At 45.2% G+C, this 57,671-nt stretch carries 54 protein-coding genes, 1 tRNA gene and 1 pseudogene (2 of these 56 running past the window's edge); 33 read left to right on the top strand and 23 right to left on the bottom strand.

Annotation, left to right across the window (positions count from 1 at the left end; all coding sequences use genetic code 11):
- Positions 1–123 carry the 3' end of a hypothetical protein gene (locus tag HMPREF9194_RS06485; RefSeq protein ID WP_016525579.1) on the top strand. 363 nt of this gene lie to the left of the window's left edge, so 123 of the gene's 486 nt are visible here — the last part of the coding sequence; its start codon lies beyond the left edge, outside the window; its stop codon occupies positions 121–123.
- 144 nt (positions 124–267) lie between these two features.
- Positions 268–1,251 carry a LacI family DNA-binding transcriptional regulator gene (locus HMPREF9194_RS06480; RefSeq protein ID WP_016525578.1) on the top strand — a complete coding sequence of 328 codons (984 nt, stop codon included), beginning with the start codon at positions 268–270 and terminating at the stop codon, positions 1,249–1,251.
- A gap of 8 nt (positions 1,252–1,259) precedes the next feature.
- Here the strand turns inward: HMPREF9194_RS06480 and HMPREF9194_RS06475 are convergent, their stop codons facing one another.
- The 3 genes from HMPREF9194_RS06475 to HMPREF9194_RS06465 all read right to left on the bottom strand — a co-directional run bounded on the left by HMPREF9194_RS06475 (position 1,260) and on the right by HMPREF9194_RS06465 (position 4,732).
- Complete coding sequence (locus HMPREF9194_RS06475; protein ID WP_016525577.1) at positions 1,260–2,786, bottom strand: xylulokinase; 1,527 nt, start codon at positions 2,784–2,786, stop codon at positions 1,260–1,262.
- Positions 2,787–2,864: 78 nt separating this feature from the next.
- Complete coding sequence (locus HMPREF9194_RS06470) at positions 2,865–3,713, bottom strand: sugar phosphate isomerase/epimerase family protein (protein WP_016525576.1); 849 nt, start codon at positions 3,711–3,713, stop codon at positions 2,865–2,867.
- Positions 3,714–3,733: 20 nt separating this feature from the next.
- Positions 3,734–4,732: an autoinducer 2 ABC transporter substrate-binding protein gene (locus tag HMPREF9194_RS06465; protein WP_016525575.1), complete on the bottom strand. Its 999-nt coding sequence runs from the start codon at positions 4,730–4,732 to the stop codon at positions 3,734–3,736.
- Positions 4,733–4,840: 108 nt separating this feature from the next.
- Here HMPREF9194_RS06465 and HMPREF9194_RS06460 point away from each other — a divergent pair, with 108 nt between their 5' ends.
- The 3 genes from HMPREF9194_RS06460 to HMPREF9194_RS06450 are packed head-to-tail and all read left to right on the top strand — an operon-like array spanning position 4,841 to position 8,501.
- A complete protein-coding gene (locus HMPREF9194_RS06460; RefSeq protein WP_156828004.1) occupies positions 4,841–6,475 on the top strand; it encodes a sugar ABC transporter ATP-binding protein in 1,635 nt (544 codons plus the stop codon).
- Position 6,476: 1 nt separating this feature from the next.
- The gene (locus HMPREF9194_RS06455) at positions 6,477–7,469 is read left to right on the top strand and encodes an ABC transporter permease (RefSeq protein WP_016525573.1); all 993 of its coding nucleotides are present in this window, start codon (positions 6,477–6,479) and stop codon (positions 7,467–7,469) included.
- A gap of 24 nt (positions 7,470–7,493) precedes the next feature.
- A complete protein-coding gene (locus tag HMPREF9194_RS06450) occupies positions 7,494–8,501 on the top strand; it encodes an ABC transporter permease (RefSeq protein WP_016525572.1) in 1,008 nt (335 codons plus the stop codon).
- A gap of 21 nt (positions 8,502–8,522) precedes the next feature.
- On the opposite strand, the gene HMPREF9194_RS06445 is transcribed toward HMPREF9194_RS06450, so the two are convergent.
- Positions 8,523–9,647 (bottom strand): AI-2E family transporter, encoded by a 1,125-nt coding sequence (locus HMPREF9194_RS06445; protein WP_016525571.1) that lies wholly within the window; start codon positions 9,645–9,647, stop codon positions 8,523–8,525.
- Complete coding sequence (gene serS, locus HMPREF9194_RS06440; protein WP_040846723.1) at positions 9,644–10,948, bottom strand: serine--tRNA ligase; 1,305 nt, start codon at positions 10,946–10,948, stop codon at positions 9,644–9,646. The genes HMPREF9194_RS06445 and serS overlap by 4 nt, the downstream gene beginning before the upstream one ends.
- Positions 10,949–11,044: 96 nt before the next feature.
- On the opposite strand from serS, the gene HMPREF9194_RS06435 reads away from it, so the two are divergent.
- Positions 11,045–11,953: a tetratricopeptide repeat protein gene (locus HMPREF9194_RS06435; RefSeq protein WP_016525569.1), complete on the top strand. Its 909-nt coding sequence runs from the start codon at positions 11,045–11,047 to the stop codon at positions 11,951–11,953.
- A gap of 78 nt (positions 11,954–12,031) precedes the next feature.
- On the opposite strand, the gene larC is transcribed toward HMPREF9194_RS06435, so the two are convergent.
- The 7 genes from larC to HMPREF9194_RS06400 all read right to left on the bottom strand — a co-directional run bounded on the left by larC (position 12,032) and on the right by HMPREF9194_RS06400 (position 20,763).
- Positions 12,032–13,279: a nickel pincer cofactor biosynthesis protein LarC gene (larC, locus tag HMPREF9194_RS06430; RefSeq protein WP_016525568.1), complete on the bottom strand. Its 1,248-nt coding sequence runs from the start codon at positions 13,277–13,279 to the stop codon at positions 12,032–12,034.
- Positions 13,280–14,035, bottom strand: coding sequence for a nickel pincer cofactor biosynthesis protein LarB (gene larB / locus HMPREF9194_RS06425; RefSeq protein WP_016525567.1), 756 nt, complete (start codon positions 14,033–14,035; stop codon positions 13,280–13,282).
- A 61-nt stretch (positions 14,036–14,096) separates the two neighbouring features.
- On the bottom strand, positions 14,097–14,852 hold the full coding sequence (gene larE / locus HMPREF9194_RS06420; protein ID WP_016525566.1) for an ATP-dependent sacrificial sulfur transferase LarE: 756 nt from the start codon (positions 14,850–14,852) through the stop codon (positions 14,097–14,099).
- A gap of 23 nt (positions 14,853–14,875) precedes the next feature.
- Entirely contained in the window at positions 14,876–16,066 is a 1,191-nt protein-coding gene (locus HMPREF9194_RS06415) for an iron-containing alcohol dehydrogenase (RefSeq protein WP_016525565.1), read from the bottom strand.
- A gap of 38 nt (positions 16,067–16,104) precedes the next feature.
- Positions 16,105–17,898 carry a hypothetical protein gene (locus HMPREF9194_RS06410; RefSeq protein ID WP_016525564.1) on the bottom strand — a complete coding sequence of 598 codons (1,794 nt, stop codon included), beginning with the start codon at positions 17,896–17,898 and terminating at the stop codon, positions 16,105–16,107.
- On the bottom strand, positions 17,885–20,008 hold the full coding sequence (locus HMPREF9194_RS06405) for an NAD(+) synthase (RefSeq protein WP_016525563.1): 2,124 nt from the start codon (positions 20,006–20,008) through the stop codon (positions 17,885–17,887). Before HMPREF9194_RS06405 ends, HMPREF9194_RS06410 begins: the two co-directional genes overlap by 14 nt.
- A 68-nt stretch (positions 20,009–20,076) precedes the next feature.
- Complete coding sequence (locus HMPREF9194_RS06400) at positions 20,077–20,763, bottom strand: HAD family hydrolase (protein WP_016525562.1); 687 nt, start codon at positions 20,761–20,763, stop codon at positions 20,077–20,079.
- 174 nt (positions 20,764–20,937) lie between these two features.
- Here HMPREF9194_RS06400 and HMPREF9194_RS06395 point away from each other — a divergent pair, with 174 nt between their 5' ends.
- Positions 20,938–21,657, top strand: coding sequence for a hypothetical protein (locus tag HMPREF9194_RS06395; RefSeq protein ID WP_156828003.1), 720 nt, complete (start codon positions 20,938–20,940; stop codon positions 21,655–21,657).
- Entirely contained in the window at positions 21,632–22,411 is a 780-nt protein-coding gene (locus HMPREF9194_RS06390; protein WP_016525560.1) for a hypothetical protein, read from the top strand. Before HMPREF9194_RS06395 ends, HMPREF9194_RS06390 begins: the two co-directional genes overlap by 26 nt.
- Positions 22,412–22,474: 63 nt before the next feature.
- On the opposite strand, the gene HMPREF9194_RS06385 is transcribed toward HMPREF9194_RS06390, so the two are convergent.
- From HMPREF9194_RS06385 to HMPREF9194_RS12495, 4 genes are read right to left on the bottom strand one after another with little or no spacing between them, the layout of a single operon-like run.
- Entirely contained in the window at positions 22,475–23,668 is a 1,194-nt protein-coding gene (locus tag HMPREF9194_RS06385) for an ABC transporter permease (RefSeq protein WP_016525559.1), read from the bottom strand.
- A complete protein-coding gene (locus HMPREF9194_RS06380; protein WP_016525558.1) occupies positions 23,661–24,428 on the bottom strand; it encodes an ABC transporter ATP-binding protein in 768 nt (255 codons plus the stop codon). The genes HMPREF9194_RS06385 and HMPREF9194_RS06380 overlap by 8 nt, the downstream gene beginning before the upstream one ends.
- 59 nt (positions 24,429–24,487) lie before the next feature.
- Entirely contained in the window at positions 24,488–25,561 is a 1,074-nt protein-coding gene (locus HMPREF9194_RS06375; protein ID WP_016525557.1) for an efflux RND transporter periplasmic adaptor subunit, read from the bottom strand.
- Between the two features lie 50 nt (positions 25,562–25,611).
- Positions 25,612–27,027 carry a hypothetical protein gene (locus HMPREF9194_RS12495; protein WP_016525556.1) on the bottom strand — a complete coding sequence of 472 codons (1,416 nt, stop codon included), beginning with the start codon at positions 27,025–27,027 and terminating at the stop codon, positions 25,612–25,614.
- Positions 27,028–27,491: 464 nt separating this feature from the next.
- Here HMPREF9194_RS12495 and HMPREF9194_RS06360 point away from each other — a divergent pair, with 464 nt between their 5' ends.
- From HMPREF9194_RS06360 to HMPREF9194_RS06340, 5 genes are all read left to right on the top strand, one after another.
- Positions 27,492–27,812 carry a thioredoxin family protein gene (locus HMPREF9194_RS06360; protein WP_016525555.1) on the top strand — a complete coding sequence of 107 codons (321 nt, stop codon included), beginning with the start codon at positions 27,492–27,494 and terminating at the stop codon, positions 27,810–27,812.
- Positions 27,812–28,723: a thioredoxin-disulfide reductase gene (gene trxB / locus HMPREF9194_RS06355; protein WP_016525554.1), complete on the top strand. Its 912-nt coding sequence runs from the start codon at positions 27,812–27,814 to the stop codon at positions 28,721–28,723. Before HMPREF9194_RS06360 ends, trxB begins: the two co-directional genes overlap by 1 nt.
- 144 nt (positions 28,724–28,867) lie before the next feature.
- Positions 28,868–30,124 carry a formylglycine-generating enzyme family protein gene (locus HMPREF9194_RS06350; protein WP_016525553.1) on the top strand — a complete coding sequence of 419 codons (1,257 nt, stop codon included), beginning with the start codon at positions 28,868–28,870 and terminating at the stop codon, positions 30,122–30,124.
- Positions 30,125–30,436: 312 nt separating this feature from the next.
- Complete coding sequence (locus HMPREF9194_RS06345) at positions 30,437–30,712, top strand: hypothetical protein (RefSeq protein ID WP_040846231.1); 276 nt, start codon at positions 30,437–30,439, stop codon at positions 30,710–30,712.
- A complete protein-coding gene (locus tag HMPREF9194_RS06340) occupies positions 30,705–31,475 on the top strand; it encodes an NADase-type glycan-binding domain-containing protein (RefSeq protein WP_016525552.1) in 771 nt (256 codons plus the stop codon). Before HMPREF9194_RS06345 ends, HMPREF9194_RS06340 begins: the two co-directional genes overlap by 8 nt.
- 1,114 nt (positions 31,476–32,589) lie before the next feature.
- On the opposite strand, the gene HMPREF9194_RS06325 is transcribed toward HMPREF9194_RS06340, so the two are convergent.
- The 4 genes from HMPREF9194_RS06325 to aspA all read right to left on the bottom strand — a co-directional run bounded on the left by HMPREF9194_RS06325 (position 32,590) and on the right by aspA (position 35,690).
- Entirely contained in the window at positions 32,590–33,123 is a 534-nt protein-coding gene (locus tag HMPREF9194_RS06325; protein WP_040846229.1) for a methylated-DNA--[protein]-cysteine S-methyltransferase, read from the bottom strand.
- Positions 33,124–33,133: 10 nt separating this feature from the next.
- Positions 33,134–33,607 (bottom strand): flavodoxin, encoded by a 474-nt coding sequence (locus HMPREF9194_RS06320; RefSeq protein WP_016525548.1) that lies wholly within the window; start codon positions 33,605–33,607, stop codon positions 33,134–33,136.
- A gap of 139 nt (positions 33,608–33,746) precedes the next feature.
- Entirely contained in the window at positions 33,747–34,259 is a 513-nt protein-coding gene (locus HMPREF9194_RS06315) for a GNAT family N-acetyltransferase (RefSeq protein ID WP_016525547.1), read from the bottom strand.
- A 27-nt stretch (positions 34,260–34,286) separates the two neighbouring features.
- Complete coding sequence (gene aspA / locus HMPREF9194_RS06310; protein WP_016525546.1) at positions 34,287–35,690, bottom strand: aspartate ammonia-lyase; 1,404 nt, start codon at positions 35,688–35,690, stop codon at positions 34,287–34,289.
- 223 nt (positions 35,691–35,913) lie between these two features.
- On the opposite strand from aspA, the gene HMPREF9194_RS06305 reads away from it, so the two are divergent.
- The 4 genes from HMPREF9194_RS06305 (at position 35,914) to HMPREF9194_RS06290 (ending at position 40,581) form a co-directional block, all read left to right on the top strand.
- Entirely contained in the window at positions 35,914–37,218 is a 1,305-nt protein-coding gene (locus tag HMPREF9194_RS06305; protein ID WP_016525545.1) for an ABC transporter substrate-binding protein, read from the top strand.
- A 124-nt stretch (positions 37,219–37,342) separates the two neighbouring features.
- Positions 37,343–38,221: a carbohydrate ABC transporter permease gene (locus HMPREF9194_RS06300; protein WP_016525544.1), complete on the top strand. Its 879-nt coding sequence runs from the start codon at positions 37,343–37,345 to the stop codon at positions 38,219–38,221.
- An 11-nt stretch (positions 38,222–38,232) separates the two neighbouring features.
- Positions 38,233–39,078 (top strand): carbohydrate ABC transporter permease, encoded by an 846-nt coding sequence (locus HMPREF9194_RS06295; RefSeq protein WP_016525543.1) that lies wholly within the window; start codon positions 38,233–38,235, stop codon positions 39,076–39,078.
- Between the two features lie 21 nt (positions 39,079–39,099).
- Complete coding sequence (locus HMPREF9194_RS06290) at positions 39,100–40,581, top strand: M81 family metallopeptidase (RefSeq protein WP_016525542.1); 1,482 nt, start codon at positions 39,100–39,102, stop codon at positions 40,579–40,581.
- Between the two features lie 39 nt (positions 40,582–40,620).
- Here the strand turns inward: HMPREF9194_RS06290 and HMPREF9194_RS06285 are convergent, their stop codons facing one another.
- Together HMPREF9194_RS06285 and HMPREF9194_RS06280 are read right to left on the bottom strand one after the other, a co-directional pair.
- A complete protein-coding gene (locus tag HMPREF9194_RS06285; protein ID WP_016525541.1) occupies positions 40,621–41,418 on the bottom strand; it encodes a helix-turn-helix domain-containing protein in 798 nt (265 codons plus the stop codon).
- Positions 41,419–41,502: 84 nt separating this feature from the next.
- Positions 41,503–42,960 (bottom strand): alpha-L-fucosidase, encoded by a 1,458-nt coding sequence (locus HMPREF9194_RS06280; protein WP_016525540.1) that lies wholly within the window; start codon positions 42,958–42,960, stop codon positions 41,503–41,505.
- Positions 42,961–43,160: 200 nt separating this feature from the next.
- Here HMPREF9194_RS06280 and HMPREF9194_RS06275 point away from each other — a divergent pair, with 200 nt between their 5' ends.
- The 6 genes from HMPREF9194_RS06275 to fusA all read left to right on the top strand — a co-directional run bounded on the left by HMPREF9194_RS06275 (position 43,161) and on the right by fusA (position 51,575).
- Positions 43,161–44,075: an ABC transporter permease gene (locus HMPREF9194_RS06275; RefSeq protein ID WP_016525539.1), complete on the top strand. Its 915-nt coding sequence runs from the start codon at positions 43,161–43,163 to the stop codon at positions 44,073–44,075.
- On the top strand, positions 44,069–44,980 hold the full coding sequence (locus HMPREF9194_RS06270; RefSeq protein WP_016525538.1) for a carbohydrate ABC transporter permease: 912 nt from the start codon (positions 44,069–44,071) through the stop codon (positions 44,978–44,980). Before HMPREF9194_RS06275 ends, HMPREF9194_RS06270 begins: the two co-directional genes overlap by 7 nt.
- A gap of 164 nt (positions 44,981–45,144) precedes the next feature.
- Positions 45,145–46,833 (top strand): ABC transporter substrate-binding protein, encoded by a 1,689-nt coding sequence (locus HMPREF9194_RS06265; RefSeq protein WP_016525537.1) that lies wholly within the window; start codon positions 45,145–45,147, stop codon positions 46,831–46,833.
- Positions 46,834–47,227: 394 nt separating this feature from the next.
- A complete protein-coding gene (locus HMPREF9194_RS06255) occupies positions 47,228–47,929 on the top strand; it encodes a class I SAM-dependent methyltransferase (RefSeq protein ID WP_016525536.1) in 702 nt (233 codons plus the stop codon).
- A 72-nt stretch (positions 47,930–48,001) separates the two neighbouring features.
- The gene (locus HMPREF9194_RS06250; protein ID WP_156828001.1) at positions 48,002–49,480 is read left to right on the top strand and encodes a helix-turn-helix domain-containing protein; all 1,479 of its coding nucleotides are present in this window, start codon (positions 48,002–48,004) and stop codon (positions 49,478–49,480) included.
- Between the two features lie 22 nt (positions 49,481–49,502).
- On the top strand, positions 49,503–51,575 hold the full coding sequence (gene fusA / locus HMPREF9194_RS06245) for an elongation factor G (RefSeq protein WP_016525534.1): 2,073 nt from the start codon (positions 49,503–49,505) through the stop codon (positions 51,573–51,575).
- Positions 51,576–51,625: 50 nt separating this feature from the next.
- Here fusA and HMPREF9194_RS06240 read toward each other — a convergent pair.
- Positions 51,626–51,707 (bottom strand) — tRNA-Leu (locus tag HMPREF9194_RS06240).
- Positions 51,708–51,806: 99 nt separating this feature from the next.
- On the opposite strand from HMPREF9194_RS06240, the gene HMPREF9194_RS11890 reads away from it, so the two are divergent.
- From HMPREF9194_RS11890 to HMPREF9194_RS06200, 10 genes and pseudogenes are all read left to right on the top strand, one after another.
- On the top strand, positions 51,807–53,144 hold the full coding sequence (locus HMPREF9194_RS11890) for an MFS transporter (RefSeq protein WP_016525533.1): 1,338 nt from the start codon (positions 51,807–51,809) through the stop codon (positions 53,142–53,144).
- A 180-nt stretch (positions 53,145–53,324) separates the two neighbouring features.
- Positions 53,325–53,499 (top strand): annotated as a pseudogene (locus HMPREF9194_RS12490) (tyrosine-type recombinase/integrase); the annotation flags it as partial.
- Positions 53,500–54,214: 715 nt separating this feature from the next.
- Complete coding sequence (locus tag HMPREF9194_RS06230) at positions 54,215–54,463, top strand: AbrB/MazE/SpoVT family DNA-binding domain-containing protein (protein WP_016525532.1); 249 nt, start codon at positions 54,215–54,217, stop codon at positions 54,461–54,463.
- On the top strand, positions 54,460–54,870 hold the full coding sequence (locus HMPREF9194_RS06225; protein WP_016525531.1) for a putative toxin-antitoxin system toxin component, PIN family: 411 nt from the start codon (positions 54,460–54,462) through the stop codon (positions 54,868–54,870). The genes HMPREF9194_RS06230 and HMPREF9194_RS06225 overlap by 4 nt, the downstream gene beginning before the upstream one ends.
- A gap of 89 nt (positions 54,871–54,959) precedes the next feature.
- A complete protein-coding gene (locus HMPREF9194_RS06220) occupies positions 54,960–55,712 on the top strand; it encodes a TraX family protein (protein ID WP_016525530.1) in 753 nt (250 codons plus the stop codon).
- 23 nt (positions 55,713–55,735) lie between these two features.
- A complete protein-coding gene (locus tag HMPREF9194_RS12545) occupies positions 55,736–55,993 on the top strand; it encodes a type II toxin-antitoxin system RelE/ParE family toxin (protein ID WP_016525529.1) in 258 nt (85 codons plus the stop codon).
- Positions 55,994–56,002: 9 nt separating this feature from the next.
- Complete coding sequence (locus HMPREF9194_RS06215) at positions 56,003–56,392, top strand: HigA family addiction module antitoxin (protein ID WP_016525528.1); 390 nt, start codon at positions 56,003–56,005, stop codon at positions 56,390–56,392.
- A gap of 129 nt (positions 56,393–56,521) precedes the next feature.
- Positions 56,522–56,740 (top strand): hypothetical protein, encoded by a 219-nt coding sequence (locus HMPREF9194_RS11885; protein ID WP_051127856.1) that lies wholly within the window; start codon positions 56,522–56,524, stop codon positions 56,738–56,740.
- A 232-nt stretch (positions 56,741–56,972) separates the two neighbouring features.
- Positions 56,973–57,515 carry a hypothetical protein gene (locus tag HMPREF9194_RS06205; protein WP_016525527.1) on the top strand — a complete coding sequence of 181 codons (543 nt, stop codon included), beginning with the start codon at positions 56,973–56,975 and terminating at the stop codon, positions 57,513–57,515.
- An 85-nt stretch (positions 57,516–57,600) separates the two neighbouring features.
- On the top strand, positions 57,601–57,671 hold the 5' end (the start) of the coding sequence (locus HMPREF9194_RS06200; RefSeq protein ID WP_016525526.1) for a S66 family peptidase. Its footprint extends 970 nt past the window's final position; only the first 71 of its 1,041 coding nucleotides appear in the window; it begins with the start codon at positions 57,601–57,603; the stop codon falls past the right edge of the window.

Below are 57,671 nucleotides of genomic sequence, written 5' to 3'. Positions count from 1 at the left end.
CTCATCGCCGTTGACGCCGAATTATCGGCAGGAGAATCTCTCAGCTTTTATTTCAGAACGCAAAACAAAGCCGCCGCGGTACTCGAAAAACTCGGGGTATTTGAGCCGGCGTCTGGAATATAAAGGTATTATAAAGAAAAAATAAGAATTCCTGTAGTTATAGCTATTTTTTGAAAAATATGAGAAAAATATTGCCAAGGTAATTCTTTTTTCTTGCAAAAAAGCATCATATTTGTTATTCTAAATGAGAAAAAAATAGGAGTTAAAATGAGTACAAAATTGACTCTAAAAGAAATTTCTCAACTCGCCGACGTTTCAATTTCAACAGTTTCACGTGTTCTTTCCGATTCTTCGTATGTCAAATCAACAACACGCGACAAAGTTTTGACCGTATTGAATTCTGCTGAAAATAATAAAAATAGCAATAAATTGATTGCATTTATTTTCCCCGATATCTCAAATCTTTTTTTCCCCTTGCTTTTTAAAGGTATGAAAAGTATTTCAAAAATGCAAGGGTATAATATTTTAATATCCAATACTGAAAATTCTTACGAAACGGAAGTTGAGATTCTTGAAGATATGCTTAAATGCGGAGTTGAAGGTATTATCTATATCGGTGATTATGCAAAAAAGTCCCTTATTCAAGATATACTGGCAAAAGGTGAAATTCCCTTTGTGTTTTTGGATAGGGATCCCGATATTCCGAATGCCAATTTGGTAACGTCTAATAGCGTTGAAGGAATGTATCAATCCGGAAAATATATTATGGATTTGGGACATGAAAAAATTTTATATTTGGGCGGAATAGAATCTCTGCCGGTGGAACAGCAGAGGATGAGCGGTTTTTACAAAGCGCAAAAAGAGCATAAAATCTCCGATAAAGGTATTGTCAAAAAATTTGCCAACTATCTTATGGATGATGCTTATATGATAATTTACGATATGCTTCAAAAAGGAGTTTTTGATTTTACCGCAATTTGCGCTTCAAATGATTTAATGGCGTTCGGCGCATATAAGGCCTTAAACGATAACGGACTGTCCGTTCCGAATGATGTATCATTAATAGGTTATGATGATATTCCTATGTCGCTTGTACTCAATCTGACAACGGTTCGTCAGCCGTTTGAAGAGATGGGAAGGAACGCAATGATTGCGCTTTCAAATAAAATCACACGCCAAACGCAACAACCCGTTAGATCGGTTCTTGATGCCGGTCTTGTCATACGGAATACCTGTAAAGTTTTACATTAACGAATCGTTTATCCGCCGCTTTGCCGCAGTGCCTCGTATACGGGAACCAGCGCCTTATAGGTTTTGATAAAAATATCGTACCGGCTTTCGTAGGCGTGTGCAAGTTTTTCGTCGGGCGGAATTGCGCTTTCAATCGGGTTGATTTTTTCAATGACGGAAAAATCATTAAAAATGCCCGATCCGATACCGGCGCATAGGATTGCCCCCAGCGATGTTGCCTGCGAAAGGTGTTTGGGAATGCCTATTTCCCTTCCCCAAACGGAAGCAAGAATTTTCAGCCACGTTTTATTTTTAGCGCCGCCGCCGATTACGCGCATCGAAAGCGGCCCTAAACTTTTTTCAAGCGAATTCAAAATGATTTTTAAATTAAACGCAACGCCTTCCATACATGAGCGGAGCATGTCGATTTTTCCCGTCGAAGCATTCAAGCCCACGAAGGCGCCGCGTGCATTTGAATTCCACCACGGGCTGCGTTCTCCTAAAAGATAGGGAAGATATATGAGCTGCGACGCGTTGCCGCTTTCCAGTTGTTTGCGTATTTCATCGTTTACATATGCAAAGCAAGAGGTTTTATTTGTTTGAAAATCGGGAAAAAGATTTGTCATAAGCCATTCAATCGAATGCCCCGCGCTTTGCATTGTTCCGAGCGAAAGGTATTGCTCCCCGTCAAGATGTATAAGCGAAAAACAGGTTTTATCCGGATCGGCGAGGGGAGTTTTGCTTAAGGTACCGTTCCATGAAGAAGTTCCGAGCGCATTGTATGCGCTTCCCGTTTTATATACACCCGCGCCGGCCGTCGCGCAGCAACCGTCACCGCCGCCGACTATGACCGGAATACCGGCAATCAAGCCGCATTCTTCGGCTGCGGAAGAAATCAGTGTTCCGGCAGCATCGGTCGATTTTTTCAGTTCCGGTAATTTTTCTTCGGGAATGTGCAGAGCTTCCAGCAGCTTGCTCCAATACTTTTTGGTGTTTCGGTTCAAACAGCCCACATGCGATGCGTCGCTGTAGTCGGACATAAAGTTTCCCGTCATTTTACGGATGACGTAATCTTTCACTTGAAGGAATTTATACGCGGCGCCGAAGATTTCCGGTTTATGTTCTTGAAGCCACAGCATTTTTGCAATGCTGTAGGTGCCGTTTATGCGGTGCCCTGTTGTCGTATAAAAAGTGTTTTCATCGGCGGCCGAATACAGTTTATTCAGCTGTTCCGCCCCGCGCTGATCGGCCCATATGACGGCATTGCACAAGGGCTTGCCGTTTTTGTCCACGGGAAGGCAGGTATTCATAATTGCGGAAAAAGAAACGGCCGCTATATCGTTTGCGGAAATTCCGGTGCCGGTCAACAGTTTTTTTGTTGCCATGCATACGGCTTGCCACCACTGTTCGGGATTATGTTCGGCAAAACCGTCTTGCGGATAGTAGGTTTGATAAACTTCGGTGCAATCTCCGACAATCGACAGCGTTTGCGTGTCAAAGAGAACCGCTTTATTCCCGCTCGTTCCCAAATCGTGCGCCAATAAATACCGTTTCATGTCTCACTCCTAAGGCTTCCTTGCACATTTTTTCTATTGCAAGGAAGCTTAAACCTGGTATTATAATTAAAATCAGTATTATAAATTATATTTTTTTATCATATTACGAATAAAACGTATACCTTCTGTAAGGAAAACATCTCCGTTTGGAGCAAGTTTTCTCCATACCCATGTTGACATGTTATCCGTAATATCGGAAAAACCTTCCATTCCGACTCTGCCGTTATAGTTTATTTCCTTTAATGCCCGAAAGACACCGTCCCAATCGACATGCCCTGTACCGGGAATACCTCTATCACATTCACATAAATGATAATGTATCAGTTTTCCCTTTGCTGCTTTTGTTGCATGATAAAAATCTTTTTCTTCAACATTCATATGATATGTATCGAGATGGACTTTTACATTATCCAATCCTATCATGTCGATTAGTTTTAACGCTTGCTCACAAGTATTCAGTAAATAAGATTCATACCGCGTTACCGGTTCAAAACCTATATTTATATTGCATTTTTTAGCATACTCTGCGACTTCCCTTAAGCAATCTGCTGAATATTGCCATTCGTCGTTTGTCGGCGGTCGTTTTGCCGGTTTTAAATATTGGGAATATATAACACCGGAAAAACAATCCGATTCAACCGCAGCTGTAGCGTCAACACATTTTTTCAAATATTCAACACCTTTTTTGCGGTGTGAAACTTCAGTGCTCGTAATATCAAATTCCGCATCTAAAATAACATTGGAGGTAACGACATCAATCCCAACCTCCTTTTTGCGTTTTAGTACTGCCCTGGCATCGAATTTATCCAAGCACATTAAAGGAATTTCCAAGAAGTCTAAATCCTGCTCTTTCGCTTTATCTAAAATATTAAGCGTATCATTTGACCACTCAGAACACCATGCATATGCATGTATTCCTAAGTCCATATTTTGCCTCCTCAAAGTGATTAAAAAAAGAATTTACCCATAGTTTCTTTTGACCAGTCAACACATCCTGCATCGCCACCGACTACTAATTTTTTGTTGACGGTTACCTTTCCGAATTTCGGAATGGTTTGACCGTTAGTAATGGTACGGCCTTCTGCAATTTCTTTTGCCATCCAAACTAAAACATATCCGGCATCGGCAGGTCGCCATAATGAAATTACCGTGCAGGTTCCGTCTTCAACATACGGTTTTACCATTGAGGGAACGGAAGATCCTATGTTCAGGATCTTACCGGCATAGCCTTTTTCTTTTAGTGCTTTTGCAACCCCTACTGGTGAAGCTGAAGCACAACTTACTATTGCATTAATTTTGTTCCCATAGGTTGCCAGCAGTTCCAATGACTTTTCATATGCAATTTGTGTATTTTCCTCGTCAACGATAGGAACGGGCGTCAGTAAATTTAATTTCGGATATTTTGCTTTTTGATATTCGGTAGCCGCTTTAAATCTGACCATATGAGTTTCCGCAGTTAAATTTCCGACAAAAAATACATAATTTCCTGAATCGCCATAATATTTAACGATATTATCGATAAAGCGACGTCCCATAACCGCGTTATCAAATGCCTCAATATCAAAAGAAACGTTTTGTGCCGTAGGGGCTTCATGTGCGAGTGTGATAATTCCTGCAGACTGGGCTTTCTTTAAAACCGGCTCCAATGCGGCCGGATCATTGGGAATTACGGCAATCGCATCGACGCCTTTTGCTATGCATGATTCAATGAGAGCAACCTGTTGTGCGGCATCGGCTTCTGCCGGAGCAAGCATCGTAGCATTTACACCGAACTCTTTTGCAGCTTCATTGATACCGATTTTCATATCATCAAACCAAGGATGTTCCAGTTTGACTACAACGGCAACCTCTAAAGGCTTGTTGCCTTTTGAATCTTTTGCGCCGGCAGCAAAGATGCCGATTGTTAAAAATGATAACAATAAAACAAACATTACTTTTTTCATCATAGTTGACTCCTTTTAGCGGTTTTGTTTTTTGAAAAAATCCGCTTATATTTAATTAAAACATACAAATTTACAGTTGTCAAGTTTTTATATTCATATTTTTTTCAGAAAATGAAAATATTTTTTTCAGAAAAAGAAAATTTTATCATAATTTTCTTGACAGAGATAAAAAACGGTCTTATTATAAAATCATATGAATTTTATAAGTGCGGGAGGAATATTGTGGCTTCGGTCTTTCTCAGCATAAAGAATATATCAAAGACTTATAATGCTGTTAATGCATTAGATAATATTAATCTGGAGATAAAACACGGTGAGATTCACTGTATCATTGGGGAAAACGGCTGCGGAAAATCAACGCTGATGAAAATCATTGCGGGAGTTATTCCTCCTGATCCTACAAAGAGCGGTTGTTTGGAAATAGACGGAAAGCCTATGCACAATTATAATTCTACTATTTCTATGCGAAAAGGCATACAAGTTATCTATCAGGATTTATCATTATTTCCGAACTTAACTGTAACCGAAAATATAAATATCAATGACCGTATTGAAAACCGTTCCTTCTTTATCAATTGGAAAAATGCTGAAAAGACGGCAAGAGCTGCTCTCCAAGAGGTTTCGCTTGATGTTGATATAAATATGAATGTTTCTGATTTATCCATAGCACAGCGACAGCTTATTGCAATTTGCAGAGCTATAACCAATAATGTCAGATTACTTATTATGGATGAGCCGACCGCAAGTTTAGGGAAAAAAGATATTGACCATTTAATAACTATTATTCAAAAATTAAAAGTAAGAGGGATTGCAGTTATTTTTATCGGACATAAATTGGATGAAGTCTTAAGTATAGCTGATCGCATAACAATAATGCGTGATGGTCATATTATTAAGACTATTGATGATGTTACAGAATACAATGAGTATGTGCTTGCCAGTTTGATGACAGGAAAACAAATTGCATATGATACATATAATGCAGAGTTTGATTCTGATTCCGTAAAGCTTCTTGAAGTAAAGCATTTTTCAAAAGAGAGGCAATTTTTTGATATTAATTTAAAATTATATAAAGGTGAAATACTCGGAATTATCGGATTGGTCGGATCAGGGCGAACTGAATTGGTTTCAACTATTTTCGGATTACAGCAGCCTGATTCCGGCGAAATCTTTATTGAGGGAAACCCGGTAAGGATTTCAAACGTAAACGATGCTATAAAATTGGGAATAGGGCTTGTCCCTGAAAACAGACTCAGCGAAGGTTTATTTAATACCAAGTCGATAAAAAATAATATCAATATAACAACTTTAGATAAACACATTAATAAAGTCGGCTTGCTGTCCGCAAACAAGCTTGATAGCAATTCGTCGTATTGGGTTGAGATGCTTAAAATTAAAACACCGAATCAAAATAATCCTGCTTCATCACTGTCAGGGGGCAATCAGCAACGGATTGTTCTTGCAAAATGGATGTCCAATAATTCGAAAATACTTATATTGGATGGCCCTACTATCGGAATAGATATCGGAGCGAAAGCTGAAATTCACCAGATTATCAGGCAAGCAGTAAAAGAAAAGGCTATAGGCGTTATTATGGTCACTGATGAGATTGGAGAAGTCTTACAAAATGCTTCTCGAATTCTTGTAATGCATGAAGGAAAAATTATTTTTGATGATAGGCGAATAAATGTAAATGAGAAAATTTTAAAAACGACGCTGGCTCGTTATAATCGGGAGGAAGTTTAACGTGACATTACGATTACATGCTATACAAAAAGTCCGGTTTACCCACGAATTATTTCTATTTGCAGTACTTATTCTTTTTAGTTTGATAATTGCCATATGCAGTCCGGGCTCTTTCAATTTTGAATCGCTTTTGGATATTTTAAAGAGTTCAAGTACTTATATGGTTATGGCAATCGGCGTTTTAATTGTGATGATTTCAGGCGGAATAGACGTTTCTTTTACATCTATTGCAGCAGTTGCGGCATATGTATCAGTATATATTTTGAATACCTATGCACAAGGAAATATTGTAATTGCATTTTTTATTGCAGGAATCGTCGGTGCCGTTTTAGGAATTATAAATTCTATTTTTATTTCGTTATTTAAACTTCCTACACTTATTGTTACACTTGCAACTTCAAATATCTTTTATGGCTTACTGTTGGAGCATGCTCCTACCGCCCATATTTCCAAAGTTCCGGAATTCTTTACCGAATTCGGTGCAGGCAGACTTATAAGTTTTGCGAGCAATACTGATAAATCGTGGGGACTCTCGAATTTGGCAATTATCGCAATTATTTTATTAATCATTTTTTCAATACTGCTGCGCTATACGGGACTAGGCAGGAATATTTATGCAATGGGGAGTGCAAAGGAATCCGCGCAGCGTGCCGGTATTTCAATATGGAAAACTCAATTTTTCGTGTATTTATTTGCCGGTTTTTTAGCAGGGATTTCTTCCATATTGAATACTTCACTGATTTCATATGTCAATCCTTTTAATATTCAAAGTACGACAATGGATGTCATTGCTGCCGTTGTGTTGGGAGGCGCTGCTTTAAATGGCGGAAAAGGTTCTGTCATTGGTACTTTTCTGGGGGTGATACTACTCTTTATGGTTAAAACAAGTCTTATTCAACTCGGTGTGCCTTCAACATGGGATTCTTTAATTGTAGGAAGTATTTTGCTAATAAGTATTTCTATACCAATGATTCGATATCTTTTCAAAAAATAAAGCTACAATTATGAGGAAACAATTATGCATAATCGAATTTTAGAAAGATTCAAAACGGATACGTTTTTATATTTATTGTTGTTTATAGCTGTTTTTACTATTTTAAGTATCCTTTCTCCGTACAGCTTTTTAAGCAAATATAATTTACAATCAATGGCTTTTCAAGTTCCCGAATTCGGAATTCTTGCATTGGGGATGATGTTGGCAATTATTACGGGGGGAATCGATTTATCGATTATTGCAAATGCGAATTTATCGGCTATTTTTGCAAGTTTACTGATGTATAATTATATCAAAGTATTTCCCGATAATTACAGCAATATTGTTATATTGATTATATTGTTTGTTACTTGCCTTATTGCAGGATTTTTAATGGGTGCTTTAAACGGTATTTTGGTTTCATATATGCGTTTACCGGCAATTTTAGCAACGTTGGGTACAATGAAGATCTTTGACGGTATTTCAACTGTCATTACGGGAGGACAGTCTTTGCGAAATTATCCTCCCATAGTTGCCGCGTTAGCAAATGAGACATTTTTATCGATTCCTATTTCATTTTTCATTTTTATTTTTGTCGGTGCTATTATAAAAATTATAATGGATCATTCACGGCTCGGTTTTCGGATATATCACCTCGGGGAGAATCCCTTGGCTGCGGAATATTCCGGTGTAAATAATAATTTTATTCTGGTCAAAACATATTGCTTGACCGGCCTCTTGGCCGGCTTTTCGGGGCTTATTATGATGTCGAGGTTTAATTCAATTAAAGTCGGATACGGTAACTCGTATCAGCTTCTAACTATTTTAGTTGCAATAATGGGTGGCGTGCATCCTTCTGGCGGGCAAGGTAAAGTTATGAATGTTATTTTATCTACATTAACCTTGCAATGTATTGCAAGCGGATTTAATATTTTAGGTTTTTCAAATTATATTAGAAATGTTATTTATGGAGTTGTTTTGATTACGGTTATGGTTGTTATTACGATATATCCGATTCTAAAACAGCACTTTTATCTGAGAAATAAATGCTAAGCCCCTTTTATCGGTGTTTCCTTATTTTTCATTTTCGGTTATGCTTTCGGCAGATTGCGGCTGCGCTTCCTGTTCTTTTTGCAATTCGTGCGTGTAGGTGTAATTGCCCATCAGCACGGCCGCAGGGTGCAGGATGGATACGTTTTCGCAGATGATTTTAAGAATCACCATCATCGGGACGGCCAATATCAATCCCGTAAAACCCCACAGCCAACCCCAAAACGACAACGATACGATGATGATAAAAGGCGACAGTCCCAAGTGCCGCCCCTGGACGCGCGGTTCTATGATGTTGCCCAAAATAAAATTGACCGCACACATAAGGATCGCCACAAAAACGACAGGGGCGGGTTTGGGCCAAAATTGTACAAGGGCGAATACCGACGTCAATACGCCGGATAATATGGAACCGAAATTCGGTATAAAATTCAATATGAATGCAAGAAAACCCCACAGGATCGGAAAACCCATGCCGACTGCAAAGGTTCCCAAAAAAATCAGCACACCGGTTAAAAGCGAAATAAAAAACTTAACGGACATATAGCGGGTTACTTGCTGAATGATGTCGGTGATGATGATCGCCGCCTTTCCTTTGCTGTCGTCGCCGAACGCAAAATCGAGCTTTTGACGCAGGTAACGCAAATCGAGCAAAAAGAATACGGCAAACAAAAGTACGAGCAATAAGTCTTTAAAAAAGACGATAAGCGAATTGGAAAGGGAAAACGCGAAGTTTCGGAGCGTTTGCCGTATGCTCAGTTGTCCCCACAGATTTTGAAACAGCGTGCTTTCCGCGTTGTACGGCAGTGCAAAAAGGCCCGCAATCGCTTTATAAATGACGGTAAAGCGTTCTTCGTAGCGCGGGTACAAATCGATGATAGTGCGTATGCTGGTCAGCAAAAGCGATGCGATAATCCATACCGAAACGATGACGAGCGTCAATACGATAAAGATACCGGCAATCCACGGGATTTTGAATTTTGTGTTCAGCGTAACAATCAGCGGCTCAAAAACGAGGGAAACAAACATTGCGATCGTAACGGGGACGAGAAAGGTTCCCGTTACTTTAAGTACCGCCGCCAGCACGATGACCGTCAGCACAAGGAGCAGGAGAAAAATCGGCCGGGCAAAATTAACCAGTTTTTTCATATCTTCGGCTCACCGTAGGCGGCTACTGCCGTTTTTTTTATCGTGTCGAAACCGCACAAGGGAACCAGCGCGGAAGGAACCGTAATCGAGCCGTCCTTGTTTTGATAGTTTTCGAAGATTGCGACAAGTGCGCGCGAAACAGCGACAGCGGTGCCGTTAAGCATGTGTACATATTTGTTTTTGCCGTCATCGTCTTTGTAGCGGACATTCAGCCTGCGCGCCTGATAATCGGTGCAGTTCGAAGTAGACGTTACCTCTCCCCATTCGCCGCCGTTGCGGCCGGGCATCCACGCTTCCAAATCCCATTTGCGGTACGCCGGAGCGCCCAAATCGCCGGTACAGGTATCGACGACGCGGAAGGGAATCCCCAAGCCTTCGAAAATCTCTTCTTCGATAAGGCGCAGCTTTTCGTGCAGCGCATCCGATTGGTCGGGAAGGCAGTAAACGAACATTTCGAGTTTTGTAAATTGGTGCACGCGGTACAAACCTTTTGAAAATTGACCGGCAGCTCCGGCTTCGCGTCTGAAACAGTGCGAAAGTCCGCAATAAAAAAGCGGCAATTTGTCTTTACTCAATATTTCGTCGGAATGATAACCGCCGAGCGTTATTTCGGCGGTTGCGATTAAGCAGGCATTTTCGCCTTCCAAATTGTATACGTTCGATTCGTTACCGCGCGGATTAAAGCCGATACCCGAAAGAATATCTTCACGGGCGACGTCGGGCGTAATAAAGGGCGTAAAGCCGTGTTTGCGCAAAATATTCAGCGCGTACATTACGAGCGCTTGTTCCAAAAATACCGCTTCGTTTTTCAAATAATAAAATTTGCTGCCGGAAACCTTCGTCGCTTTATCAAAGTCGATTAAGTCGAGTTCCTGTCCGAGTTGGACATGGTCTTTCGGTTCAAAATCGAAAGTGCGCGGCGTTCCGCATACTTTTACCTGCAAATTGTCCGAATCGACCGAACCGACCGGAGCGTCCGGATGCGCCATGTTGGGAATCTTTCGCGCTTCGGCTTCAAGCTCTTGTTCTGTTTTCTCAAGCTCCGCTTCGGTCGAAGAAATCGTATCTTTTACGGTTTTGCCTTCTTCGATAAACTTTCGGCGTTCTTCGTCGCTAAGTTTTGCCTTCATCGCATTGGCGATTTCGTTGCGTTTTGCCTGCAGCTTTTGAACGGCCGTTACGAGTGCCGTGCGTTTGTCATACAGGGCGACAACCGCGTCCGCGGATGCGTCCATATGGCGCTGCGCGATATTTTTCTTGACGGCTTCAAGATTTTCTTTTATAAAACGGTAATCAAGCATATGGCGTATTTTAATAGTATGCCGGTTTTTATGCAAGGGCTCGCATAACGTAAAAAAATCTTGCATTATACGGTTTTCATATGGTATAATCTTCCTATGATAAAGAAAATCATTTTGTTCTTATTTGTTACCGTTTTGTGTTCGGTATCTCTGTTTGCCGATTTTAAATCGGATTACGAAAAATATATTAAAAGCGAAAATATTAAAAAACTTGAGGTTTTACTCCCTGAATGGGAAAAAGCGGAACCGGATAATCCGGAAATGTTTATCGCGTATTTTAATTATTACCTTTTAAAAGGGCGCAGTTCCGGCTTGACACTCGATACGGTTCCTCCGGAGTCGGGACCTGTAATACCGTTCGGCAATCCTGATACCGGAGAAACGGTCGGCTATATCGGCGGTCAAACTTCATACGATAAGACAAATACCGAAACGGCTTTAAAGTATTTGAATAAGGGACTGGCAATCGCTCCCGCACGTCTGGATATGCACTTCGGTCAAATATCGATTTTAGGTCAAATAAACGAATACGAGCGTATGGCCGAAAAAATAATTGAGGTATTCCGCGTTGCAAAAAAAATCAATCACAAATGGCTTTGGTCGAATAATGAGCCGATGGGCGATGACGCCGAAAATATTATGCTTGACAGTATAAACGACTATCATGCAACTTTATTGAAAGCAAAAGACGCTAAGGCAAAGGAAGCTGAAATAAAGGTTTGTTCGGCGCAAATCAAAGCGTACCCGAAGAGTATATATGCATATAATTTTTTAGGTGCCGCCTATATGCAAACGGGAGAGGATAAAAAAGCCTTGCAGGCTTTTTTGGATGCCGAAAAAATCGATCCGGCCGATGTAATTGTGTTGGGAAATATCGGAAAATGGTATGCCGAACACGGCGATACAAAAAATGCAAAAAAATATTATAAGAAAATGCTTAAAAATCCGGATACGCGTGTGCAGGAATTCGCCCGAAAACGACTTGACGCATTGGATAAAAAATAGGACACCTCTGAAACTCGGTTATTTTTTAGAGGTTCCCGATAAGTTAAAAAACGCTGATTTTGTGCATTTTATACATTTTTATTGAAAACCGATTGTTTTTTCTATGTTTCTATACACGTCGGCAAGGGGAATGTTTTGACTGCGCGCAATGCGGGCGGCATCCTCGTATTCGATTTTGCTTTTTTTTATGCCCTCGCTTTGAGCGGTTTTTATGCGCACGCTGCCGTAGGGAGTTTCTATCGTATGTTCGCTTCGCGGAAGTTTACGGCGCAGGCAGGTTTTTTCGCGTACACCGAGCGTACCGGTGTGGCGGAATATGAGGTCCGTTATGCGGGAACTGTCGGCAGGCAGGCAAAGGCAGCTGAGCATTACGGCAGGCCGCGACTTTTTCATACCGATAGGGGTTGTAAATACGTCCAAAGCGCCGTTTTCAAATAAGATTTCCGCGGCAAAGGCAAGGGCTTCGCCCGTCATATCGTCTATATTACAGGAAAGCTCGATTATTTGTTCGATATGTGCCGCCCCTTCCGTACTTTCTCCCCAAAAGGCGCGTAAGCAGTTTGCCTGTTCGAAGTTTTTTTTGCCCATACCGTACCCGATTGCGGAATACGTCATAGGCGGCATGGCAACGAAATCCGAAGCAAAATGGGCGAGAAGGGCGGCTCCCGTCGGCGTGCACAGTTCGCTTTGAATACCGTTCGAATACACGGGAATGTTCCGCAAAATACGCGCGCATGCCGGAGCCGGAACCGGCAGTATTCCGTGTGCGCAATGTACACGGCCGCTTCCCGTATTTATCGGCGAGCACAGAATTCTTTCAGGCGACAGCATGTCGATGAGCATGCATACCGATGTTATGTCGGCCAAAGCGTCAGCCGTTCCCACTTCGTGAAAATGAATATGCTCGATATCCGTTTTATGTACAAAACTTTCGGTTTCGGCAAGTATCTTATATACCGCTTTTATGTCGGCTTTAACCTTATTATTTATTTTTAAGCGATCAATCCGTGCGCCTACATGTGCCGGAGTGGAATGTGCGTGCGGTATTTCTCGGCAGCCGTCGTGCGAATGTTCATGCCCCGACTGCCCCCAGTGCAAGTGTTCGCGGTGTTCGTGTTCTTCGAGTCCGCCGACTGTAACGACGAGGCGGGTCCCGTAGATACCGCATTTTTCGCACTCTTGTACCGAGATGCGGGTTTCATCCGGAAGACCTGCGGCATTTATGTTTTCGATAAATTCTTTTTGATTCGGAATCAGTTCCGAAAGGGCTCCGGCCAGCATGTCGCCCGAAGCGCCCATAGCACATTCAAAATAAAGCGTTTTCATTTATGCCTCGTTTATTCGGTTTATCATGGCCGCAAGGTAGCCAGCGCCGAAGCCGTTGTCGATGTTTACAACGCTTACCCCGCTTGCACACGAGTTGAGCATCGATAAAAGCGCCGCAATGCCGCCCAACGACGCGCCGTAGCCGACGCTTGTCGGAAGAGCGATAACGGGACAATCGGCAAGGCCGGCGATAACGCTTGCGAGTGCGCCTTCCATGCCCGCCGCGGCGATGATAACGCGTGCGCTCATTATTTCATCCGAATATGAAAGTAGGCGGTGAAGTCCCGATACGCCCACGTCGTAAAGGCGCACCGTTTTGCAGCCGAATGCTTCCGCCGTTTGCGCCGCTTCTTCGGCAACGGGTATATCGCTGGTTCCGGCGGCCGCTACAAGGATTTTCCCCGTACCGCTCGGAGGAGGAAGCTCTCCGATAATGCCGAGTCTGCTGACGGGATCATAGTGCAGGCTGTGCTTGAGCGAAATTTCCTCGGCAGCTGCCCGATCGATGCGGGTTATAAGGACTGTTTTTTCGCCGTTTTTCAGCAGAGAAGAAGCGATCGCCGCGATTTGTTCCGGCGTTTTCCCTTCGCCGTATATGACTTCGGTATTTCCCTGCCTGATTGTCCGGTGAAAGTCGGGCTTTGCAAAGCCCAAATCTTCAAAAGGTTTTTTTTTCAGCAATAAAAAAGCTTCCTGTACGGAAAGACCGCCGCTTTTTACCTGTTCCAAAATTGCAAGAATGTCGTATTTGTCCATAAAATCTCCCGCCGCCTTTTGCCGCGCGTTCAGCATGCCGATTGCTTTCAGTGCGCCGTTTTCAGCGCGCCTTTAAGTCAAGCATTACCGATGGAAAGCCGTTTGCCAAAAGAGCGCGTATGTCCTCTTTTTTTTGCAGGACTTTTTCCATTTGCGCTTCGGACACTTGGAGCAGGGCCGCATCTCCTCTGATTCGTATGCGGAAATCGCTGAACCCGAGTTTTGCAAGTTCCGTTTCGGCCCGCTCTACAAGAGCGAGCGTTTCGGCTTTTATAATTGTTCCGCAGGGCACTCTGGTTGCCAAGCATGCGTAAGCACTTTTATTCCACGTAAAAAGGCCTTCCCGCTTCGACAAAAGCCGCACTTCGTCCTTCGTTATGCCGCACAGACGAAGGGGCGATTGTATGTTCAGTTCGCGCAACGCTTTCATACCCGGTCTGTCGTCCGCATCGTCGGACGCGTTTGTTCCGTCTAAAATAAGATGGTACCCGTCTTTAACCGCCCGTTCCTTTAAAAGTGAAAACAAAAAACGCTTGCAGCGGTAACAGCGGTCGGCACGGTTTAAGGTAACGTCCGCTTCGTTTAATATGTCGGCGGCGATAATTTCAGGCTTAACGCCGAGTTCCTTTGTCAAGCGCAGCGCGTCTTCCAATTCGAATTGCGGTTGAAACGCCGTTTTTATGTAATAAGGGCGAACATCCGCACCCGAGCGCATGGCTGCGGCCAAAAGATACGCCGAATCGGTTCCGCCCGAAAAAGCGATTGCCGCTTTCGGATGCGTTTTAAAAAAATCTTTTAAGGCTTCGGCCTTTTGCACCGTTGCGGTATTTATATCCCGCTTTATTTTGCGGCCGCCTGATAAATGAGCTTAAGGTCGTCATAGCCGAGCTTTTTAAAAGTGCCGACCGTGCGCGTTTTGTTAAACGAACATTTTAAAGCCATCGTATCGATTTGTTCTTCGCTTGCGTTGACCTTCAGTTCTTTAAGCGAAACGGGCATATCGATCGAACGGAAAAAATCTTCCATCGCTTTTATGCCGTCGAGCGCACCCTGTTCCGCCGAAGCGGTCTTAATGCCGAATACGTTTTCGGCAAGCTTTGCAAACCGCGCGGGATTTTCTTTATATACGTAACGCGCCCAACTTGCCCATACGGCGGCAAGACCCGCACCGTGCGTAACGTCGAACATGCCGCTCAATTCGTGCTCGATTTGGTGCGTCGCCCAATCGCCCGTATTGTTGCCGCAGCCGGTAAGCCCGTTGTGAGAAAGACTGCCTGCCCACATTACCTGAGCGCGCGCTTCGTAATTTTGAGGCTCTTTTTTTAAAACGTGCGAACTTTTTATAACGGCTTTTATCAAACCTTCGGCAATATTGTCGGTAAGAAGGCTTGCCGGTTCCGCCGTGTCGGAAGAGTAAAAATAGCGCTCAAGCGTATGCATAACGATGTCGGTACAGCCGCTCATGGTTTGCCAGTGATTGAGGCTCGCCGTCAATTCCGGATTCATAACGGCAAAACGGCAGCGTGCATAGTCCGAATTGCAGCCGCGCTTAAGCCAACCGTCTTCGGTTGTGATTACCGACGAATCACTCATTTCGCTTCCCGCAGCGGCTATCGTAAGAACGGCACCGACCGGCACGCAGCCTTTCGGTGCGCTCTTTTTCAAATAAAGATCCCATACGTCGCAGTTGTTTGCAAGGCCGTACCCTATCGCTTTTGCCGAATCGATAACGCTGCCGCCGCCGACGGCTAAAATAAAGTCGACGCCTTCTTTTTTGCACAAAGCGATTCCTTTACGCACAAGCGAAAGGCGCGGGTTGGGAACAACGCCGCCGAGCGTAACGTAGCTTATGTTTTCGCTTTCCAACGACGTACGGATTCTGTCCAAAAGCCCCGATTTTTCGGCGCTTTGTCCGCCGAAGTGTACGAGAACCTTTGAAGCTTTTTGTTCTTTTATGAGTTTGCCGGTTTCTTTTTCGGCGCCCTTTCCGAAGACAACCTTTGTCGGCGTCCAATACGTAAAATTGTTCATACTTCCTCCTATAAAAACTTTTAAAAACTTTTGCAGAATTATTGCAAAAGCGTTTTTCTTCCTCCGAGTATAAACCATTCGCAAGATACGGCAGCTTCGTATGCAAATTGCGGCTGAGGTTTATATGTATTGTTTTGATTTATAATCCAGCTTAGCCCCGTATATCCTTTGAATTTTAAAAGAAGATTTGCGGGTGTATAAAAGCCTTCAATGCCGATTCTGTGCGTGTATTGCGGAATACCGCTCGGCGTTTTAACACTTGCCATCGCGATTGCTTTTTCCGTATTGTTATCCGGATTACCGTCCTGATCCCGTCCCGGGAATTTTTTCCAAAAGCCGGAATCGCTTGCCGCCGTTGCATTGTGCAATTCACCTTGTACCAAAAATCGGTAAAAGCCCTTGCATTCCCATTTTGCAGGAACCGTAAAACCGGCCGTTATTTGCCCCATAATGCTGTCCGGGCCGAAAGGCGTTCCCGTCCATTGAAACTGCCCGCTTCCGTAAAACCCGCGCCGATTCATGCAAAACGACCAGTTTTTATTTTTAAGCCGGTACATATACGGAGAAGTCCATAAGCCTTCGAGGTTTGCGATCCAGTATCCGTTTTGAGAAGGAATTTGTACGTCCAAGCCGCCTTGCAAGCCCAATGAATTCGGAACCGACTTTCTTTCACCCGGAAGCTGAAATTCGTTCATTTGAAACAGCACATATAGACGGCCGTATTTCCACGGATTTAATTCCGCGGCCAGAGCGAAAAGACTTCCGACGCGCGAATCGCCTCCATGAAGATCGTTGTGATTGCCCAGATCTTTATTGTAATCTTTGTATGCGCCCCACGGCTCCAAACCGTGAATAAATTCGACCGGATTTAAATACGTGAGCTCAAGCGGCGCGTTTACCATAACGCCTTCGATTGCGGTGATTTTCAGCCGTTTAAAAAGCCTGAAATCCAATGCGTGAAAATACAGATATTTGGAAACCGCAAGCTGCATAATATTGGTTGAGAATTTTATGTTCGGCCCGAATAAGGTGAATTGGGCATAAGTCGCCGTTTCCATAGAATCCGATAAAATAATGCTGGGCGTTTGCGTTTTGCCGATATTTATTCCGCCGCGGCCAATTTTGAAATTCCAAAAACTTCCTTCGGCAGCCGGATAACCTAAGCTGAGATATGAATACTTCGATCCCGTGCCGTCCATATCGTCTTCGCTTTCTCCGGTCAGTTTTTTATCGAGCGGAATATTTATAAACCTGTGCGCGGAATTTGCCGCGTCCATTCTTTGAGACATCGACAAGTCGTATACGGCATGCGCGTAATTTTGCGCCGTAAGAGACAGCGGAAAGTTTAATAGGGGAGGAATATCGCGGTAATCGAATTCGGGATAGGATACGGATGCATCGCGGTTCCGGTAAAACAGGGCAAGGCTCAGCGACGGGGATACGGAAAGATTCAGCGGGATTTTTTTTTCGGGGATGCGCACGCTTGTAAACCATTTTTGCGCGCTTTCATAGAGTTTTTTGCCGTAGGGACTTAAATTGTCATAGTCGATGTCGCGGAAATACCGTTCCAATTCGCCTGCAGTGAGCGGACTTTGATTTGCTGCGGGAACTGTTCCGTCTTCAAGCGACAAGGCATAAAGCGCTTGGTATATCCAATGCCCGGAAGGAACGATGTACTGCAAGCCGCTTAAACTGTCGGCAAAGGGTTCGTTGTTAAAGGCGGCCTCTTTAACTTTTTGAACATAATCCTCAAAACGAATTTGCGCGTGTATAAAAACCGGGAAAAAACATATGCAAAGAACCCCGGCGATTTTTCGTTTAAGTTCGTACATTTTTATTCGGCTCCGTTTGTTTTTTCGTTTTTAACTTTTCCGCTTCCGAAAGCCATTGCGCGCTTGATGCGTCGCTGGGCATGTTCCACGCTCCCCGCGGTGAAAGCGAAACGGAACCGGTCGATACGCCGTCGCTCATGCACGATCTTTTAAACTGCTGGCTGAAAAACCGCCGGTAAAAAATGATGAGCGTGTCGAGTATTTTGCTCCGTTCGTATTTTTTGCCGAAAGCGTGCTGCGCCAAAAAGAGAATTTTTGCGGGGCTGAAAGCGCGGCGCACCGCATAATACAAAAAAAAGTCGTGCAGTTCGTAGGGACCCAAAAGTTCTTCCGTTTTTTGCGCTATGGCGCCGTTTTTTGCCGGAAGCAGCTCCGGACTTACGGGTGTGTTTACAATGTCGAGTAAAGCGGCGGAAAGTTCTGCCGCCCTTGTTTTGTCGGCGCAAAAAAAGGTCGCGTTTTCAGGCTCGGCATGGTGCCGGACAAGCGCCTGTATAAGCGTTTTCGGCACCGAAACGTTTACGGCATACATCGACAAATGGTCGCCGCCGTAGGTCATCCAGCCGAGCGCGGTTTCGGAAAGATCTCCCGTTCCTATAACGAGCGCTTTGTTTTTATTTGCAAGGTCCATGAGAATCTGCGTGCGTTCGCGCGCCTGTGCGTTTTCGTATACCGTGTCGTGAACGTTTTCATCGCAGTCTATGTCTTTTAAATGAATTTTTACCGCTTCGCGTATATCGATTTCTTTGAACGTTACGCCCGTAAGGGAGGCGAGGAGGGCGGCGTTGTTTTTTGTGCGGCCGCTTGTGCCGAAGCCGGGCATCGATACGGCCGTTATCGAAGTGAGCGGCAGCGAAAGAATTTTAAAAGATGCGATCGCGGTTAAAAGCGCCAAGGTCGAATCCAAGCCGCCCGAAAGTCCTATAACGGCACTCTTTATACCCGTATGTTCAAGGCGGGACGCAAGGCCGTGTGCCTGTATTGCCGCAACCTCTTTGCAGCGCTTTTCGCACGCTTTTTGCGTTTCGGGAACAAAGGGTGTTTTCGGTATTGCGCGCAGCAAGGTGACCGGATGCGGTTTTGCCGCCGCCGTTTTACGCGAAGATGTGCCGGTACCGGAAACTTTTTGTTCGGCGGCTTCTATAATGCGGAAGCTTTTTGCCGAAAAAATACCGGCTGCCGTTTTTTGCCGTCTTTCGGCTTCGATGCTTTCAATATCGATATCCCGAACGATGTAGCCGTCGGTGTATAAATCGGATTCGGCTAAAACCGAGCCGTTTTCGGCGATTATATTGTGGGCGGAAAATACGTAATCGGTTGTCGATTCGCCGCGACCCGCGTTTGCGTACGCATATGCGCAGGGCGGATTTTCGGACTGCACCGCGATGAATGAGCGGCGTTTTTTGGCTTTGCCGGCTCCTTCGGCTTCGGCTGCAAGATTAAGAACAACATGGGCTCCTTCCCGTACGAGCGACAGGGCGGGCGTTTGCGCCGCATTCTTTACCGCATATACATCGGCGCCTATTTGTGCGCCTATATATACAGTTAAATCCGAACCGTCGGAGCGCCTTACCGCTTTGTTCATTTTAATCAAAATATCCGTGCCGAAAGGAACGTCGCGGGGCTCGCCGCAGAGCGCGCCGCTGCGCGCGGCACTCTGCTTTCCTATTCCGATGACGGCGCCCGGTTCGACCGAAAGCGCACTTTGAAAATAACGCGCTTCGCCGCCTTGCGGAATGCCGCCATTTGTAAGGCCGGTAAAGGTTTTCGGAATCGCCGCCAAAATGCGCCCGCTTTTTATAAAAACGGCGCAATTAGTTAAAAAACCTTTATATAAAAGCGGTGCGCCGACCGCAAACAAAACGCGCGTATGTTCGGTTTTGCGGGCAAGAGAGGCAAGCGCTTCGGGAACTTTGCGCAAAAGGCTTTCCTGCAAAAAAAGATTCGCGCACGTGCAGCCGGTAAGAGAAAGTTCGGGAAATACCATACATTCGGCGCCGTCTTTTTCGCCTTTTTGAACGGCACGGGCGAGAGAATCGGCGTTCGACGCGCAGTCGGCAAGTTTGATTGCGGGACTTGCGCAGGCAATTCTTAAAAAGCCGTAATCCATGGCTTTCAGTATAATTCAAAAAATGCAAATAGTGAAGTGCCGCATCAGCGTGCGGCCGCGTCGGCGCATCAACCGTTTAATAGGCGTTTTAAGGATGCAGTAAATTCGTTTTGCGAACAAAAGGGTTCAAAAAAGCTTAAATCCTGTAAAACAATGTCGGCTCCCGCCCGTTTCAGTTCGGCTTCGGAAAAAGAACCTAAAAGACCGATACACAAAGAACCTGCGGCCTTGGCGGCTTGAACCCCGTTTACGGCATCTTCAACGACAAGGCAATCGCATGCGTTCAAACCGAGACCTGCAGCCGCCGTAAGGTAAATTTCGGGGTCGGGCTTTTTATGCGTTACCTTATTGCCCCACACCGCATAATCGAAGTCGTCAATCGAAAAACCGATTGCTTTTAAATTAACGTCCAATTTGATTTTATCGGCGCTTGTCGCCAAAGCCGTTTTAATGCCCGCTTTTTGCGCATTGCGGATAAAGTCGGCAGTGCCCTTCATAGCGCAATCGGTACCGGAAATCAGTTCATCATAGATACCGTACGCTTCAATTTTGGCAGCGGCGATATCTATTTTTAAACCGTATTTTTCGGCAACTCCGCCTATAAAACGGTTTTCGCCCGCCCCTATAAAGGGGGCGAAGTCTGCGGGAACGGCATGTACGCCGCGCCTCTTAAAAAACTCAATACACGCTTGAGCAATCTCTTTTTCCGAATTTATAAGCACACCGTCAACATCGAATAAAATACCGCGTATCATATCTTTCAGTATAATTCAAAAAATGCAAATAGTGAAGGGGCGGTTCCGCTTAGGGTGTCAGAATGAAAAAACGACTGAACGGAAACCGCCAAAAGAATAAAATAAAAAAACTTGACAAATCGGAAATCTGTCGTATAATTTATGCCGAATGCCGGATTGGAAGGTTTTTTAATCGTGAAAAAAGTAAAAATTTTTCTGCCTGCCATAGTATTGTCTTTATTTTCGGCGTCGTGCGTTTTGCTTTCCGTCGCGCCCCGTGCATACGAAACACTTCCCGAGAACATACAAATCGGTTCTCTGAAAACCGAAGGAATTTTTGTATACACCGAAAAAGATTATGCAAAAAATGCGGATAAAAATCCGATTTTCATTCAGGGGAAGATAAAGAACCCCGCGTTTAATATCAAAGACTTTTTATCGGTTTCGGAGGCAAAGAAAAAGATTTGGGATTATACGACTGTATCGGGCGGCGAAACCGTCGGCATAGAATGCGGCTTTACCGTTTATACAAATAAAGAAGGCGAAAATATACAGTTCGACATAAGCCCGATTTCTTTTAATAAAAATTATCTTGAGTTTCCCGACGCCGTAAGCAAACAGGATGTTCCGATTCCGTATATGATCGCAAAGTTTCACGATGAAAAAGGCCGCTGCTATAAAGTATTTGCCGCGGCTATCGGCAAATACACACATAACAGCCCGAAGTACCTTGTTATGGATACGAAACAGGAATTTTCCGTTTTTTTAGAAAACAACCTTGCGGCACGTTTTTCCAGCGGCGCCTATAAGATTTATTCGGAAACCGATCCCGAATTGCTGAAAGAATATGTCGGCGTTTTAAACGGTGTTTTCAGAGGCATACGAAAATATGAAAAAGGTATTTTATTGTTTTAACTTTGCGGTATTTTCAATACTTTTTACCGCGTGTGTCGGCTTTGTTCAAAACGGGATTACGGATAAAACGTATCCGGCCGATATCGTTTTTTTACCTGCGGCTGTCGAAGGCCGTATATTTTACGGAAACAAAACGGAACGGCTTGCCGAAAACGATCTGAGTATAAAAATCGAAAACGGCATACGGTATCCTGTTTCCGATCCTCTGCTCGCTCTGAGCGGAGTTACGGCCGAAAAAGGACGCCTTAATTTGTTTTTTAATCCGTTTTCCGGCGATGACGGGAATCTCAAAAAAAATAAATATACGGTTTATTTTACGATAAGCGAAATTGAGCAAAAAATAAAGCAGTCTATACTCATATACAGCGATAGCCGGGGCAGACAGTATATAAAACAGCCTTTTAAAGCAAACGGCATTTTCTATACATTCCGAAATTCTTTTTCGAATTCTTTTGTACAATTCCCTTATATGTTTTGCGAAATTAAAAAGGGGAAAAATATATACGAAGTGTTTGCCGTCGATAAAAATTCGGTATATGAAAAAAGGTTTCTCGAAGAAGGCATATTGGACGAAAATCGGGAATATTTCATTTTTTCAAATAATATCTTGGCTGCACGTTTTACAAAAACCGGCTACACGGTTTATCTGCGCGATTCGGAATCGGTATTGAAAAAAAGCATTGCGGTTATTTTAAGCATATTTAAATTTATCGAAGAATCGGAACAAAATACAACACCTTTGATAAAAATGTAAAGTCCCGATAGAAAATTAAACAATAGCCGAATGATTCGAAAGTCGAGTTGTGTACTGTTTCCCTCACTCTCCCGCGAGTGCCAAAACGGGGTCGAGTTTTGCCGCCCGTGCCGCAGGATTCATGCCGAAAAAGATTCCGACAAAAACCGAAAATACAAACGAAACGGCGCATGCTCCCGTGCTTACGATAAACGATTGGCCCTTTACGTATTCGACGGCGATGCTTATCGCAATGCCGATAATAATTCCCGCAATGCCGCCGATAAGCGTAATGGCCGCCGATTCCACCAAAAACTGCCGCCGTATATCGGCAGGGCTTGCACCGAGTGCTTTTCGTATGCCGATTTCCTGCCGCCGTTCGGTTACCGTAACAATCATAATATTCATAATGCCGATTCCGCCTACGAGCAGCGAAATTGCGGCTATGGCGCTGAGCATGACGCTCATCGTTGTCATTATTTCGTTCACTTGGTCTATCATCGTCTGCATCGACATAACGTTTACCGCATATGCGGAGCCGCTTAACTCGGTACAGTACGCTTCTACGGCGCTTGCAAGTTCGGTTGCGTATTCGGCGCTTTCGGCTTGCACGATAACGGTCGATGCGCTCGGGTTCGGCGCGATTTTTTTTGAATAAAAGCCGCGTGGAATGTAGGCCCCGTTGCTCGTCTGTTCCATGCCCGACGTTTGCTCTTTGAGTACGCCGATTACTTCAAAGCTGAACGAAATATTGTTCGACGTTGCGAGAATGTATTTGCCGACGGCATCGCCTGAAGGAAAGAGGGCGTCCGCAATCGTTTTTCCGAGGATGATTTTTTGCATACCGTAATAGTCTTCCGTAACGGTAAAAAATCTTCCCGATTCAAGCTCTATGTCGTACATTTCAAGATAACCTTGTTCCACGGCGCTGCAGTTTGTCGTAGAGCTCGTTTCTCCGTAAGACAGCGATGCGTTCAGCGAATTTTTATACCAAATCTTTTTTATGTGATTGACGTTATCGAACAGATTTTTTCTGAACGATTCGTCGAAGGTAATCGACGAGGAACTCGACCTTCGGCGCATAAAGCCCGACGAAATGCTTACGACGTCGAGGCCTGCGGTCCCGAATGTGTTTTTTATTTCCTGCGTGGAACTGCTTCCCATGCTGGTAATCACGATGACCGAAGCGACGCCGATAATAACTCCGAGCAGGGAAAGAATCGTGCGCGTTTTTTGCCTTTTGAAATTCTGCAGCGCATTCGTAAAATCTTCAAACATCGTCTTTTTCCGCTGTATCCGTTTCGTCCGACTGATCCGCTTTGCCGGACGTTTCGTCGAAAGGCATGACGGGAACCTGTTCTTGGTCGGACTGAATGTTTCCGTCAAAAATTTTTATGCACCGGTTCGTGCTTGCGCCGATTCCCGGGTCGTGGGTAACGATGACGATGGTCGTTCCGCCTTCGTTGATTTTTTTAAAGAGCTTAAGAACCTGCGCGCCCGTTTTGCTGTCCAAAGCGCCGGTCGGCTCGTCGGCCAGAATAATGTGCGGTTTCGTTACGGTCGCGCGCGCAACGGCAACGCGCTGCTTTTGACCGCCTGAAAGTTCGTTCGGCCGGTGCGACAGTCTGTTCCCCATATCGACAAGTTCCAAGGCTTCTTTTGCAAGTTCAATTCGTTTTGCCCGTTCGACGCCCTGATAGCGCAGGGGAAGCATAACGTTTTCGAGAATCGTCATGCTCGGAAGCAAGTGATATTGCTGGAACACAAAGCCGATCGTTTTATTGCGCAGGGCGGCGAGTTCTTTTTCCGTCATCTTTGCCGTTTCTTTGCCGCCGATTTCCACTATGCCGCTTGTCGGCCGGTCAAGGCAGCCTATCATGTTCATGCAGGTCGATTTTCCCGAACCGGACGGCCCCATTATCGAAACGAATTCACCCTGTTTTATGCTGAAGCTTATGCCGCGCAGGGCGTGCACGACGCTTTCTCCCATTTCGTACAATTTCGTAACGTTTTCCATTCGGATAATAGTTTCCGCCATTTTTTAAGTCCTAAGGTATAAAATATATCGATTGCCGACGCATTATGTCTGCCGAAGCATTACATCGGCGGGCCGCCTATCGGAATGCTGTTCCCGCCGGGTGTACCTCCGGGACCGCCGCCCGAAGAATTTTTGCCGCCGGAAGAACCGCCGGGTCTGCTGCGCGAACCGCCCGAATTTTTCGGAGCACTTTGCGCTTTTAAAACTTCGCCGCCGGAAAGTCCTTCTTCGATTTTTACGTAGCCGTTTCCGTACGAAGAAACCTTTACGTTGATTTTTTCGCCCGTCGAAGCAAGCTGTACATACGCTTGTCCGTTTTCGCGGGCAATCGCATAAGATTCCACGATAAGATTCTCGACCGGGTCGGTAATGCGGATTTTTCCCGTAAACGAAAAATTGGGAAGAATCTCTTCGGGATATTCGTCTATGCGGATTTTTACCTTTACGACCGTGGCACCGCGGCTTGTAACTTCGCCGATCGCCGGCCAGCTTACCACGGAGCCTTCAACCGTGCCGTCGTAGGCCGGAAAGGTGAATTCGACCTTTTGCCCGGTTTTCAGCTTCGAAACATCCGTTTCGGCAATTTCGACTTCCGCAATAAGATAATCGACGTTTACCAAAACGCCGACCGAGTCTTTCGCTTCGAGCGAATCGCCGACCGAAACGTCCAAATCGGCGATGATGCCGTTAAAGGTTGCTTTTACTTTGCGGTCTTCTATTTTTTGCAAAAGCGACAAACGCTGTTTTTTTTGCAGTGCCAGTTCCATTTGCGAGCCGGAAACCCGTGAAGAGGCCATACTGTAATCGAGTTTTGCAAGATTGTATTCCTGCTCCGTATCGTCGAGCTGAATGATAATATCGCCTTCTTTTACTTTATCGCCTTTTTGCACATAAACGCCCAAAACGGTTCCGGCGCTTAATGCCTGCAGCGTTTGCTGCTCTGCGGCGGCAACGGTTCCCGCAATTTCAATTACGTTTTCGTAGCTTTCTTTTTTTACGGTATAAACGGTATTGTCTTTTTTCGACGAGGCGATAAGCGTTTTGGCGCCGACAAGACCTGCAACAATGACGAGTACCGCAATGCCGCACCCGATTGCGAATTTCAGTTTCCGAGAGAATTTCTTTTTGCCCATAATAAATTCCTTCGCGCGGCGCCCGCGTGCCTCGCACTTGCGCCATGCGTTTATTGAATTTCGTCGTCGCGGCAAAACAGCAGTTTTGTCGTATTGTTGTAGATGATTAAATCGATGTCGTTGATAAGCAGCCGGATGCGGTACAGTTCTTTGTTTGCGAACGAAGTCAAATATTCGCTTTCCGTAATGATTCCGTCTTTTAAATACGAAGCCATGTCTTTTTCAAGTTGAACGTACATATCGTAGGTTTGCCGGTTCGTTTCCTTTGCCCAGCGTATGTCGTTCAGCGATTGCGTTTGGTCTACAATAGAAGTATCGTATGCGTCGGCAGCCGATTGTATCGCAATAAGTTCCTGCTGCTGCGAATACGCGTTTTTATCCGAACCGAGTTTTGCCTTTTGAAATGCGTTCAAATCGACGCTTGCCGAAAGCGTATACACCGGCGAATGTGATTTTCCTACCGGAACCGATACGCCCGCATCGAGGCTTAATCCGTATAAACCGGCGTTCACTCCCGCGTCGACCGTGTCCGCCTTTGTACCCGAAGACGACACATGAGAATTTTGTATCGTATAGCCGGCGCTTGCGCCGAGCGTAAAGTTTTTATCGGCCGTCCTCGCAAGCGTGTTGTACGAATGAGTCCATTCGGCTTCTTCTATTTTTTTATAGTTTTCTTTTTTTAAAGACGCAATGTCGACGGCTTCCACCGATTGAATACTGTCGGGTAAAAAATCGCGCGCTTTTTGGCCGGCTTCAAAACGTGCGCCGCATTTTGCCGCAAAAACGGCGCAGTCGTGCTCGAGCGCGCGGATCTTCGTTTTCACAGTGTGCGTGTCCGAAAGCACTTGCAGTTCGGCTTGGCGGTAATTCGAAGACGATTTTGAATAGCCCTTCGCTTTTATTTCTTCAAACTTGAGCGTATTGTCGTACAAGGTTTTTTGCGCCTGAATGATATCGTTTTCGCCCGTAAAAAGCGCTTTCAATTGCGTGTAAAATTCCTTTTCGGCTTCCAAAGCCCTGTTTTGCAGCGCGCGCTTTGCATTTAAAAGCGTCCGCTCGGCGTTCATAAGTTTCAGCTTGCGCGCAATTGTGCTGCCGGAAATAATGTCCGCCGACAGTGAAAACTTTGTGTTGTCGGAGGCGTTTTGTCCGCCGGCAATTTTTACGGACGAAGAAACGTTCAGTTTTAAATTCGATAAGGCGGGAAGGGCGGCCGTTGCCGACGGTGAAAAAGAAACGGAGGCTGTGCCGTTTTCGTTTGTAAAAACGGCGGTTCCCGTCGAAAGCTTGACGCTTAAACCGTTGTCGATCGACGTTTCCTTCGAGGAAAGTTCCGCTTTTTTTACTTCGAGCGCGAGCCTTTGCAGTTCCAAATCGTTTTCCAAATATTTGGCCAAATCGGGACTTGCAACAAGCAAACCCGTGCCGAACAGCAAAACGCATAAAACAAAAAATATCCGTTTCATATTCACATAAACCTTTTTTTATTATCTTTGGTTACAGAGCAACCGTACCGGAAAATATTAAGGCATAAAAATATGTAACAGGATAAAAGAGCCGCCGTCCGGCAACATCCTGCCGTTTATCGCGGCTGACTGTAATAGGTATCGGACTAGGCAAAATTTCTGCGAAATTTTGCCTGCCAACTGGGAAACTCCCCCCGTACATACGGGATTCAGTAGGAACAAAAAGCTCAGAAGAATACATGCCGATGATAAAAGCGTTAAAAGAGGGGACGTGAACGGCTTATGAGCGAAGTGAATTGCCTGAACGTCGCCTCTTTTAGCGCATGCTGTCGGGGCAGGTAGCTTTCTATTAAATTTTGTTCATACTGAATTTCCGGGAAAGTGATAAAGTCACTTGTTCAAAGCGCAGTATTTTCGTACAATGGTATAACGAATAACAAGGGCATTACCCATAGGAGGTTGTCATGGTAAGAGAAATAACCGAAAAAGAATTCGATGAAGTCGTATTGAAGGCGTCAAAGCCGGTGCTCGTGGATTTTTACGCTCCGTGGTGCGGCGACTGCAAACGTCTTGCGCCCGCCTTGGAAGTTATTGCGGAAAAAAACGCGGCTTTGTTCGATACGGTAAAGATAGATGTCGATAAAGCCCCCGATACGGGCAAAAAATATAATATCAACGCGCTGCCGACCCTTTCGGTGTTCCGCAGCGGTAAAAACGGGCCGTACATAAGCGAGCCGGCTTCCAAAGCGCAAGTGGACGAATGGCTTAAAGGGCAGGGATTTTAATGATATACGATGTTGCAATAATCGGCGGCGGGCCGGGCGGCTATACGGCGGCTTTGTACTGCGTGCGTTCGGGGCTTTCCGCCGTCGTACTTGAAAAGCTGTCGCCGGGCGGACAAATGGCCGCGACGAATATCGTCGATAATTATCCCGGTTTTGAAGAAGGCATAGACGGCTTTACGCTCGGCCAAAAAATGAAAGCGGGCGCCGAGCGCTTCGGAGCGCAAACCGTCCTCGCCGAAGTAAAATCCGCCGATTTAAAATCGAAGATAAAAAAGATAGACAGTTCCGAAGGCGTATTCGAAGCGAAAACCGTGATTATTGCAACGGGAGCCGAAGCGAAAAAATTGGGGCTTCCCGAAGAAACGCAGCTTGCCGGAAAAGGCGTTGCATATTGCGCAACCTGCGACGGCATGTTTTATAAAAACAAAACGGTCGCGGTTGTCGGCGGCGGAAACTCGGCAGTTGCCGATGCGCTTTATTTGAGCAATATTTGCACAGAAGTGTACCTTATTCACCGCCGGGGAGAATTGCGCGCTTCGGCCGTTTATATGAACGCTTTAAAAGCTGTCGGCAATGTGCATCTCGTGTGGCATTCCGTCGTTTCAAAACTGCTGTATGATAAAACGCTTACCGGCATTACCGTGCGAAACGTCGAATCGGGCGAAACTTCAAATATCGAATGCAGCGGTTTGTTCGTTGCCGTCGGCCGGCTGCCGAACACGGCTTTATTTAAAGATACCGTGGAACTCGATGCCGGCGGCTATATCGTTGCCGACGAATCGACGCGCACGAATATTCCCGGCGTTTTTGCCGTAGGAGATGTGCGCACCAAGGCTTTGCGCCAAATCGTTACCGCGTGCGCCGACGGGGCGGTCGCTTCAAGGTATATAGAAGACTATATAAGAGAATAGCACATCTGTCGAAAAACAAAAAACGCCCTTAAAACGTTGAAATGTGCGGAAACACAGGTTATACTGTACCGTAATGACAAAGAAGCGTACCGATAAAAACAGTACACTTTTTCTTACAAAATTATCAGTTAAAAAGAGGCGTCTATGACAAAGTTTAAAACTCACAGTATAAAGGCATATGCCTTTAAGGCAGCTGCAGCGCTCGTTGCGACTGCATTTATTACAACGGCACTTATGTTTACCTGCTGTTCAAATAGTGCGCGAGGAAACGCGGGTACCGGTTCCCGAGGCCGTAGGAATGGCGGTGCCCGAACGCCCTCAACACCTGCGGATGCGAGATCTTTGGAAAATGCAGGATTTGTAAAAATAATACCTCCGACAACCGGCACCGAAGGCGTTGCTCCCGATCCCGACTCCTTACCCGAAAATGAAGCTAAGTGGAAAGGCGTATTTATTGACGGCCGCAAGGTAAAGTTAAGCCCCTATGCGCTCGGTAAAACGGAGGTAACATATAAACTTTGGAAAGAAGTCTACGATTGGGCTACCGGGAAAGGGTATCAGTTTGCCAATCCGGGGAAAAAAGGCAGTGACGGAACCGGAAATGATGAAGAGCAGCCTGTAACTTGTGTAAGCTGGCGGGATTGCATAGTATGGTGTAATGCGTATACGGAAAAGACGACAGACTCCGATGCCGACTGTGTATACCGTAAAAGTAAAGACGATACTACGGTATTAAAAGACGCAAAAGAGAAAGAAGGGGAAGAAGTATTTATTTGCGACAATGCCTATGCCGATATGGATAAAAAAGGCTTCCGTCTTCCTACCGAAGCCGAATGGGAATATGCCGCCCGCTGGCAGGGAAGTGATAAAACAAATGCGGTACAATACGGCGATGTATGGCTTACCAAACTTAACAGTGCAAGCGGAGCAAAAAAAACGATAGGCTTTAAAGAACTGCCCACTCTACCTGAGGGAGAAAATTGGGAAAGTTTACGGGATGAGCTTACGAGGGTCGCCGTATATGACAAGTGGTGGAACGGAACCTCTATACAACAGCAAAACCCTCAGACAATTAAGACGGCTCCGGTAGGAAGCAAAGCTTCGAATACACTTGGTTTATATGATATGTCGGGAAATGTCTTGGAATGGTGTTTTGATCGGTATGATCCGGAGCCTGCATCAAACGATAATGCATATATGAGTGAAGATATCGTTATGGATCCTCAAGGTGCCGCATCGGGCAAACGCCGTGTTGAACGCGGCGGCAGTTGGTTCAGCAGTGTGAATTCCAGGGGTGAAGAGCTCTGCGGTGCGAGGTTTTGCGCTGTAGGTCTACGGAACTACGGCGAACCTGACGGCAAAAGCATCTATCTTGGCTTCCGCTTGGCGTGGCGACCGTAATTCGGAAGCGGATATTTTGTACCGATTTTTATTCGTGCGGAGGGTTTAATACCCCGACGCTCTGCGTCGTAACAAAGGGTATTAAAGCCGACTGCAATCCCCTTATAGAACACACAGTGCGAAACGTTGAGCACTGTGTCCCGACGCGAGCGTCGGGCTTGTTGATTCATGCTGATCTTATTTTTGTATCGTCCGCATCTATAACATAGATAAGCGGTTATTCGCTCAAGACTGTGTTATAGGAGATGACGGAAAGGTTATTATAATTACATGGGGAAAAATAAATTTTAAAAAAACTTAAAAATTTATGCTGTGCTATCAAGTTCTGCTTCTTATATAAATGCCATAGAAATACAAGTTCCTGATTTTCTTGTGTATCCAGATGAAATAACTAATCCAGATAAGAGAGAAGAACGTGCTGCACAAGGTAAATCGAACGGACCGTTTTCACAACCTTATAGTAAAGGCTGTCAAATTATGAAACTGGCGGATTTTAATGAGACTATTGATATTTTACACGATATAGGCTTTGAATCAAACGACACAGACACAATAAAAATAAAAATAAAGGATCCAAAAAATGAATAAACAAATATTTTTTCTAGGTATAATAATTTTTAATATCATTGTATCCGGCTTTGCAGAAACGCTGCATGGAAAATATTATTCTGACGAAGGATATTTTAATTTCATTAATAATAAATATGAGTACTTCAATATTAATTTAGACAATGGTAAAACTGAAAAAGCTACAGGGGGATTTACACTTTCGGAAGATTCTTTTGGGAATGCACAAATTTCTTTTATAGACGATGCAACACAAACTACAAGAACTATGAGATATTTTTGCTTTGAAGATTATCTTATTTTATATAAAGACAGCGAAGTCCCCTATTTTATTGGTAACTCTAATTCGGCAAGAAAACTTGAAGCTTTAATCTCTACAGAAGTGAAAGCTTCGTCTTCCTTAAAGGAAAAAAATTATAGTTTTTCACCTGAGAAAATTACATTTTGGGGAAACTTAAATTATGTTTGGGCAGAAGGTGTTAGCGGTCAAGGAATTGGTGAAAAATTATTTTTAAAGAATAAAGAAATTAAAAAATTATATATTTTGCCGGGATATGTTTCTATTAAACGACCGGATTTATTCAATAAAAATTCACGCCCAAAGAAGATTAAAATATCTATAAAAGAGAATGTTTGCTATTTTTTTCTTATAGATAAGCCTGTTTTTCAGGTTTTGGATTTGAATTCGGTAATTGATGATGAAATAATCATTGAAATTCTGGAAGTGTATCCAGGAACAAAGTACGAAGATACTTGTATTTCATCAATCTTGTGTAGTAGATAATTACGATTTTTTAGCCTATTTTTAATCTAACTGACAACTTTTCCGCGATAGGGCCTGAAAAGACAGCCATATAAAAGCCGCCCCCATAGCAATTCAGCTCTTGCAACTAAAAGGGGAACGCCCGTAGACACAACTTTGTATCTATTTTTTCCCCAAAAAATGTAATATAATAAAGGTTGGTTAGGAGGTCAATTATGTCCTTCTCAAGTTTGGAAGAAGAGTATATGTAGGGAGACTTATAAATGATTTTGGAAGTAAAGCGATATTTGCCATTGAGGTTGAAGTTAATAATTGCTTTTATGATAAATTTATAGGCGAGGGAAAATTTTTGGTATATATATACGATACCGCTATAGTGATGATTTGCTTCGTAAATCAAAAAAACTGGAAGTATGGGCTCCCGAAGCAGCATTTGATGACGGAAGTTATCTTATTCAATTCGACAACAACGGGAAAACCAGATTAGTGGCATTTAAAAGTTGTAGCAAAGAAGGAATTTGTACGGTCAAAAAAAATCTGTAAGTGAAATTACTTTGGATAGCAATGAATTTAAGAAGATTCTATCTGGAGTTTATTTATATTTAACAAGATTTACAAATAGAGCAGAGTGAACCATACCACAAGCATAACGGAAAACTACCGGGGACTGACGACTGAGTATGTAAGGAATATCAAATAGATTTATGGATTTTCTTAAAATACCTGGGAAAGCAAAATGAAGATAAAAAGAGTAATTATTGCTGCCATTTCTATAATTATTATATTTCTTATAATGTTTATACCAATAAATGTAGCGCTGTACGAGGATTTGCCGTCTGAAAGAATACGGTTATATCAATTATGTATGTATCTTATAATTTTTACCCGGTACAAATACTTAATTATCGGAGGTATTAGTGTTATATCCGTTTTCCTTTCTATGCCTTCAAAGCATATAGAAGGATGATAACTTCAGTTACTAAACAGAAGGTAGGCGAGTTTTTACAGACGCAATACAAGACAGTCCAAGCGGCTGTAAAAACTCGATAGCACGGCTTGCGACAGGAAGACGTGTGGCGAGCCCGGTATGGGTTGGAGTCGAATGTCTTAATTGATTCCGCTCAGGTTTCCCGCTTCACAGTGCCGTGCCTTTTTTCGGAATAAAAAACGATGACATATCTGCGCGTTCCAGCGTCAAAAGTTTTACTTTTTTATCGATTCCGCCGGCATAGCCCGTTAAACTGCCGTTTGTGCCGACGACGCGGTGACACGGAATGATGAGCGAGACGGGGTTGTGCGCGACCGCACCGCCGACCGCCTGCGCCGACATGTGCGCAATGTTTTTTTGCTTTGCGATTTTGTCGGCGATTTCGCCGTAGGTCATCGTGTGCCCGTACGGGATTTTCAACATAATTTTCCAAACGGCTTTGCGGAATGCGGTCGCTTCCATAGAAAGCGGCGGGGTAAAGACCGGCTCCCTGCCGCTGAAATAGATATCAAGCCAGCGGTCGGTTTGTTCAAAGGCGGGAAGCCGCTTTTCTTCAGAGTCGGAATCGAGCGTATCGGCAAAATACTTTTGCCCGTCAAACCACAGCCCGATTAAGGATTTACCGTCGGAGGCTTCCGTTATGCCGCCGAGCGGCGAATCGTAGCGGTGTATAAAGTTCACGATAAAATCCCTAAAACTGCGCGGCCCATGCGGTGAGAGAAGCTTTGTCATGGCGTCCGTTCAGCACTTTGCCTTCGATGATTTTCGCATTCGGCGCGCTCGGCTGCAAATTCGATACCGTTTTTCCGAAACCGCTTCCGCCCGATGTCGCAAACAGCACGATTTTTTTCCCGCTGAAATCGTAGCGTTCGAGAAAGGTATTGATGATTGTCGGCGCAATGTACCACCAAATCGGAAAACCGACAAAGACGACATCGTAGTCGGCGACGTGTGCGTTCGTGTCCGCAATTGCGGGGCGCGAGGCTTTGTCGTTCATTTCGATGCTGCTGCGCGATTTTTTATTCATCCAATCCAAATCCGCGTTTGTATACGGAACGGCCGGTTTTATTTCGTACAAATCCGCTCCCGCGGCATCCGCCAAGCTGCGCGCCGCCTGAGCCGTTACGCCCGACGCGCTGAAAAACGCAACCAGTTTTTTTGACATACATACCTCCGAATATAATCATGCTATAATCAGTATACAAGTTAAAGTGCGGTTTAAGTCAAGGGGAAAGTGCGCGGGGCAGGGATTCGGCGCACGCGGTACAATAAGCCGCGCGTACGGTGCTGTCCGTTTTTTTATGCTAAAAAGTTTTGTGCAGGATGATGTCGCGCTGGGGATCGCTGCCGAGTAAAAAAACATGCTCGCCGATTTGTTCAAAACCGAATTTTTTATAAAACGCGATTGCCCGCAGATTTTTTTCCCATACGCCGAGCCAAACGTGCTTTATATTCAGCCGGCGTACCGTATCGAGCGCGGCGTTCATAAGCGCTTGCGCGGCGCCCTTGCCGTGCAAGTTTTTTACGATATAAAACCGCTGTATTTCCGCCTGAGAGGTATCCGCGACAGCGCCGAAAGCGGCATTCAAATTGATTTGTACATAGCCGGCGATCCGGTTATCCGATTCGCAAAACAATGTGCATTTGTTTTTATCGGCAATTTCGTTTTGCTGAATTCGGGTGCCGAAATTCTTTGTGCAGTATTCGTCCATATCTTTTTTTGTGTTGAACGCGCCGAAAGTTTCGCGGAAGGTTTGTTCGCCGATAAGCGCAAGGCTTTCCGCATCCGCAGTTTCCGCTTTACGTATACGAATCATTGCCGCTCCTTTGTATTGAAAATAGCGTCATTCGCCCAATTTAAGCTTGCGCGGGTGAGTCATGCTTTCGGGATTCAAAATATCGTCGAGCTGCTCCTTTGTGAGCAAGCCCTTTTCCAATATCAAATCGTACACCGATGTACCCGTTTTAAGTGCGGTTTTGGCGATTTCGGTAGCCGCTTCGTAACCGATGGCCGGGCTGACTGCCGTTACAAGACCTATGCTGTTGTATACCATATTACGGCAGTGTTCGGCGTTCGCCGTAATGCCTTCTATGCAGCGTTTGCGCAAGGTTGCCATTGCATTGCACAGCATGTCCTGCGATTGAAAGAGGCTGAATGCTATGACAGGCTCAAACACGTTCAGCTCGAGTTGGCCCGCTTCGGAAGCGAGCGTAACGGTTAAGTCGTTTCCGATAACTTTAAAAGCGGTTTGGTTTACCGCTTCGGGAATAACCGGATTTACCTTGCCCGGCATAATGGAAGACCCCGGCTGCATGGGCGGCAGATTTATTTCGTTTATGCCGCAGCGCGGCCCCGACGACAACAGCCGCAAATCGTTGCAGATTTTTGAAAGCTTGACGGCGAGGCGTTTTACCGATGAAGAATACATGACAAAAGAGCCGGTGTCTTGGGTCGCCTCTATGAGGTTGGGCGCAGAGACGAGGCTTGTTCCCGTAATTTCGCTTAAATGCGCCGTTACCTTTTCCGCATAGCCGGGTTCGCTGTTGATGCCCGTACCGATAGCGGTTGCTCCCATATTGATTTCCAAAAACAAGCGCGCGTTTTCGTTTAAGCGCTGAATTTCTTCTTCGAGCGTAACGGCGTATGCTTCGAAGGTTTGCCCGAGCGTCATGGGAACGGCGTCCTGAAGCTGCGTGCGCCCCATTTTAAGGATGCCGGCAAACTCGTGCGCTTTTTTGCGCATGGCTTGTATGAGTTTTTCCAATTCGGCGGTCAATTTTTTATTGCCGTCATGGAGGGCGATTTTTACGGCGGTAGGGTAGGCGTCGTTTGTCGACTGCGATAAATTGACGTGATTGTTCGGGTGGCAGTAGGAATACTCGCCCTTTTTGTGCCCTAAAAGTTCGAGCGCGCGGTTTGCGATCACTTCATTGGCGTTCATGTTCGTTGAAGTGCCGGCCCCGCCTTGCACCATATCGACGATGAACTCGCCGTTGAATTTTCCCGCAATAACTTCGGCGCACGCTTTTTCGATCGCTTGATAAAGAGTGTCGGGCAAAAGCCCCATATCGCGGTTTGCGCGTGCTGCAGCCGTTTTTACCTGTGCAAGTGCATAAATCAGCTGCGGATACAAAAAAAGTTTAATGCCGGTTATCGAAAAATTCTCTATTGCCCTGAGCGTTTGAATGCCGTAATAGGCGTCTTCAGGAATTTCCCTTTCACCCAACAAGTCGTGTTCGATTCTCATATACTGCCCCTCTGTACTTTCCAGTATATGACGACGACGGTAAAAGCGCCAGAGGCATTTTCTTAAAATACCGGTTTGAAATTATATAATGCCATACTTGTTTTTCAAAAAACGCCCTGTTTTTTTATTTTTGACGCCTCGTTTTTAAATAATACCGCTGGCGCGTAAAAAAAATGAGTGATATACTCTTGATATCATCAATATTTTTTTCAGGAGGAAATAAATGAAAAAGATTGCAGCTGTTATGCTTTTATGCTGCAGTATCGTCTTTTTTTCCTGTTCCAAGGGAAAAAAAGAAAGCGCCGATTCGAACGCTCCGGTAACGCTTTCCGTGTACATGCAGCAGGATTTGGCGAACCCCCAATCGGCCTATTGGCCCGTAACCGTTGAAGCGTTCCAAAAGAAATATCCCAATATTACATTGGAATTCGAATATGTCAACGGCGAAGCCTTCCACGACAAATTTCAAATAATGGCCGCATCGGGCGATATTCCCGACGTGTTTACCGTATATGCCGGTGCGCGCTCCGGTTATGTATTGGACCGCGGCATGGTAAAAGATTTGCGCCCATACTTAACCGACGAACTGAAAAATCAGTACAACCCGGCTATATGGGAACCGCAGGGGCCGAACGGCGAAATCTATATTATCGCCAACAATATGGCCGTGTGCACCGTCGTGTACATCAACCCGAAGCTGCAAGACAAGCTCGGACTGACGACGCCGCAAACGCTCGACGAAATGATTGCGCAGGTTCCGACCATCCGCGCAGCCGGTTTAACCCCGCTTGCGTTCGCAAACAAGGGGCAATGGCAGGCGCAGTCGCTTTTGCTTTCCATGCTTACCGACCGCATGGCGGGAAAAGCGTGGTTTGACGACGCTATGGTCGGCAAGGCGAAATTCTCGGACAAACAGTTTGTAGACGCCATTGCCGTCATAAAGAAAATGACCGACGCGAAACTGTTCCCTCCCGGCGTAAACCAGCTTGAAGGAACCCAGTCTTGGGGCGATTTTATTGCCGACAAAGCCGTGTACCTGCTCGATGCGGGCTGGAGAATCTCCGCACTGCACAAAGCCGCGAAACCGGAAGATTTTGCCCAGTATAAACTGATGGCTTTCCCTGCGGTTGAAGGCGAAGTTACGAAAGGTTCAAGCGCGGCGACGCTCGGAGAAAACTTCGGCATGAACGCCAAACTTACCGGCGCAAAAGCCGACGCGGCATGGAAGTTCATTTCCTTTGTGTCGGGCAAAGAAGCCTCCGAAATTCTTACCAAATACGGTACTGTCAGCACGTATAAGTTCGATATGAAAGACTTGGATATCGACCAGTTGAGCAAACAATACGTGGAATTGATTAATAATCAATCTATGGGTTACGTTATCGATGCCAAAATGGACAGCGAAGGCGTAAACAACCTGCTCAACCCCGGCATTCAGGCGGTTATGATCGGACAAAAAACGCCCCAGCAGCTTGCAAACGAATATGAAGCGTGGGTTGCGGCAAACGACAGCCACAGAAAGAAATAAACGATTCCGTTGCGAGGACGGTTCGCGCCGTCCTCACTGCCGGTTTTATGCGCAGCATTTTGAATTACAAAAATTCGGCATAGAAGTTCGGCACGGATTATAAATAAAAAACAGGCGGTCTGACATGTCCTACATAGGTCAAAAACGGGCGAGTTATCTTTCTTTTTTATTGCCCACTTTTATTATATACATCGGTATTATTATTTTTCCCGTATTGTTCAGCTTTTATTTGAGTTTTACCAAGTGGAAAGGTTACGGCAAAATGGAATTTATCGGGCTGGGTAACTATATCAGAATGTTTACCGATCCGGTTTTTTATATAGGACTGCGCAACAACATTGCGGTTGTAATGATTTCGGTGTTCGGGCAAATTCCGCTCGGGCTTTTGCTTGCCTATATGCTGTACCGCAAAATGGTAAAGCATGCCGATGTATTTGAAGTTTTGATTTTTTTGCCTATAACGATTTCGTCGGTTATCGTCGCCCAGCTGTGGAACCGCATTTTTTCGCCGGTAGGCATTGTACCCGCCTTAGTCAGATATCTGACCGGAAATCGGGACTATATCATGACCGTATTCGAAAACAAGTATTTTGCCATTGTGCCGATTTTGTTCGTGCTTTTATGGCAGCATACAAGTTTGTATATGGTTATTTTTTTGGCTAACTTGCAGCGTATTCCGTACGGTGTTATCGAAGCGGCGCAACTTGAAGGGGCTAAAGAAGGTACCATTTTTATCCGCCTTATTACGCCCATGCTTGCAAACGTTATTTTCATCAATACGATTCTTGCCGTTTCGGGAAGTTTTAAAAGCTTTGATTTGATTTATTCGATGACCGGCGGAGGGCCCGCGCACTTTACCGAAGTGATCGCCGTATACATGTACAATACGACCTTTGTGTTCCAAAATTACGGGTACGGCAGTGCGCTTGCCGTCATTATCATCGTGTTTACCGTTATTGCCTTACTGATAAGCCGCGCGGTAACCAAACGCTTCGATTATTAGGCGGTGATTGTATGGATAAAATTTCAGTAAAGCAAAGTTCGTATCTGTGGCGCGTAAACGCATACATTCTTATGCTGGTTTTTGCGTTGTTGACCGTTTTTCCGCTGGTGTGGCTTTTTTATTCGTCATTCAAATTGAATGCGGAAATCGTTCTGCATCCGCTCGGTTTTCCCCGCTCTCCTACTTTGTATAACTATATAGAATCATGGGACAAGGGGCATTTGGGAACGGCGCTTTTAAACAGTTTTATTTATACGATCAGCGCGACGGTGTCCACAATGCTGCTTGCGATGGCCGCTTCCTTTGCATTGACGAAATTTCCCTTTAAGTCGGCAAAATTTTTTATGTCGCTTTTTGCGCTCGGAGTGATGATCAGCGTCCATGCCGTTATTATTCCGTTGTTTCAGCTGGAAGCGAAATTGGGAATTACGAACACGCGCTTGGGCGTCATCATTCCCTATATAGCCTTCGATTTGCCCTTGTCGATTATGATTGCCGTTTCCTATGTGCGCGGTATTCCGAATGCGATTATCGAATCGGCGGAAATAGACGGCGCAAAATACCGCTACGTATTTTGGATGATGATTATGCCCTTGTCCGTTCCCGTTATCGCAACGATGGTTATCTTATCGTTTTTGCGCCACTGGAACGAATTCTTATTTGTGTTTGTGTTTACGACAAAACTCGCTTTAAAAAGCCTTCCGGTTGCGATTACGCAGTTTGCCGGGAGGATGAATATAGATTACGGCTTGCAGTATGCTTCACTTGTAGTCGGTGTGCTGCCGATGATTTTGTTTTATATAGTGTTCCACGCCCAGCTTATACGAGGCTTCGGCGAAGGAGCGCTGAAAGAATAGAGTTTATACAGGAGTTTATAGATGAAAAAAAGAGTTTTAGTGGGCGGCATGCACCACGAATCCGATACGTTTAATCCCATTACGACCGGCATTGACGATATTTGGGTATTGCGCGGTAAAGAATTGCTTGAATCGAAGGGACAAAGTTCCGTGTGCGGGGCGATTGCAACGCTTAAAAGCGCCGGCTACGAAGTGCTTCCCGCCCTCATCGCGCGCGCAGTGCCGAACGGCGAGTGGGACAAAGATTATTATCTTAAACTCAAAGCCGAGTTTTTGCAGGCGATAAAAGACGCCCTTCCTTTGGATGCGCTGTGCCTTTCGCTCCACGGTTCCATGCGCGTGCGGGAAATCGGAGAAGCCGAAGGCGACCTTTTGGAAGACATACGCAAAATATGCCCCGACATTCCCGTCTTATCTTCGCTCGATATGCACGCAACCATATCCGACAGAATGCTCAAATACGTTGACGGCTATGTGGGCTATAAATGCGCGCCGCATACCGACACGTATGAAACGGGCGTTCACGCGGCAAATATGACGATTCAAACGCTTGAAAAAGGCGCAAAGCCGGTTTTGGAAGCGGTAAAAATTCCCTTTTTAATTGCGGGTGAACAATCGGAAACGAGCGTGCAGCCGATGAAAAAACTGATTGCCGTATTGCGCGAAGTTGAAAAAGAAAAGGGTATTATGGCTGCCTCGTATCTGCTCGGTTTTCCATGGGCGGATACGGCGGACAACGGCGTTACGGCTATGGTTGTTGCCGACGGCGACAGAGAGCTTGCGCGCAAAAAGGCCCGGGAACTTGCTCAACTGTTTTGGGATACGAGAAGCGAGTTTTGCTTTTACAACGAAACGCGCGAATGCGCCGACGCTTTGGAACAAACGAAAGTTGCCGTCAAGGAAGGAACGTGTCCCGTTGTGCTTTCGGATTCCGGCGACAATCCTACGGCCGGCTCTTCACAAGACGTAACGAATTTTTTAAAAATGATTATCGCCGATCCGGTGCTGTCGTCGCTCGAACCGCCCCTGTGCTATCAAGCGTTTTACGACCCCAAACTTGTGGAAGCGGCCTTTAAAGCGGGCGAGGGCAATACGGTAAGCGGTACCCTGGGCGCCGCCTTCGATAAAGTAAAAAGCTCGCCGATTACCGTTAACGCGAAGGTTAAAAAACTGTGCAAAGCATGGACCGGCGCTCAAAACAGCGATATGGCGCTTTTGGACGTGCAGGGCGTCGATGTTGTCGTTACGAGCAAACACGTCGGCTGTTACGATCCCGAGATGATGCGGGCTTTGGGCGTCGAACCCGAAAAACTGAAAGTTATCGTCGTCAAGCTCGGCTACCTTGAGCCGGAAATCCGTGCGATTGCAAAGCGTTCCATGCTCGTTCTTACCGACGGCAGCACAAACGAAATATTTACGCGCTTGGAATACAAGGAACTTCCCCGCCCGATGTATCCGTTTGACAAAGACATGAGTTGGAGTCCGGGCAAGGCCTCACGTTAAGCGTTTTTATATCGGGTAATGTATAAACCGTCCGTTCATTTATTTGAACAGGCAAAAAATCCTGCGCAAAAAAGCCGGTATGTAGGGGGCGTTTTCCTCTATGTACCGGTTTATCGTTTCTGCGGCCGTATCCTGCGTTACTCTGAATGAGGCTTCAATATTTGTGCCGATGGAAACGGGGGCGACTGACGTTCCGCCTATCGCGAATTCCTTTCCGACGGCAAGACCGCCGGCCGCCAGCATGCCTACGGCACAGCCTCCGAATGCCAAAGCGCCTACGGAAAAACCGCCGAAACTGACTGAGCCCACGGCAATTCCGCCGAATGCGAACAAGAGGCCGAGCGACATACCGCCGAAGCTCAGCAAGCCTGCCGCAAAGCCTCCTATCGCTATGACGCCGAACGCGTTGTTTCCGATCGCGATGATGCCGCGTGCGCATTGATGACTTCGTCCGGTATGGATGTGTACGAGCGGAATGCCGGCTATTTTTATTTTGCTTATATATTCGTATTCGTTTTTTATGTATACGGTTGAGCCCGTTTTTACCTGAAAGGTTTTGCCTTCGCTTATAATATTGATCGACGCTTCGTTCCGGTTTATATCGCCGATTTTTTCTTTTGAATTTGAAGATTCCGAACGCAGCAAAGAATCGATCGTAATGCCGAATTTGTCGGCTATGGCGATAAGCTTCGGAATATCGGGCATATTGATTCCGGCTTCCCATTTACTGACCGCTTGGCGCGACACATCGAGTTCTTCGGCAAATTGCTCTTGTGACAGTCCCCGCTGCTTGCGCTGCAAAATAAGATTTTCCGCAAAAGTTTTCGCATAATTCATAAAACACCTCGTTCTCTCATATAAGATGCGTAGAATTTTACACGGTTTTATCCGGCTGCGCCACCAACCGCAGCGCGCAATATGTCAACCTGCGGTTGCATCGGCTGCATTCAGCGTCAGCCGTATGTCGCTTACGGGAAGTTCAGTTCGTTCAAGCGGATTGCCGACGGTGGAAAGTTCCAAGACTGCGCACTGTGTAACGGCACTGCCGCTTCCCTCGGGCGTGCGATCCGGTTCCGGCAGTCGGTAATGCGAGCTGATGACGCCGCTCGTTTTTCCTTTGGCAAGCGAAAAGTACAGCCGTTGGTTGTCGTCTTCAAAGCACAGTTTTATGTCTTCTTTAAGCGGTGCGTCGCACGCCCAGCCCAAAATATAGGAACGGCGCTCGCCGTTTGTCGGTACGTACCGCCGCTTTCCGGTTACGATGGGACGCAAGCTGTAGTAATCTTCTCCGGTGTAGCGGAAAAGGCACGTGTCGACCCCCATCTCGCTCGGAGTGTCGGCAGACTGCGGCAAGCTTGCCGGATGTACGGCGGCAGTCTGTGGGGGTACGGCTGTCGGCCAAGTTTTTTTAAGCGGCATTTTGCGCAAATTTTCCCCGATGCCTTCAAGGACTTCTTTTTCGAAGGGCACGATGTTCCCTTCGTTATCCGGTCCTATGTTTAAAAGATAGTTACCGCCGTGCGATACGACGCGGCGCAAACTGTCCGTCAAATTGCGGATTTTCCCCTGTGCGTCCGTTCTTTCCTGCCAGCTTTTATAGCCCCATGTTTCCTTATAAATCGAAGCGGGAGTTTGCCACGGAACGTTCAGTTCGTATCTGCCTTCGGGCAGTTCGGGCATTTCGTTGTCGGCCATGGTTGCAAAGTCGCCTTTGTCGTTCCAAATCCTGCCGTTTATCATAATGTTTTTTTGCAAACCGTGCACCAAATCGTACATTTCCTGCGATTGTTGCCTCGTCGGGTGTCCCATGTCGAGCCACAGCTCGCAAATCTCTCCGTAATTCGTCATCAATTCGGTAAGCTGCGCCACATTGTATGCGTGGTGTTTTTCCGGAATGCGGTCGGAATTGTGGCTGCTGATCGGGAGCGCCCACGGACAGTGCCAGTCGATGAGCGAAAAGTATACGCCGAATGCAAGTCCGTTTTTTTTACAGGCGGCGGCAAGCTCCGCGACGATGTCGCGTTTGCATGCCGAACGGACGCTGTTGTAATCGGTCGTTTTGGTGTCGAACAGGCAAAATCCGTCGTGATGTTTTGACGTAATCACCAAATAACGCATGCCCGCTTTTTTTGCCGTTTCGGCTATGCGTTCCGCATCAAAATGCGGAATGCGGAAGTCGCTCATAAGCGCTTCGTAATCGGCTTGCGGAATGTTGCCGTGCGAAAGTATTTGTTCGCAATAACCTTTTTTTACCGGTTTGCCGTTCCAGCAGCCGCCTGCAAGCGAATATAAACCGAAGTGAATAAACATGCCGAACTGTAAGTTTTGCCAGCGCTCCGTTGCGTTCAGGCGCTCGGCCGAATACAAACTTTCTTTCATATGTACCTTCCGTTATTTTTACGTATTTTTATGATATTATACATGCAGCGGCGGCCTTTGAACAGGCAAGGCGGCGAACACTTTGCTTTTTTTTAATAATTGCCCGTTTTTTCAAAAATGCCCGCTGTTTTTACGGCAGCCTACCTTTTTTTCAAATAACGACGCTTTCAAAATCCGAATTCGGATGCAATACTGTATGCATGATCGATAGGAAATTTAAGCAAAAGGTTTTATCGCATTGGCAATTTTACGTGATTGTCGCTTTGCCGATGATTTATTTTATCGTATTCAAATATGTTCCGATGTACGGTATTTTGCTTGCATTTAAAAAATACCGTGTTTCCAAGGGTATTTGGGGAAGTCCCTGGGTCGGCTTAAATCAATTCATTAAATTTTTCGGCAATCCGTCCGCCCTGCAAATTATGTGGAACACCTTTATTTTGAGCATGTACGCCCTCTTTGCGTCCATTCCACTTGCCGTCATTATGGCGCTCGCCTTGAACGAAACACAAAGCAAGGTATGGCGAAAATCGGTACAGATGATAACCTATGCGCCGTATTTTATATCGACGGTTGTTATGGTGTCCATTTTAATGCAGTTTATGAATCCGTCCTTAGGCCTGTTCAACGTGATACGCGCGCGATTGGGATTGGAATCGGTTAATTTTATGGGCGAACCCGGCTTGTTCCGGCACATTTACGTGTGGTCGGCTTTGTGGCAAAACACGGGATACAACGCGATTATTTACCTTGCCGCTCTTACTTCGATCAATCCCGAATTATACGAAGCGGCGCGCGTCGACGGCGTAAATAAATTCCAAAAAATCTGGTATGTGGATTTGCCCGGCATTAAAAGCACGATTGTGATTATGTTTATTTTGAACATGGGCTTCGTTATGAGTTTGGGTTTTGAAAAAGCCTTTTTAATGCAAAACCCGCTGAATTTGGAAACCGCCGAAATTATGTCCACATACGTATATAAGATGGGCTTGGTAAATAACGATTTCAGCTATTCGACGGCAATCGGCGTTATCAATTCGATTATAAATGTATGCCTTATTCTTTTATTCAATCGTTTGGCAAAATCAAAACAGGATGAAGGCGGCTTATGGTAAAAAAATCGGCTCCCGCTTATAAAGTGCGCGAAATACGCGCCGACCGTATTTTCAATTTTATAAACAATACGTTTTTGCTTGTGTGTTTTGTTATTGTTTTGTATCCGCTCGTGTATATTGTCGCAAGTTCATTCAGCTCGCCGCAAGCGGTTATCGCTCATAAAGTATGGCTTTTTCCCGTCAACTTCGACACGGTAAGCTATAAGGCGGTTTTTGCGAATAAAGACATCGCTTCCGGCTATATGAATTCGATTATCTATGTGGCGCTGGGAACCTTTACGAGCGTCGCACTTTCGATGCTGCTTGCTTATCCGCTTTCGCGCAAGGAATTTTACGGCAGAAAATTCGTTACGAAATTCATTATGGTGACCATGCTGTTTTCAGGCGGCCTTATTCCGCTGTATTTTGTCGTAAAAAATATCGGCATGTACAATACGCGCTGGGCGATCGTGCTGCCGAACGCGGTCAATGTGTGGAACGTGATTATCGCGCGTACCTTTTTGCAGGAAACGATTACAAACGAACTGTACGACGCGGCGCAAATCGACGGTTGTTCCGATTTGCGTTTTTTCTTCGAAATCGTTATCCCGCTTTCAGGGGCGATTATCGCCGTGCTCGCCTTATTTTATGCGGTCGTATTGTGGAACAGCTATTTTGACGCCCTGGTCTTTTTGCAGGATAAAAAGCTGTATCCGCTGCAAATCGTGCTGCGCAATATTTTAATTGTAAACAGAACGGATCCGAGTATGCTTTCCGATGTGGCCGCCGCCGCACGAACTCAAGGCTTGGCCGAAACGATTAAATACGCCCTTATCGTTGTTGCAAGCGTACCGCTTTTGGTTTTGTATCCCTTTGTGCAAAAGTATTTTGTAAAGGGCGTTATGATAGGTTCGGTCAAAGGTTGAGGTCGGCAGTGCCGAGCAGTAAAGCGCACCGACCTTATCTGCTGCAGCGAACCGTATCGGCTGTGCCGAATGAAACGAAAACTTCCGTGTGTATGCGCGGTGAGTATATAGGCGGTTCAACAACAGGTGTTTGTGTACCGCTTAAAAATTATGGAGGAAAAGTTATGAAAAGACTTACAACTATGATCCTTGCCCTCGTATTGTCCGTATGCGTATTTGCCGCCGGCGGTAAAGATTCCGCTGCGGCTTCAAACGTCAAGTACACGGCAAAGGGAACGTATCCTGTTGTATCCGAACCGATAACCGTAAACATTATGGTGCCTCAGCCGCCCTGTGTTGAAGATTTTAACACAAACGGATTTTCCAAATTTATGGAACAAAAAACGGGCATAAAAGTGAATTGGATTATGGTTCCCGAACAGGCCGCTAAAGAAAAACTTGCTTTAACGCTTGCAAGCGGCGATTTGCCCGATGCCTTTTTCGGTTTTGAACGCGTTTTGGGCTTTGCCGAAGAAACCACCTACGGCGTGGAAGAAAAGCTTTTTATGCCGCTGAATAAATTCTATTCCGACGGTACGCTACCCAATTTGTCGAAAGCTTTGCAGGATTTTCCCGGTGCGGTAGGTTTTATGACCCTTACCGACGGCAATATTTATTCTTTGCCGCGCTTGGAAGTATGCTATCACTGCACAAACGCCGCAAAAATGTTTGTCTATAAGCCTTTTCTCGATAAGCTCGGTTTAAAAGTCCCCGAAACGACCGAAGAATTTTACAACACGCTTGTCGCGATCCGCGACAAAGATCCCAACGGCAACGGTAAAAAAGATGAAATTCCGCTTGCCGGTTCCATTATCGGCTGGAACGATCAGGTTGAACGCTTTCTCATCAACTCGTTCATCTACTGCGATCTCGACACGAATATCAGCGCAAACTATGAAGCGAACGCCGGGTATTTTATGAACGGCAAAAAGATAGACACTGCGGTCAACAAGGCGGCCTATCGCGATGCGCTTAAATACATCAATAGATTGTACAAAGAAGGCCTTATCTACAACGGCTCTTTTACTCAGGATTCGAGCCAGCTTACTCAATTGGTTGAAAGCGCCGCCCAGCCGGTTGTCGGTTTTGTTACCGGCGGCTGGAGAGGCCAATTTTCGTCTTTAAGCGGAGAGCGTTTTTTGCACTTTCAAGCTATTGCGCCTTTAAAAGGACCGCGCGGTGTACGCGAAGCGGTAAATTTTTTACCCACTCCCGGAACGGGCGCTCTCGTGTTGTCGGCAAAAACGCCCTATGCCGAAGCAATTTTGCGCTACTTCGACTATATGTACAGCACCGAAGGTACGCTTAAGCAAAAATACGGAAACGAAGGCGACGCATGGGCATGGGCTTCCGCTTCCGACGTCGGGCTTGACGGCAAAAAAGCGCTGTGGAAACAACTTAAGCCGTGGAACGATAAAGACCCGCAAAACGTAACCTTTATCGAAGGCCACACTATCGGCGAAACGGCCGCTTTCCGCCTCGGACAGGCCGCCGACTTAACCGGCGAGTACTATGCGCCGAAAAACCTCGAAAAAGTTTTGTACGACGAAACGCACGATTTGTACAAGCCCTATGCCGACGTAAAAAAAGAAGTTCCGCCGCTCAAGTACACGGCCGACGAAAGCGAAAAGTTTTCGACAATCAAGCAGGAATTGGCGAACTATATCCGCCAAAGCGCGGTTAAGTTTATGGTCGGTACGCTCGACGTAAACAGCGACAAAGACTGGGACGCCTATATCAAAAACCTCGATAAGCTCCAGCTTTCGGCCGTTCTTGCGAATATGCAAAGCGCCTACGACCGCCAGTATAAATAGGCGCAAGTTTGTTTCAAAACCGCACGTCCTGTGCGGTTTTGAACTCGAGTTTTGCTCCGCAAAACTCATTATTTAAAACTTTTCTGCACATCCGTGTGCAGAATTTAAAACAGACTGTTTTACGTGCGGCGTTCATGTCGGAATTGTGAAAATTGACTTCTGCTTTCCCGACGGAACAGCGGAAACGGCGGGTACACGGGCGCGGTGCTATGGTCGTACCGTATAAATATACTAAGGTGGCGGCGGGGTTTCGAGCCCGCAAAAAATTCTGCACAAGCGAAGCGCGGAAGCCTTTTTGCGGGCCGAGTTCACGCCGCACACATTCAGTATTGTTTATACGACCTTTTGCACCCGCCCCGTCTCCGCCGGTTATCGATATTTAGGAGACAAACACATGGCCGAACATAAAGCATGGAATTGGGATAAAGCGGATAAAACAAAGTGGAACGAACCGGCGCCGATCGCGTATTATTTGGCACAGCGGTGGAAGACAAAGGGCCTTGTGTGCCTGTTCGACCTCGGCTGCGGTTTGGGACGGCATTCGCTTTTTTTTGCGCGCGAGGGGTTTAGCGTCGACGCCTTTGATCTTTCGGCTTCGGTCCTTGAACCGCTGCGCGCCGAAGCGGCCGATAAAAAACTGAATATCAGCGTCCGCACGGGCGATATGATTTCGCTTCCGTATAAAGACGATTCATTCGACTGCCTTTTTGCCTATCACGTTATTTCGCATACGGATACTGCGGGCATAAAAAAAATACTTTCCGAAATAAAACGGACGGTTAAAAGCGGGGGCGAACTGTATGTAACTTTGTGTTCAAAAAATGCATGGAGTTATAAAGAAGCCGGTTTTCCCGCTTTAGACGAAAACACCGTTATAAAGGTTGAAGACGGCCCTGAAAACGGCATTCCCCATTTTTTTGCCGACGCCGAAAACATTCCCGCTCTTTTTGAAGGTATTCGAATTATCGATTTACAGCACACGCAGGAAATCATCGCCGACGGAAAAGAATACGGCTCGTGGCATTACTTTATCCTCGGTGAAAACCTGAAAAGTCAAAGCAAGTGCAACGGAGCAATGAATAAAGAACTTCATTGAAAACCGTGCGGAGCGAATTGTCGGGCTTTATGCGTGCATTTTTATTCAAAATATGCTATAATTCTTTCCATCGTGGTACAAAGGACCGTTCCCGGTGCTAAGCGACACAAACGATTTTTCTCGACTGCTGCGGCAATATGCATTTTTTTTGCGCTTTTGTTCGGTGCCGAATACGCTTTAGTTTACGCCAAAATGCGCGGCATGATGAACGAAGCCGAAAGCACCGTTTTAAAGACAGCGCAAAGTTTGAATTTTGCAATGAACGAAATTCAGCGGCTTTCTCATATCCTTATGATAAACGCCGATGTGCAGCTTTTTGTAACGCAGGGGCCGGTCGAGCAAGGCTCGAGCGACATTCAAGTTATCATAGACGCCCAAAGGCAGTTGTCGTACACAAAGTCGGTACATCCGGCGATAGCGGCACTCTATGTGTATTCAAAAAAAAGCGATTACCTTTTGGAAGCCGACAACGCTTTTTTCGATATCGATACGATGTATTCGTCGTTGTTTGAGTTTGAAGGCTTAAACAGCGGCCAATGGAGAACGCGCTATCTTCGTCCCGTCTATGTAAACGCATGGCTGGGCGAAACCGGCGTTGCGCTGAATTCCGTCAGTCGGCGCATAATCGTATACGAGCAAACCCTGCCTTTGCAAAACGTTTCGGCAAATACCGGAAAGCTCATTATGCTTTTGAAAACGACCTATTTCGATTCGTTGACCGAACCGCTTTTTTCTTTGCCGGAAAGTTGGATGTGCATTGCGGGTTCTGACGGTAGGCCGCTGTTTTTCCGCTCGCACGCGGAAAATGCGCTGCAAAGCGAGGCGGAAAAGCTTATCCGTTCTTCGGCAAAGCAGGGCGAAAATTTCGTACCCGCCTTTACGCAAAAAATCGCCGGCCGAAGTTACCGCATAATCGTTCGCCCTTTAAATTCGACCGGAACGGTGTTGTTTTCGGGAATTCCTGTTGTGCCGCTTTTTTTTAGCGCCGGTGCACTTTGGTTTGTTTTTCCCGCCGCGGTTTTTGCGCTGTGTACGGCGGCACTGATCGCCTTTTTGTTGCGCGTCCGTACACCGTTTGCGCATTCCGAATCGCGTAGTCAAGTTCTCATCGAAGAAAAAACTGCGGAAGCGGCCGATAAAACTTCCGGCTCCTTTGAAGAAACTTCCGACGCGCAGAATACAGCGGCTCCGGCCGTACGGGAAAAAGATGCCGCAACGGTAAAACGCATTCTTTCCTACATAGAGGAAAATTATCCCAAATCTTTTTTAAATCTTTCGCAAATGGCAAAGGACTTCGGCATTACCGAAAGCTTTTTGTACTATTTTTTCCGCACCCGCATACACAAAAGTTTTGCGCAGTACCTTGAAGATTTCCGCCTTGAAAAAGCGCACGATATTATAGAAACCGATATAAAAGAACCGGTCAACTCCCTTGCCGAAAAATGCGGCTATGCCAATGCGCAAACCTTCCGCCGCGCTTTTAAAAAGAAATACGGCCTTACGCCTTCCGAATTTAAACAAAAGGTGTTTGCAGAGAGCGGCGAACTGTGATATACTCGCCCTCGGAGTTGTCATGTCTTTAAAAAATATACGGAATATCGGCATTATCGCCCATATCGACGCGGGAAAAACCACCACAACCGAACGTATCCTTTACTATACGGGAAAAATTCACCGTATAGGCGAAATAGACGACGGGGCTGCAACCATGGATTGGATGGCGCAGGAACAGGAGCGCGGCATTACGATCCAAAGCGCCGCAACCACAACTTATTGGCGCGACCGGCAAATCAATATTATCGACACGCCCGGCCACGTCGATTTTACGGCGGAAGTCGAACGTTCGCTGCGCGTACTGGACGGAGCGGTCGCCGTTATCTGCGCGGTCGGGGGCGTTCAGCCGCAAACCGAAACCGTGTGGCGCCAAGCGGACGAGTATCACGTGCCGCGGCTTTGTTTTGTAAATAAAATGGACAGAACGGGCGCCGATTTTTTTGCCGCCATGAACGACGTTAAGCAAAAGTTCGGCGCGCAGCCGCTCGCCCTGCAGCTTCCCATCGGCTCCGAAAACGCTTTTGAAGGCGTCGTGGATTTATTGCGTATGAAAGAATACCGCTTCGATCCCGCCGATGAGGGCGAAACGGTTATCGAAAGCGACATCGATTCGAGCAGGCTTGAAGAGGCGAAAGCGTGGCGCGAAAAAATAATCGACGCGACTTCATCTTATAACGACGAAATAGCCGAATTGTTTTTGTCGGGAGAAGAAGTTCCCCTTGAACTTTTACAAAAAGAAATACGGCGCTGTACGATCGAACGGCTTTTTGTGCCTTTTTTGTGCGGTTCGGCGCGCAAAAACTGTGCCGTTCAGCCGCTTATAGACGCGATCGTGGATTATCTTCCCGCTCCGGATGAAGTTCCCGCCGCATCGGGCATTCAGGTAAAAAAGCAGGAAAAGGTTTCGATTCCGTGCAAGGTTGAAGGTCCTTTGAGCGCTTTGGTATTTAAAATTCAATACGAACGCGAAGCCGGCAGTTTGTGCTATGTGCGCGTCTATTCGGGGAAAATAAAAACGGGCGATCAAGTGTTCAACGTGGGCAAAAAAAAGCGCGAGCGGGTTGGCCGCATTCTTCGCATGCACTCGAATAAAAGCGAAGCATTGGACAGCGTAAGTGCGGGCGACATTGCCGTTCTTATCGGCTTAAAGCTTGCGCAAACCGGCGATACGCTCGGCAATGAGGGCGTTCCCGTTTTGCTCGAAAATCTTTCGTTTCCCCAGCCGGTTATTTCGGTTGCGCTCGAGCCGGAAACCCTTTCGGAACGCGACAAGCTCAAAGAAACGCTCGAAATCCTGTCAAAAGAAGACCCGACCTTTACGTTCCGCGAAGATGCGGAAACGGGGCAGCTGCTTATTTCCGGCATGGGCGAGCTTCATCTTGAAGTTTTGGTTACGCGCATGAAAGACGACTTTAAGGTCTCCGCCCGCGTCGGCAACCCGCAGGTTACGTACCGCGAATCGGTCGGCTGCGAAATCTCGCACAGCGAAACCTACTCGAAAGTGCTCGGCGGAAAAGAACAGACGGCCGGCATTACGCTCAGCGTTTCGCCGATTGCCGCCGAAACGAATGGGAGCGATCATGCAGGTTCGGCTCCCGATAATACCTATACGTGTACCGTTTCAAAATCCGGCATTCCCGACGAAATCTTCGACGCCGTACAAAACGGCATTTGCAATTCGTTTGCCGCGGGCATCAGATACGGCTATCCGTGTACGGGCATTGCCGTAAGGGTGAGCGCTATCGATTACAACGAATTGACTTCCACGCCCTTTGCTTTTGAAGCCTGCGCCGCCGCCGCTTTTGAAAACGCGTGCGAAAAAGCCGATCCGCAGGTTTTGGAACCGGTTATGAGCGTCGATATCGTGTGCCCGAAAGAATTTGTCGGCGATGCGATGAGTTTGCTTACCCAAAGAGGCGGCATTATTCAAAGTTTGGAATCGAAAACGTCGGCCGAAATCGTGCACGCTCAAGCGCCGATGGCGAAAATGTTCGGTTTTTCAACCGGCTTGCGCTCGGTAACTCAGGGCAGGGCGTCTTTCAGCATGGAATTCTGCCGTTTTCAGGTGAAAGCCGGCGGGCTGGGCTCTTAGCGGTAAAAATAAAAAAGCCGTTTCGAAAGATTTTTCCGAAACGGCTTTTGTGCGGGAGACCGGAGTTGAACCGGCACAGCTCGCGCCACCAGCACCTCAAGCTGGCGTGTCTACCAATTCCACCACCCCCGCGGGTGTGTTTTTTATCAACACAACGGGACTCAGTATAGCAAAAACGGATTTTGCCGTCAATACCCCGTTTTAACAAAGTTCGTTTTGTAGGACCTTTTTATGAACATGATTGTGCCTTCGTTTTTTTTGTTTGCGGTATATGCCGGCATAACTGCATGGCTGCCGCTTTTTTTGCGCAATATGGGCTATTCGGTCGTTCATATAGGCTTTTTGCTCGCCGTTTTCGAAGTGTTCGGCGTGATTGTTCCGTTCTTTTCGGGCAACATTCCCGCAAAAAACGGCAAATACGGCTTGTTTTTATTTATAAACGGATGCGTCTTGGCGCTCATTCCCTGTGTGATGTTTTCGCTGCCGCTGTTTGCCCTTACGGCTTTGTGCCTTGCCGTGTACGCGTCGGCCATAAAAGCGGTTATACCCGTTTCCGATTCGTTTATCGGTTTGCAGCTCGGTACAAAGCGCGACAGGTACGGGCGCATACGCGCGGTAGGTTCGCTCGGCTTTGTCGTCGCCAATATCGTTATGCAGCGCTTTATTCATATCGATACTATAAGCACCTTTGCAACCGTCCTCTGGATGACCGTTCCGGCCGTGCTTTTCAGTTTGTCTTTAATCGTAATCCCCGGTATTATGACGCCCTTGCCGCCGCCTTCGCCGAATGTTACAGGTACCGCGCAGGCTTTACAAAGGTCTTCCGACGTTACAGATACCGCGCCGTCCGAAGCCGCGCCGGCCGAATCCGCCGACCTTGCCCATGCGGCCGGCACGCCGGCCAATCGGACGGGAAAACCGGAAAAAACTGAACTAACCGAAAAACCGAAAATTCCGCGCGGCTTTTTCGGAACGATTGCCGGCGCTTTTTCGCTCTTTTTCGGTCAATTTTCGCCGTATTATTGGCTCGTACTTGCCCTTATTTTTTTAACGATGTTCGGTCAAGCGCCGACCAATCACTTTTTTTCGATGTATGTGCGCGAATACCTTCACAGCGACGCCGCCGGCTTTTTGTGGGTCCTCAGCGCCCTAAGCGAAATTCCGTTTATGTTTTTTTCGAACCGTTTTATCCGCCGGTACGGCAGCGTCAAATTGCTTTTATTTTGTTCGGCCGCTTCTTCGGTACGGAACCTCGTTTACGTGTGCTTCCCCTCGGTCGCCGGAGCCGCCGCAGCCCAACTTTTTAACAGCGTTACCTTCGGCCTCTTTCACCCTGCTGCGGTTATGTTTGCCGCTCAGCATGCGCGGCGCAAAGAGCAGTACGTGCTGAGCCAGCTTTTGTATTCCATCTGCGCGATAGGTACGGCAAAAATTTTGGCGAGCGCTTTGGGCGGCATCGTCGTTCACCGGTTCGGCTACGGATTTTTATACGCATCGTATTCCGCCTTCCCTCTTGCAGGCATTCTCCTTTTCGCCGTTTTGAATAAACGCGCAAAGCACGCTGAATGACAGAATGGATACCGAGCGGAATAGAGGAGGGGGAGCAGCCCCATCCGCTTGCAGCTCCCCCTGTCTTCAGCCGCCCCTAAGCGGGCCGTCTTCCGCCACCCCCTCGCCCCCGGTTTCGGTTCGGTGCCGCTTTCGTTTATTACGGCACAGAGTGCCGATGGTATGAAAACCTCCGCACGAATCGGCTGTCATACTTTCCGCCATTCATTTGCAACACATTTGCTTGAAACCGGCTACGATATCTGTACTTATCCAAGAGCTTCCCGGTCACAGCGATTTTAAAACCGCTATGGTTTACACCCACATCCTCAACCGCGGCAGTCCAGGCATTCAAAGCCCTATCGACCGAATGTGATTCGCCTTTATCCCATTTAGTGAAGATAGGCCTAATCTGGCTGTTGATGATTTATTCTTATGAACAGTTGTGGTAGAAAGATCTGATTTTTTGATCCGCAGCAATTTAGATGGAAAAGCATAGCTTTTTGTGATATTATACCGAAAGGTTGAAAAGGTGTTAGGTTGACAAGCTAACTGCTTGCGGAAAGACTTGTGCGGAACCGACCTATAACATTTATTTCGATCTAAAAATGAATTTTTTAATTGGAGTCTTGTTTTATTGTACATAGCAATTTGGCGATACGGGAATCTATGCTTTTGTTTCCGGAAATACAAAATTTGCTAAATATCAAATGCTATCTGCTGCAATTGCTATTATTGGTTTATTTGTATTTGCACCTATAGGTGTCGTTTTTTTATTGTTTGTGAAATTTTTCATATAATTGGAATTTTCACAGTTCTTATTCCAAGCCTCAAATAAGAATTATAAATTTGAAATTACCATTGCTTTGACCAGGTTATCACAACTATTTTTTAAAATGGGTGATTTTAGCCTTAATACCGTGTAAAAACATTTTTTAAGATATTTTTTTCTTATTTCTACTATATCATGGCTAAAAAGTAGAGATGGTTGACTTGCTGGGCGATAAAAATATTAAATATTTAATAAAACTTATTGACAGAAAGTACTCGATTTGTGTATAGTATAAGTAAGGAAAGTAAGGAGGTTTTTTATGGAACTTGCAAAAGTAACCTCGAAAGGTCAGATTACAATTCCTCTTACGATAAGAAATATGCTTGGATTAAAAACCGGTGATAAAGTCTTTTTTGAGGAGAGTAGAGGGAAAGTTTATATTACAAACGCTTCTCAAATAACTTTATCGAATATTCAAGCTCAAATGCAAGGAGAAGCAGAAAAAGCAGGTTTTCAAACAGAAGATGATGTTATTAATTATATCAAGGAATTACGGAAAGCACGTTGAGAGTTTTTGTAGATACAAATATCATTATTTCTGCGATACTTTTCCCTAATGGTAAAACGGCTGGAGTTTTTTCCTATTTGCTTGAAAAGCATACGGTTATAATTTCTTCATATACAAAAGAAGAATGTAAAGAAGTTTTTAAAAAGAAATTTCCATTGAAAAAAGAACTGTTGGATATTTTTTTTGACGGAATTAGTTTTGAAGAATTTAAGAGTCCAGAAGAAATTGATGAAAAGCAATATCCAAAAATTCGGGACATAAAAGATTTACCGATTCTTGTATCTGCAATTTTATCTGATTCTGATATTTTGATTACCGGAGACAAAGATTTTGAAGATATAAAAATTGATAAGCCGTTAATTTTTACGCCAACAAAATATTTTGACTTGATTGAAGAAATAACCTAACACCCGCTTCAACCTGACATTGCGGACAAGTCGCAAATGCAGGTTAAGCGAATGTTAGGAGGACGGCTCACTGAGCCGCTAGAGATTTTATGGAAGCAAAAGGGAAAAAATTGACAGGTAATAGATTAAAAATAATCGCTGTTCTTTCCATGACATTAGATCATGTATTGTGGGTACTTTATCCGAGTTATCAAACAGACTGGTGGATAATTTTACTTCATATGCTCGGGAGACTTGCTGCTCCAATTTTCTGGTATATGGCGGCGGAAGGATATCATTATACACATAATCTAAAAAAATATCTTTTAAGGCTTTTTATCTTTTCTGTAATAGGGCATTTCGCATATAATTTTGCATTTGGAATTCCATTCATTCCTTTTAAAACAAGCTGCTTCAATCAAACAAGCATAATATGGCCATTGTTTCTCGGAGTTCTAGGCTTATCAATTTCTGATTCTGAAAAGTTAAAGCAGTGGCAGAAAACTGTATTGATTTTTATACTTGCTGCATTGGCATTTCCGTCAGACTGGTCCAGTCCCGCTTTTCTTGTAATTTTGTATTTTGGATGGAATCGTGATGATTTCAAAAAACAAATGCTTATGATGCTTTTGTGGATTGCAGTTTATGCAACAGTTTATGCAGTTTTTATCAATCCAATATACGGAATCATTCAAATGGGCGTGGTATTAACAATTCCTTTACTCAAAAATTATAACGGACAAAGAGGTGCTTTCAAAAGAATGAAATATTTCTTTTATTTTTATTATCCGATTCATCTTGTTGTCTGTGGAATCATCAGGATAATTGTAAATGGGAATGTTGGAGTTATGATTGGAAGTTAGAATAAAAAATTCGCAATTTTTCTATGTATTATTGTTACATCTGTACAGGTGTAATAAATGAAAAATTAAAACAAAAACACATAACACCGTTTTCAACACCGATAGTGAGTCAAGCCTGCTGCGATACAACCAGTTTGCGGGTGCCTCCAAATAATCATCTTGAACAACTTGTAGGAGACAGAAAAGGACAGCACTCTATCCGTATAAATGATCAGTGGTGTGTCTGTTTTACAGAAAAAGATGGACGCTTTTATAATGTAGAAATTGTGGATTACCACTAGGAGAAAACTATGGCAGAGTATATCGAAACACCGACAATGGGTGAAATCTTAAATGAAGAATTCTTGATTCCTCTTGGACTTTCCGCATATAAAGTAGCACAGGAAATTAAGATTCCTACATCTCGCATTCAAGATATTCTTCATAATCGCAGAAGAATTACTGTAGATACATCTTTACGACTTGCAAAATTCTTTGGAGTTTCAGATGGTTATTTTATGGCTTTGCAGGATGATATTGATGTAAGAAATGCAAAGTTAGAGCTTGCTCCACAATTAGAAGAAATCAACAACCCCGACGCGAGCGTCGGGGTATGTTGTTCTCATAAGGTGGTTGCAGTCGGCTTTAATACCCTTCGTTACGACGCAAGCGTCGGGGTATTAAACCCTCCGCACGAATAAAAGCCTACGTTTATGCATAATAATATGCCATAACATTATTTTCAAAGCCGATAATACAGACAAGCTTGTTGCGATTTAAAACAATGTTATGGCGACACTACACTAAGATGCGAGGTTTTATAAAAAGATATGAATGGTTTTAAGACTATTATCGAATTACAAGATATTCTCTTCCCGAAATTTTATACAGCAATGGATTCTGAAAATAATGAATATATATTTTTAAAAACTCAAGATTCAATGATAAATTCATTGGATAAAGTATCTGATAAAACACAATTAGAGGCATATGAAAATCATATTCATATTTGCGGTAAAGTTAAAAAACGTGTTCAACATATGCCATAACTTCTGCAAAATTAATTACGAAAAATTTATTTGAAAATTTAAAAACAAGTTTTCCAAATAAAAATTTCTATGTTTATTTGGATTGTGATTTTAACGATCATATCATAGTAAGATTTCATCAATTATGGGAAAATGAAGAACCGTATTATGATGTAAAAGATTTTCCGAATATCGAAGTATTTAAAATTGAAGCGTAGCTTCTAAAAATATAGATGAGGATAAAAATAATTTTATGGTTTTAAAGAATTTAATGATTCCATTTACATTAATAAATAAAAGAAAACATAATTCATTAAAAATATCTGATTATCCGGTGTTTTATTATAAAAATAAGAGTGCTCAGCAAGAAAATATAAAATTCGGTGTGCGGATTCTGTTTTGGGCAGGAATGGTTGGACACGGTAAAAATTTCAAAGAAGCATTTGGAAGGCTTTGTGAAAAGTTCGATTTATACAAAAAAAATAATGAATATGTACCAAAACCATGGGAAAGAAAAGAATTAGAATTTGCATCAGATGAGAAAATCCTAAAAAATGAAAGTTTTGCAGTAGAATTTTTTGATAAAATTCTTGGTATGGATTTTTACAAAGGCTTTTATTCTGATGAAACATATCTGGAACTCTTCTATTGTGATGTTGATGATGACAAGAAAGAAAGAATAAAAAAAGGAATCATAGAAAGGGTAAAATCATATTATGGTGTCGATATAAGAGATGTTTATGATTTTGCTTTGCCGGATGTATTTACGTTTATAGATAAAAATCGTATAATATAGGGTTTGTAACCGACACACGGTTAAGCCGTGCTGTGGCACAAGTAATTGTTAGCGGACGCCCGCACCGGAGCACCGGAGGTAAAAATTGATAAAAAAGGTCGCAATAATAAGTCTTTCAAGCGGAATTCTCGGAGAATCGTTTGTTCGGCATGAAGT

The sequence above is a fragment of the Treponema maltophilum ATCC 51939 genome (genome assembly GCF_000413055.1).
Taxonomy (GTDB): Bacteria; Spirochaetota; Spirochaetia; order Treponematales; family Treponemataceae; genus Treponema_C; species Treponema_C maltophilum.
The sequence above is the reverse complement of the archived record's forward strand: the minus strand, read 5'-3'. Positions and strand labels throughout refer to the sequence as shown.

Bases quoted from the DNA above. Each gene is read 5' to 3' on its own strand.
- HMPREF9194_RS06480 (WP_016525578.1), top strand. From the start codon at position 268: ATGAGTACAAAATTGACTCTAAAAGAAATTTCTCAACTCGCCGACGTT.
- HMPREF9194_RS06475 (WP_016525577.1), bottom strand. From the start codon at position 2,786: ATGAAACGGTATTTATTGGCGCACGATTTGGGAACGAGCGGGAATAAA.
- HMPREF9194_RS06470 (WP_016525576.1), bottom strand. From the start codon at position 3,713: ATGGACTTAGGAATACATGCATATGCATGGTGTTCTGAGTGGTCAAAT.
- HMPREF9194_RS06465 (WP_016525575.1), bottom strand. From the start codon at position 4,732: ATGATGAAAAAAGTAATGTTTGTTTTATTGTTATCATTTTTAACAATC.
- HMPREF9194_RS06460 (WP_156828004.1), top strand. From the start codon at position 4,841: ATGAAAATATTTTTTTCAGAAAAAGAAAATTTTATCATAATTTTCTTG.
- HMPREF9194_RS06450 (WP_016525572.1), top strand. From the start codon at position 7,494: ATGCATAATCGAATTTTAGAAAGATTCAAAACGGATACGTTTTTATAT.
- HMPREF9194_RS06445 (WP_016525571.1), bottom strand. From the start codon at position 9,647: ATGAAAAAACTGGTTAATTTTGCCCGGCCGATTTTTCTCCTGCTCCTT.
- serS (WP_040846723.1), bottom strand. From the start codon at position 10,948: ATGCTTGATTACCGTTTTATAAAAGAAAATCTTGAAGCCGTCAAGAAA.
- HMPREF9194_RS06435 (WP_016525569.1), top strand. From the start codon at position 11,045: ATGATAAAGAAAATCATTTTGTTCTTATTTGTTACCGTTTTGTGTTCG.
- larC (WP_016525568.1), bottom strand. From the start codon at position 13,279: ATGAAAACGCTTTATTTTGAATGTGCTATGGGCGCTTCGGGCGACATG.
- larB (WP_016525567.1), bottom strand. From the start codon at position 14,035: ATGGACAAATACGACATTCTTGCAATTTTGGAACAGGTAAAAAGCGGC.
- HMPREF9194_RS06415 (WP_016525565.1), bottom strand. From the start codon at position 16,066: ATGAACAATTTTACGTATTGGACGCCGACAAAGGTTGTCTTCGGAAAG.
- HMPREF9194_RS06410 (WP_016525564.1), bottom strand. From the start codon at position 17,898: ATGTACGAACTTAAACGAAAAATCGCCGGGGTTCTTTGCATATGTTTT.
- HMPREF9194_RS06405 (WP_016525563.1), bottom strand. From the start codon at position 20,008: ATGGATTACGGCTTTTTAAGAATTGCCTGCGCAAGTCCCGCAATCAAA.
- HMPREF9194_RS06400 (WP_016525562.1), bottom strand. From the start codon at position 20,763: ATGATACGCGGTATTTTATTCGATGTTGACGGTGTGCTTATAAATTCG.
- HMPREF9194_RS06390 (WP_016525560.1), top strand. From the start codon at position 21,632: ATGAAAAAGGTATTTTATTGTTTTAACTTTGCGGTATTTTCAATACTT.
- HMPREF9194_RS06385 (WP_016525559.1), bottom strand. From the start codon at position 23,668: ATGTTTGAAGATTTTACGAATGCGCTGCAGAATTTCAAAAGGCAAAAA.
- HMPREF9194_RS06380 (WP_016525558.1), bottom strand. From the start codon at position 24,428: ATGGCGGAAACTATTATCCGAATGGAAAACGTTACGAAATTGTACGAA.
- HMPREF9194_RS06375 (WP_016525557.1), bottom strand. From the start codon at position 25,561: ATGGGCAAAAAGAAATTCTCTCGGAAACTGAAATTCGCAATCGGGTGC.
- HMPREF9194_RS12495 (WP_016525556.1), bottom strand. From the start codon at position 27,027: ATGAAACGGATATTTTTTGTTTTATGCGTTTTGCTGTTCGGCACGGGT.
- HMPREF9194_RS06360 (WP_016525555.1), top strand. From the start codon at position 27,492: ATGGTAAGAGAAATAACCGAAAAAGAATTCGATGAAGTCGTATTGAAG.
- trxB (WP_016525554.1), top strand. From the start codon at position 27,812: ATGATATACGATGTTGCAATAATCGGCGGCGGGCCGGGCGGCTATACG.
- HMPREF9194_RS06350 (WP_016525553.1), top strand. From the start codon at position 28,868: ATGACAAAGTTTAAAACTCACAGTATAAAGGCATATGCCTTTAAGGCA.
- HMPREF9194_RS06340 (WP_016525552.1), top strand. From the start codon at position 30,705: ATGAATAAACAAATATTTTTTCTAGGTATAATAATTTTTAATATCATT.
- HMPREF9194_RS06320 (WP_016525548.1), bottom strand. From the start codon at position 33,607: ATGTCAAAAAAACTGGTTGCGTTTTTCAGCGCGTCGGGCGTAACGGCT.
- HMPREF9194_RS06315 (WP_016525547.1), bottom strand. From the start codon at position 34,259: ATGATTCGTATACGTAAAGCGGAAACTGCGGATGCGGAAAGCCTTGCG.
- aspA (WP_016525546.1), bottom strand. From the start codon at position 35,690: ATGAGAATCGAACACGACTTGTTGGGTGAAAGGGAAATTCCTGAAGAC.
- HMPREF9194_RS06305 (WP_016525545.1), top strand. From the start codon at position 35,914: ATGAAAAAGATTGCAGCTGTTATGCTTTTATGCTGCAGTATCGTCTTT.
- HMPREF9194_RS06300 (WP_016525544.1), top strand. From the start codon at position 37,343: ATGTCCTACATAGGTCAAAAACGGGCGAGTTATCTTTCTTTTTTATTG.
- HMPREF9194_RS06295 (WP_016525543.1), top strand. From the start codon at position 38,233: ATGGATAAAATTTCAGTAAAGCAAAGTTCGTATCTGTGGCGCGTAAAC.
- HMPREF9194_RS06290 (WP_016525542.1), top strand. From the start codon at position 39,100: ATGAAAAAAAGAGTTTTAGTGGGCGGCATGCACCACGAATCCGATACG.
- HMPREF9194_RS06285 (WP_016525541.1), bottom strand. From the start codon at position 41,418: ATGAATTATGCGAAAACTTTTGCGGAAAATCTTATTTTGCAGCGCAAG.
- HMPREF9194_RS06280 (WP_016525540.1), bottom strand. From the start codon at position 42,960: ATGAAAGAAAGTTTGTATTCGGCCGAGCGCCTGAACGCAACGGAGCGC.
- HMPREF9194_RS06275 (WP_016525539.1), top strand. From the start codon at position 43,161: ATGATCGATAGGAAATTTAAGCAAAAGGTTTTATCGCATTGGCAATTT.
- HMPREF9194_RS06270 (WP_016525538.1), top strand. From the start codon at position 44,069: ATGGTAAAAAAATCGGCTCCCGCTTATAAAGTGCGCGAAATACGCGCC.
- HMPREF9194_RS06265 (WP_016525537.1), top strand. From the start codon at position 45,145: ATGAAAAGACTTACAACTATGATCCTTGCCCTCGTATTGTCCGTATGC.
- HMPREF9194_RS06255 (WP_016525536.1), top strand. From the start codon at position 47,228: ATGGCCGAACATAAAGCATGGAATTGGGATAAAGCGGATAAAACAAAG.
- fusA (WP_016525534.1), top strand. From the start codon at position 49,503: ATGTCTTTAAAAAATATACGGAATATCGGCATTATCGCCCATATCGAC.
- HMPREF9194_RS11890 (WP_016525533.1), top strand. From the start codon at position 51,807: ATGAACATGATTGTGCCTTCGTTTTTTTTGTTTGCGGTATATGCCGGC.
- HMPREF9194_RS06230 (WP_016525532.1), top strand. From the start codon at position 54,215: ATGGAACTTGCAAAAGTAACCTCGAAAGGTCAGATTACAATTCCTCTT.
- HMPREF9194_RS06220 (WP_016525530.1), top strand. From the start codon at position 54,960: ATGGAAGCAAAAGGGAAAAAATTGACAGGTAATAGATTAAAAATAATC.
- HMPREF9194_RS12545 (WP_016525529.1), top strand. From the start codon at position 55,736: ATGTATTATTGTTACATCTGTACAGGTGTAATAAATGAAAAATTAAAA.
- HMPREF9194_RS06215 (WP_016525528.1), top strand. From the start codon at position 56,003: ATGGCAGAGTATATCGAAACACCGACAATGGGTGAAATCTTAAATGAA.
- HMPREF9194_RS11885 (WP_051127856.1), top strand. From the start codon at position 56,522: ATGAATGGTTTTAAGACTATTATCGAATTACAAGATATTCTCTTCCCG.
- HMPREF9194_RS06205 (WP_016525527.1), top strand. From the start codon at position 56,973: ATGGTTTTAAAGAATTTAATGATTCCATTTACATTAATAAATAAAAGA.